A 57,671-nucleotide genomic window follows, 5' to 3' on the forward strand; every position below is an offset into this window, starting at 1 on the left:
TCGAGGGGTTCGTGGAGCACAGAAACGCTATCAAGATGTGCTCTATAAAAAGCATCAAGTTATTTTTGATTTTATGTTGAATAAAGCCAAAGAGCAGGGAAAATGGCAAAACTTGAATGCTGCCGTAGAGAATGTTTTACCTGAATTAGACCCTGTGCTTAAGCAATTTGATAAGGAATGGATTGCAACACAATTAGCAGAAAAAACTAAAAAGCTAGGGAAACTCCAGCAAGAGTTTGATAATTATAAACAGAATCTTCCACGTTATAAACTTGGCTCAGCCAAAATAATGACATCCACTAGGGCGCAAACATATACCAATAAAATTAGAGAAATTCGTGTTGAATGTAGTGAACTAAACAAAGCCTTAAACATGCCAGATCCATCAATATTGCTAAAAAAGCAGCTTCCGTTCAATACAGCTTATCAGCCAGAAGTCATCAAAAATTTATTGCGTAAGCAAGAGAATCTGCTCGCACAAATTATCGAACCTTGTGCAATAGACTGAATAAATCTTAATTTTAAAATCGCTAAATTGAGGGTTTTTATAGAACCAAGGTTGCACTTTGATGTGCAATTTTTTTGTGTTTTTTAAAATTAATAAGAGTGATAAACTAAATTTAAATTGATGATTTATGAATTTAAGATAAGCTATTTTATATAAATTAAATGTGATTAATATAAAATTATAAAATTTATAAATCCAAATTTATGCATTGGTATCTATAGCGATTAGTCGAGTTTAGCATGGTTTTACCTCCAAATATTTCAAATGAAAATTTTTTTAAATTACTAAAACATAAAATTCCAACCTTATATTCAACTCGCTATACAGATGTGTTGAGCGAGAAAATAATTTTTAAAGAAACAATTGAAGCTTTGAAGCGGATATATGATTTTGCTCAAGAAGTCAGTGATGATATCTGGGATGTTGAAGTGTTCATTTCAAAATTCAGACATAAAAATGATCACCAACAGCTTGCGGAATTTTGTCAGTTGTTTAATGCAATTCGTTTGCAAAAAGAATTATTTCCACACCCTGAAATTTTTAATCATCTATTTTTTAAAAGTGTTTATGAGGTATATGTACAGCTTGATAAAGGCGCTGATCATGATATAAGGAAGAAATATGGCATTTTAGGCTATCGACCATTATCTAAAGAAAAACAGGAGGAATTTGCTGAAGTCGCATTTATTTATGATACTCATCATCAAATAACCCCTTGGATGACCAGAAATATCCCGTATGAACGTATAGCTCAACTGATAACCCACGTTGGATATCAAATTGAGCATGGAATGAATGATCATCGTAAGCAGGAAAAAAACGTATTCGATAAGCTAATTCAACAAGCTCAAAGTTTTGATCATTTATTAGGAACGCATTCATCACTCAATGTATTTACAATAGATATTAGGATTCAAGACTTTTTAAAACCTAGGTCAGATCTATTGGATCAAGTAGGACGTGTACAAAATAGCCCCATTCAAGATATTAAGCATATCTTGGCTAGGTTTCCTGATTTGCTCAGTGGATTAACCAAAGTTGAAACACATGGCGCTAAAGAGGATCTAAACTTACATTGTATTTTGATATTAAAACCCTCTAAAAAATTCTCTGAAAAAAAATCAATAGAAGTTTTACAACAACAAATCCAGAATTTTTTGGGGATTTCCTATTACGTTTCGATTCGTAATTGGAATGAGGTCATTAGGAAAAATTATTCTAAGAATGCTGTAGGTTTGATCAAAAACTCACAAATCAAAAATGTTCAAGCATTTAAATATTGGGTACTTAGCTTTTTCTTTAGACTTGATTTGTACATTCAGCCTAAATTACCGAATCACTTAAAAGACCATTTGGCTACGAATGGAACTTTAGATGCTTACCTAAAGACGGTTGCAGCAGACAATCTGAACTCCAAAAATTACATTATTGAAGAAAGCTCCTTAAAAGAGTTAAAAAAAGTGCACAAAGCTTTATCAAAAGGTTATCAACCCTTTTTATCTGAGAGTGAGCGAAAATCTGTTTGGAGTACACGTAGTCTATCTAAAACCAGTCAAGCTTATATTGAAGCGGTGAAGCATTACTATCGTGAGATTGAACCTGATTCTGAAAAACTTCAATCGATGATACATATTGAGATTTTTATTGAGACATTGGTTACAACGGAACTAAAAGCTTTTGAGCTTAGTGTATCTGGTGATCAAAAAATGCTAACACGTCAAATTTTACATGGAGCGATTACGCGTCTAGGTAAACAATTTATATTGTTAGGTGAAAGTAAATTAGAGAATCCTGTTATACGAACAATACAAGATTTTGAATTACATGAGAATGGTCTAATTCAAGAAAGCAAAAATGCACTAAAACAGCTCACCAGTTTACAGGTCTCTAAAGAGTCAATTCAGAGTATTAATTCATCTATTTTTAACTTACGTCGCATATTCACTGAGATGTCTCTTGGCTCTAACGATAAGTCAATTAAAGAGATTAGAATCAATGCTTACAGAAAATATAAAAAACGCCTAGAAGTAGCCACCATTTTATTTCAACATTTGATGAAAAAAGATAGTTTAATATTTAGACTAACTGTTGAATTGATCCTTGAATCTGAATTTATAACTCAGGAAAAATTAGCAATTTTATGGACTGCTTTTTTGCACCATGCACAACGCGCAAAACCTTTATCATGGAGGACTGGTTACTTTGGATTGTGGCGACAGGATGAAATAGGGCATTTTTACGCTGATGTGTTTATTGTATTTGATGATCGGGCATTTGCTGACCCAACCTCAATAATTCAAGGGTTAAATATAAAGTGGATTAAGTTTGTAAAAAACAAAGCACAGTCTATTTTAGAGATGAATGAAAAGCCTCATTTCAAAAGCCATAAAATACAAGGTAAATCAATCATGCAGATTAATGAGGAATATTCACTCAATCGTTTGCTGATTGAATCAACGAATAAGCAAAGGAAATCGGATTTTTTACAAAAAATTATTCCAACTTTCTTAAGCCATAGCATGAGCTCTCCTCAGCTAAGGAAACTGCCTATGGCTTACTCTGTTCCATCACCGAATTTTCAGACCATGAGCGTCGCTCTATGAGTCAAGATCATCGACTGGATTCAGCTTGGTTTGGTGCAGGGGCTGGTTTAAAGCAACGAGGATTAGAACAGGCTTTAAGAATGATTACTTAAGCTTTATATGCAAAGTTTCAAGAGCCTGTAATTTTTTAGCCTAAGCATCAGCAAATAAAATATCTAAATTCAACCCATTTTATCTCAAAAAACCACATCTACGGATGTGGTTTTTTTATGCCCAAAATTTATCAATTAGAGGAAATACCCATGAATAGACCACAACCCAGTCATTACAAAACAACAGTCAATAGACCCACCACACCGCCATTATTCCCACCTCAAACCATACCCTCAAAACCGACAGCAACAGAGCGTCGCAAACTATTTACAGCAAAACGCTTCGTCGAGACCAAAAAACTTAGTCAAGCCGAATGGTTAGAAATACGCAGACAAGGCATCGGCAGTAGCGATTGTGCAGCAGCCTGTGGACTCAATCCCTATATGTCGATGCTAGAACTGTGGATGATCAAAACAGGACGGATTAAACAATCCATCGAAGATGAAAGCGAAGGACATGCACCTTTGTATTGGGGCAAACGTCTCGAACCCTTGGTGGCTGAATACTACAGCATACACACCAACAACAAAGTCCGTCGTGTCAATGCTGTATTGCAACACCCCGAAGCTGACAAATATTTTATGTTGGCGAACTTGGATTACTCAGTGGTGGGAAGTGATGAAGTCCAAGTTTTAGAATGTAAAACCGCAGGGGAATATGGCGCCAAACTGTGGCGAGATGGTGTGCCTTTATACGTGTTGTGCCAAGTACAACATCAATTGGCAGTCACAGGAAAAAAGGCAGCACATATCTGTGTGCTGATCTGTGGACATGAAACCCGCATCTTCAAAGTGACACGGAGTGAGTCGGTGATTCAGCACATCGTCAATGCCGAACGCTACTTCTGGGAATGCGTAGAAAAAGATACACCACCTGATGCGGATGCTTCTGAATCGGCAGCCAAAGCCCTACAATTACTTTATCCCGAACATATACCACTGAGTACCACAGACTTATCTGAAGATGCACAAGCCAATCAACAGTTTAAACAATTGCTTCAAGCACGACATCAAATTGAAATTGGTCAAGAGACATTTGACCTGCTGAAACATCAACTACAAGCCAAGATGCAACAGGCTGAACGAGCGACCTTTAAAACAGGCTCAGTGACGTGGAAAAAGTCTAAAGACTCAATCAGCTTAGACAGTAAGGCATTACTCAAACAGTACCCTGAATATCTCACTCAATTCCCTCAAAATAAACAAGGTTCTAGGCGCTTCAATATCTATACAGATGATGATGAATAAATAAAAATTCATCATAACCCAAACCTAATCCAGCGAATATCTACAAAAAATCGCAAAACAGCCCCCGTTCCCTGTAAGCACCGAAGTACTTACAGAGAACAAAATGGACTGAATTGCAAAGTTTGATATGCATTTAAAAATGATTGATTTCTACATATCAACCGAACATCGGTAAAAAATTACGGAAGAGGACAACAGCATGATCAAAGGCTTAGCCATTACACCGCCGATACTCGGACGTATTAGTATTGGCAAGATTGTCGAAAAGAAGAGCCTAAAAAAGTTGATATAGAGTTTTTAGAAGCCCAAAATCTTTTTTTTGCACAAAAAAGTTATACAAAAAATTTATATGATGTAATTGGGAAAGAGTTATTGATTGATAATCCTGCTGAAAATGATATTCGTCAGGAAATTCCAGAGCTTCATTCCTTATATGAAATGTATGGGCTAAAAACTAAAGATGAAATTAATTATGCATTAAGTAGTCTTGGACGAAAAATTTCTTTACAAAATTATGAAATAATTAAAAATAATTTTGTCGTTTAAATAAAATTAACAGAATATACCTTATGCGTAATAATTAAAGTTTCCTCTTTAGCATCAATATCTTAAAGTAAGTCGTTCTAGAGCCTAGTACTCTAGAACGGCTTATTCATGATTATTTACGTTCCACGGTTACTCTTTGATCATCATTTAGAACTTTTACTGACTTCAATTAAACGATCTTGATTAATCATCAATTCGTTAAAATCGCAAATTGCTCATGATAAGGACTTTGGTGTTTCTACTCATTAACTCAATTAAAAATGGGGATATTACCCCATTATGAAGTGATAAGCCTTTTTTTCAAATATTGCGACAAAAAGAATAGAAAAAGCCAGCATTGAAATGAAAACTTTGTAAGGCCACGAGGTTTTTAAAGATAAATGTTTTTTTTTGTAATAAATGGATAAAACATGAATCTATTGTATTATATTTGTAATTCAAAAAAATCAATGAAAAATGAAGGAAAAAAATGAATTTAAAATTGAATCGAATCACAATTTCTATGTTATCTACCTCTTTTTTTTTAGGAAATTCATATGCTTTAGCTTATGATGGCGATTCCTTTGGAACAACAGCGCTTGCCTTACAAAATCAGGTTGTATCTACATGTCTACCAGGAATAGATGGTCTCTCAAGACAAATATCAATATCAGAAACTGATATTGATAATAAATCATTACCATTTATTAGAAGTTATCAAACTGCTTTACAGTTTGATGCTGATTTCGTAAATAAAAGTGCAACTGCATTACAAGCAGATCAAGATTTTCCAAATTCATATGTTGATAATAAATCAAAAATGGGAGCAGGTTGGAGTAATAATTATGATTGGCAATTAAAACTTGAAAACAATAATACAATTTATTTGTATACGCCAAATAACAATCTTGCATTAATATTCAAAAAGCAAGCTGATGGTTCATATAAATTATTTAATACCTCTTCGAAAATAGCTGCAAATTCTGAATACGAATTCAGTGATAAAAATACTTATTTTGATTTAAATATAAATGGTATGGCTATAAAATTTAGTTCATTATCAGGTAAAAGAAATTCTACACAAATTTTTAATGCAACAGATGTTACATATCCAGGGGGTAAGAAATTATCATTAGCATATGTAATGACTAATATTAACAACAATCAAATTTATCTTTTATCGACAGTTTCTGATAATTATGGAAATAATTTAAAATTTAATCGTATTAACTTAGATGGTAGTGATAAAACTATTAATGGTTTAGCATTGCAAGGTCAAATTTCAAGTGTTGAACTACTGCCGAATTTAATTAACAAACAAATAGTAAAATATGATTATAATGTACAATCAATTACAAAAAATGGTATAACGACAAATACTCCAATTTTGAAAAATGTAAATTCAACTAATTTAGGGGATTTAACATATAATTATATAAGTTATAATCATAAAGGTATGTTTCAAGATTCTAAGAAGAAAATTGCAGGAGTAAATATTCCGATTTTATCAAATTATAGTTTAAATGGTAGATTAATTTTAAATTGGGAAGTTTCATATAATAAACTAACCTCGTATCGAGATAAAAATATTGATGAAGCATATGTAAATTATGTTAGTAATAGTAATAATGTAGTAAATTTTAAAAAGCCTGATTCTACTATTAGTAACGAAAATGAGCAATGGGTTATTACTAATCTAGAAAATTCAATAGTTTTTTCTTCTTCAACAGGTTCAACTTCAACATGCATTACGCATAATGGTAAGGCATTGAGTAGTTTTGAAGTAGATAAAAAATCAAGAAAACTAAAAAATACTGAAGACACTGATCGATTAGATGTGAACTCAGGAGTTTATGATGAGAAATCAAGAATTACAAAAAACACTCAAAAAACAATTGGATCTACTGGCGACGTAGTGGTTGATACTATTGTTTCATATAATTCTTCATATGGAATTCCTAATAAAACAATCTATGGGCCTATTACACAAGATAATAGCATCAATAATTTAGGACAAGTTACAGCTACAAAGGTATCCTCAACACAGGCTGGTAGTTCACCGAAAACAACCGAATATGAATATTTAAGTAATGGATTATTAAAATCATTAAAAAGACAATCTGCAGATGGGATTTTAAATATTTCGAATTTTCAGTATGATAATTTTGGAAACAAGATAAGTGAAACTTTTTCACTAAATGGAACTAAAACAATTAAATACTTAAATTATGATTCATTTGGGCAACCAACTAAAATTATATATCCAAATGGTTTAGTTCAACAAAATAATTTTAATCCAGATGGTACTGTTGAAAGTACTATAGTTGGAGTCGGTAATGAAAATTCAGTTGTAACTGGGAAAAAATGGAAATATGATTATGATAGTAAAAAAAGGTTAATTTCAGAAATTAATCCAGATGGTGAAAAAAAGAATTACTTCTATGATGATTTTGATAGATTAATAAAAATTGGATTTCCGAATGGAGCATTTCAAGAAGTAGGTTATGGTAATTTTGATGGTGGGAAAAATATCATGACTTTAAAGTTAAAAGATTCGACAGGAATAAGTTATTTGGAGGATTATATAAATTATTCTATGGGTTATGATTATATTAAAAAATTTAGAAAAGGGAATGATACAACAAAAAATACAACTAGTTATGCATATAGTCGTAATGGAAAACTCAAAGCAATTTATGATCCTGAAGATGAAGGGAGGAACGAAAGAAGATATTATTATGGCATGTTTGATAAAATTACAACTTATAGAGATAAGTTAGGAAATATTTTTAATTCTGATTATGATGTTTTGGGTAATATGATCAAATATAATGATCCATTATCTAGTAATTCAGGTAGCACATATGTGTATAAGAATTCTAATACATTAGCATCTGAAAATAATAGTGATTTTGGAAGCAAGGTAAATACTTATGATCAAGCAGGTAATTTAGTTGAATATAAATTTGGTGATAGGAAATGTAATATAACTAATTATGATATTTTAAATAGATTTAATAATGTAGATTGCAATAGTTTGAGTGGAACTTCTCTAAATAACCAAATCGTAAAATATAAATTTAATTATGATCAGAGTAGGTTTGGTCGGTTAGATAGTGTGATTTCACTTGATAATATATATGGCGTAGATACATATTATGCTTATGATGATTTTGATAGAGTGGTTGGAAAACGACAAGTTAATAAATTAATAAGCCAGTGGGCTGGTTTGAAATCAGATTTAAATGTAAGCTACTTATATAGTTTGGCTGATAAGTTAACGAGTTTGACTTTACCTTCTGGTCGAAAAGTGGATTATGTGTATGATGCTCAGTATAAAGGTCAGATTAAAAATGTTAATTTAAATGGTGCTAATATATTAAGAGATATTTCTTATAATAATGCTGGTGTTATGACTGGTTGGAATTGGGGTTCTAGTACATCAAGTTATAAATGGGGCTATGACCCAGCATTAACAGGGTTGATAGTTTCTATCAATAATACTGCTAGTTCAGGTATGTCTAATTTAGGTTTAAACTATGAGTATAATAAACGCTATGAAATTCAGAAAGAAATCTTGAATACGGATAGAGTTTTTAATTATTCATATGATAAAGAAAGTAAAATTTTAAATGAAAATAAAATAGTTAATGGAGCTGAAGAGTACAGTATCTCTTATACCTATGACTCTAATGGAAATCGTAAAACTTTAGCTGCAACAGGAGCCCATATGCAGCCAAATGGAAATGTTGTATATGCTTATTTAGGTAATAGGCTTTCTTCTATTAATGGTCAAGCTTTAAATTATACAAATAATGGAGAATTGATTTATGGTAATTCAAAGCCGTGGTATGATAATGCTGATAATAGACGAGAAAATTTAACTGGTGGTGATTTGGATCCGAAATATAATATGACATATAATTATAAGAATGAACGTACAGTTCGTGGTTATCAACATAATAGTTCTGCTTGGAGAGATAATACTAATCAATATGTTTATGATGAAAATAGTAAACTTTTGGGGGAGTATGATGCGGATGGCAACCCAATAGTAGAATATATCTGGTTATTCGATAAACCTGTTGCAGCAATATATGGGACAACTAGCAATACTAAAATTTATTGGATTGCTACAGATGTACAGAATAAACCAAGAAGATTAATTGATAGTAGTAACGATTCTTCAATAGTATGGGCTTGGGATCCTACTGCATTCGGATTAGGTAAACCTTCTATCGAAACAGTAAAACTAAATTTAAGATATTCAGGACAATTTTATGATGAATTAACAAATGAATTTTATAATGTAAATAGATATTATAATCCCGAACTAGGTAGATATATGGAACCGGACCCATTAGGTTTAGCTGCTGGAGCTAATCCATATATTTATGCAATTCAAAATCCTATTATGTATGCTGATGCTGATGGTCGAAACCCATTTTTAATAGGAGCAGTGTTCGGATTAGGATCTTACTCTGCTGGTTTGATGTATACATCTTATAAGCAACCAGGTGATTTTTGGAAAAATGTTCAAAATAATTTTGATGGAGGAGCTTTAATAACCAGTACAGTTCTTGGTGCTGTAACAGCAGGTGGAGCGTCTGCAGTTTTAAAATCAGGGGGATTAATTGTCGATAGAAGTAAATTTTTATTTCCAGAAGCTTCTAAATTTGCTTACCCAGCTTATACAACTTTAGGTAAAGTTATTAGTAAATTACCTTTGAAAATTGATATGAAAGTGATCACTCTTGCTCCACAAAGAATGGCAGCAGATGCTGCCCGTATATGGACAAATCCAGGTGGAGTAACAGTTAAAGCAGTTGCATCTGGTGCAGGAATGTTAGGAAATGATTTATATAAAAACTTATCTAATAACAATTCGATTATGAAGGATATAAATCAAACAAATATGCAACAAAATCAGCAAATGCTAGATAATTTAAAGAATTCTTATAATAGGCCCATAGATTTAAAATATTTAAATCAAATCTATACCCCCCCGAGAGCTGTTGTCTGTGTAGAGTTCACAACTGGAAGCACAGTTGGGTCTTGTTTTTAATAATTAATTTTAAAATGTTAGAAGGGTAGCAATTTTTTAAATAAACTTGTTACCCTCATGTTAACTAACAAGGAAAAGAGATAATGAAATAAAAAAGGCATACTTAATTTATAATGGAAATAGAGGTAAATTTCTGGTATAAAATGGATAATTGTTTTTATGTTGATGTAATATGGAAAATTTTAATTATGGTCTTTGGGCTTCTTTTTCTGCAATAGTTGGGCTGATATTAGTTTCTTTTTTTAGTAAGTTTAGTTTAGTGAAATTGTTTTTTGGCACTTATTTTTTTATTTTTATTACTATTGTAATGGTTTTATATTTTACCAATCGCTCCATAAATAGAGGAGTAGATGGGGATTGGGGAATACATGGCGTTTTTTACGAATTTTTAAATTTAAAAATGTGGGTAATAGGTAGCATTTCGGCATTATTTTTTACTATTCTTTTTATGTTGTCTATTATAATTGCAAATTGGGGAAAAAAATGATTCTAATGAATTTTAGAGGATAGAAAGTTTTAAGTTTTATAAGAGCATTTTTTCAATGTTGAAACAATTTCATAAGGTTAATATATGGAAATAAAAAGTTATAAGTCTGGTTTTACATTACTTGAATTAATGATTGTTTTAGTCATCATTGGGCTTCTCGCTGGTATCATAGGTCCTAACCTATTCAAAAACCTTGAAAAATCAGAAAAAACTACAGCTAAAGCGCAAGTAGATTCATTTATAAAAGCAATAGATCAATATCGTATTGATACAGGAGGTTACCCATCCAACTCATCAGGACTAAGCTCATTAATAACAGCTCCAAGTGGAGTCCAGCATTGGAATGGACCTTATATAAAGAAAGTTCCTCTTGATCCTTGGGGAATGCCTTATCAATATAATTATCCTGGTGAACACAATACAGGAAGTTATGATATTTATTCATTTTCAAAAGATAAAGTACAAGGTGGAGATAAAGAAGATACTCAAGATATAGGTAATTGGTAATGCCAACTTTTCAAGTAGAGATAATGACTAAAGAAGGGTCAAGAGAAAAAATTAGTATTGAAGGGGAGTCAGCTGGTAAAGTTAAAGAAATAATTGAAAATCAAGGAAATCTTATTGTAAAATTTAAAGGTTATAAAATAAAAAATAAAAAGTCATTAAAAAAATTCAATGTAATAATTTTTGTACATGAAGTGAGAACATTACTATTATCAGGAATGTCTTTACCAGAATCTTTAGATATATTGATTGATCATCATAATAATACTGATCACCAAGAAGAAAACCCAATCTTTAAAATTAGAACAGGATTGAATCAAGGTTTACCACTTTCTGAATCAATGAAAAAAGCATCAGATAAATTTCCAATTATATTAATTGCTACTGTTGCTGCAAGTGAAAGAAACGGAACACTTATAAGGGCTTTGGAAAGTTATATCAAATATGATGAACAAGTGTCTGTTATAAAAAATAAAGTTTACAATGCTTCAATGTATCCTTTAACTTTAGTGGCGGTTGCTTTTTTAGTTATATTTTTTCTTATTATCTATTTAGTTCCTCGTTTTGGTGCAATCTATGAGGGTATTGATATTAAATTACCATTAGCATCTGAAATGATGTTGAAATTTGGTGCATTTGTTGGTCATTATCGATTTTATGTTATTACTTTAATTGCTATCTGCATCTTAGTGATATTTTTAAAAATTAGAAAACATGGATTGGAAAAAACTATGATGTCAATATTATTTGTTTTTACACCTCTGCAATCTAGATTAGAAGTGATGTACTTATCAAGGTTCTATAGAGGTTTAGCGCTTTTATTGTCTAGTGGTGCATCAGTGGTTCAATCATTTAGTTTGATTGAGTCATTATTGCTTCCTGAACAGAAAAAGAAATTAAAAAATGCAAAAGAACTTATTTTGCAAGGTCAAAGTTTAAGTATCTCTTTAGAAATTTCAGGTTTAACTACGAAAGTATCATCTCGCTTACTAAATGCTGGGGACAAAAATGGTGAAATTGTTGCAATGTTTGAAAAGTCTGCTGAATTCCATGATTTGGATTTAACACAATTTGTTGAAAAATTTTCTAAATTATTAGAACCTATATTGATGCTATTTATAGGCGGTTTTATTGGCTTAATAGTTGTTCTACTTTATATGCCAATATTTGGTCTAGCGAGCGGTTTAAAATAATGGATGCTTTAATTTCAGAAATTGTTGAACATCAATTTAGTGACAATGAATTTTCAAAATTACAAGTAAATTTTTCTAAAATCAATCATGAGTTGGTTAAACAAAAAAAATGTATTTGCGCTGAATTTAATCATGAACTATGGGTGATTTTCTTTCGTATACCGGAACTTAGCGATATTACTTGGCTTACCTATGAAATACCAAAAAATAATTTTAAAATTGGAACTTATTTTAATGAAATAAGAGTATCTGAATTACTCAATTTTTCTCAAACGAGTAAGCAAAGTTCTGATGAAAGGTCAAATAATGAAGTAATTGATCTTGTTAGTGAAACTATCCTTTATGCTTATAAAAGTAATGCGAGCGATATACATTTTGAAAATGATACTAATCAGCTTACAATTAAAAATAGAATAGATGGAGTACTAATTCAATATAAAAAAATAAACAATAAGAATATTACTGAGCAAATAATATCTAGATTAAAGGTACTTGCCGATTTAGATATTTCTGAAAGACGTGTACCGCAGGATGGCCGTTTATCTGTTCATATAGATCAGCAAGATATTGATTTACGTATCTCTATTATGCCAGGTCTTCATGGTGAGGATGCAGTATTACGTATTTTAGATAAGAAGTCTCTAACAAAGTCACAAAGTAAATTATCCTTAGAAATATTAGGATTCGATGCCGAGAGTTCAAAAAAAATAAGGAAATTGACGCAGCAACCATATGGAATGGTTCTAGTTACAGGTCCGACGGGTTCAGGTAAAACGACTACACTTTATGCCTTACTTCAGGAACAACATAATGATCAACAAAAACTGATAACCATCGAAGATCCTGTTGAATATCAAATGTCTGGAACGTTGCAAATTCCAGTCAATGAAAGGAAAGGGTTAACATTTGCAAAGGGATTACGTTCCATTTTACGTCATGATCCAGATACAATTTTAATTGGAGAAATACGTGATAAAGAAACTGCTGAAATTGCTGTGCAAGCGGCATTAACAGGACATTTGGTTTATAGTTCAGTGCACGCAAATCATGCTTTAGATGTCATTGGTCGATTTAAGCACATGGAAATAGACCTTTTTGGTTTTTTAAATAGTTTAAATGGGATCATTGCACAGCGTTTGATACGATTAAATTGTGAAAAATGCAGCAAATTAGTAGAAATAAATGATACTATTTTGATGTTATCTGGTTTAAGTTTAGATGAATTAAAAAAATATAATTTATCGGAAGGAATTGGATGTGAACATTGTCAATGGACAGGATATAGGGGGCGTAAAGCTATAGCTGAAATCTTGGTAATGAATGATGATATAAAGGAAGATCTTTTAAAAGGAATATCTTTAAGTCAAATTAAACAAAAGCTTATTAATGAAAAAATGGTCTTTTTAAGAAAACAAGCTTTGGCTGTTGTAGCGAGTGGACTATCAACTTTTCAGGAAATCAATCGTGTTACCTTTGTTGAATAATGAAATTATATATATAACATTGTCCTTAGAAAAATGCCTATGGTTAGTTAAAAAAGGAAAAAAAATAGTATCGGGTGATTTTGAAATTGATTATCAACAATCAAATTGGGTAGATATTTTATCTAATCAAATTAAAGTAATTGCACCTAACCAAAGAAGAATTAATTTTACAATAGAGAGTATTTTTTGTAGATTTATATTACTTCCGCCTCAAAAATATTGGCCAAAAAATCAAGTACTAAAATTCTTAGCTATAAATCAATTTGATACAATATATCCGAATTTCGATAGCGGAAAATATGTATATATTTTTGATAAAATTGAATTTGATGAAAAAATATTTTGTATGGCAATATATAAAAATATTTATGATGGAGTCATTAAATTGAAAGATGAGTTTAATCATGTTTTTTTTAATACTTCTTTGGGAAATTTATTGAGTTTCAATAAAGTAAAAGATGAAAATATTAAATTTACTGAGCATAATTTAATATATTTTATTGAAATGAAAAAAAGTAGAATATGTTCCATTACCACTTTTCCAAAAAATATTATTTCAAATTCTGAAAAATATTTAAGCTTTGAAGATATTATACCTAGTTATAATGTGGATAGATTTTATTTTAATAAGGATTTTGAAAATTGTGACAATAATGTCGTTTATTTAAACAATAGTGCAAAAGAAAAAGTCAAAAAAATTTTATTTATAATTATTATTTTATTATTTATTTTTTTGATAATGATAACTGTTTTTTTGAAGTTTAAGTTACATCAAGAGAAGCAAGAGTATGAAGGAAATTACGTAAATTCTAGTAATGAAAAAGTGGTTTATGATAATATTCAAAACTATAGTGAAGCTAACATCCAAACAATTTTAATTATCGATAAAGTGATGGGTCTAAAAGACAATAAAATTAACTTTAATAAAATTGATTTTGAAAATAATATTTATAATATCAATGGTGAAGTTTCAAATACGATAACTTTTAATAGTATGATAAAAAGAGGCGAGGTTGAAAAAATAAATTTTTTAATTAATGACATATCTAACAATTTTGATGATGATAAAATAGTTTTTGACTTAAAGGTTAAAAATGAATAGAAAATTTATGCTATATATAAAGTGGATACTTGAGAAAAATTGGAATAATTTAACATATTTCCAACTTGTAGTGATAATGGTGTTAATCTGCGGACTATACGTTTTATTTTTTATTATACCTGTTGATTTTAAAAACTATACAAACTTAAAAAAAGGAAATGCTGAATTAGTCGAATTTAAAATAATCGAACCTGAGAATAGACACGAACAGAAAAATGTAAAAATTAATAGTAAGTTTTATAGTGATATTTTACCAATTATTTCAATAAATGATGTTGTTTTGATAAACTATAAAGAAATTAAGAAAGAGAATTTTTTTGAGTATAATTTATCAGTAAATGGGACTTGGTTAAATAGTAGAAAGTTTATTGATCAATTTATTAAAAAATTTCCTGACATCAAAATTGTCACTTTAAAAATTGAAAGAAATATAGATGATAATTCAATTTTGACAACATTAGTTTTACGAGGTGAACATGAATAATTATTTTTCTTTACGTATCCCAGAAGAAAAAAAGAGATTGTATGTGTTACTGGCTACAGTTTTATTAGTTAGTATAATTTGTTCACTTTTACCTCAACCTATCGATAATTTATCTCAGTTAAATCAAGTAGAAAAACCGATTTTGAAGCAAAATGCAGACATAGAAAATTATGTTTTTACAGAGTCTAGTTGGAATTTACCATTGTTTGTCAAAAAAGTGACTCCACCTGTAGTTAAAACTGTTACGCTGAAACCAAAATTAGAACTTAAAATTGCTCCTCAAACAACAGCTATTATTCCTAACACTCAAGCAGAGCCAAGTCTTCCTGAAGTCAAATATTTAGGTCAAATTTTAGATAGTAAAAATAAACTTACTTTTTTCGTAAAAATTGGTGATGAAAATTTCATAGCAGAGCCTCATCAAGTTTTGAATGAAACATGGCAGGTGATGAGTTTTGATCAAAATCAGATTGTTTTAAATTATTTACCTTATAATAAATTGGTAACTATTGTTAAATAAGAATATTATGGAAGTAAAAATTATGGAAATCAAATTTAAAGATAAAAATGTTAAAGTAATGATAGTTTTAATTTCAATTTTAAGTATGGTTGGATGTGCATCGAATAAAGATAAATATCAAAAGGAATTAAAAAGAATTAGTTATCTGGAAGATAAAAGCGAAAAAAAACCTGAAAAATATAAAATGACATATATAAATCAACGGCAAGAACTTGTTGATAATAAACTAAAATTAGCACAAAAAGCACTGCAGAATGGTGATTCTCTAACAGCTATAGAACTAAATCAACAAGTTTTAAATATAGATGTTAATAATCAAAAGGCGATTAATAATATAGGTAAAATAAGTAATTTAAAATTAATTGAAGATAAGTATTTTCTAGCTGTGCAGTTATTTAATGAAAAACATTTAGATAGTGCACTTTTAACACTTAAAGAAATATTAAAGCTTGACCCAGAATATTCTAAAGCTTTACAGTTAAGAAAAGAAATTGAACAATCAATGAGTTCTCGCTTTTTGAACCCAAAAACTCTAAATGAAAAATTAGATCAAAAAATTTCTATAGAGTTTAAGAATGCACCTGTTTTTTCAGTTTTAGATGTTCTTGCTCAACAGTCAGGTCTTAACTTTATACTAGATAAAGATGCTGGTTTAGAACAAACTAATACTACAATATTTGCTAAAAATACATCAGTGCGTGAAGCTCTTGAGACTATTTTATATACTTCATCATTGTCATATAAAGTCTTAAATTCTAATACATATTTAATATATAAGAAAAATGATGAAAGCATTAAAAAATATGATGAGCTTATAACTAAATCTTATTATCTTGGGTATGCAGATGCTCAAAAAGCACAAGATATGATTATTAAATTATATCAACCCAAAGGAATTTTTTTTGATGATCGGTTAAGGATGTTAATTATCCGTGATAATCAAAAAATGATTAATAGTATAGATAAGTTACTTCAAGCATATGATGTACCTGCGCCCGAAGTGCTACTAGATATTGAAGTCCTTGAAGTAAGCCATGATAATTTACTGAATTTGGGTATAGATTTTCCTAATAAAATCGAAGCAAGTGTATTGGGTGCAAGTTCTGCAGGAGCCTATACATTAAATCAATTAAGACATTTAAATAAAGATAGTATCAATTTAGTTGTTACCGACCCAAAAGTAGCTTTAAATTTTCAACAAACTAGTAACGACGCAAATTTGTTGGCTAACCCAAGAATAAGAATTAAAAGTAAAGAAAAAGCTGAATTTTTAATTGGAGATAAAGTACCAGTTATTACCACAACAACTAGTGAATTAGGCGGTTCAATTGCAGAAAATGTGAGTTATCTTGATGTAGGTTTAAAACTAGAAGTTACACCTGAAGTCAAGGTAAATAGGGAAGTGCAGATCGGTATAAAATTAGAAGTTAGTAATATTGTAAAAGAGTTATCTTCTGCACGTGGACTGAAAACTTATCAAATAGGTACTAGAAATGCTTCAACTATATTGCAATTAAAAGATAATGAAACTCAAATGCTTGCAGGCCTAATCAAAAATGATTCAAAGACAAGTGCAAATCATCTACCTGGTTTTGGGAAAATTCCATTGTTAGGACGTTTATTTTCAAGTACTCAAGACACTAAGAATAAGAGTGAAATTGTCTTATTGATTACACCTAAAATTATCCGTCCTTTTGAACTACCTGATCCATATGCACAAGAATATATTTCAGGCACTCTAAGTGAAGTTAATGATAGACCCCTTCGTTTAACAGATGAAAGTACTTATCAAGGTACTTCGGTATTAAATAGTGTTACTAATTTACAAAATTCAACCTCTAATATATCAAGTGCTCCATTAGAAGAGAATAAAGAAAATTTTGATGATAAAAAACCAATATCGCTAAGTTTTAATACTTCTGATTCGGTAAAGTCAGGAGAGGATCTAACAGTGAATATTGAACAAAACACCCCAGATTCAGCAAAAATTTCTTTTGATATTCTTCATCCAAACACTCTAGTATTATCTAATATGACACTTAATATACCTGTTAAATCAGCAGATTATGAGCAAATAAGCAATGGTACACGTTTTAAACTTTATGATGTACCAAAATCAAATGGTAAAAGTGTTATCCTCAATTTTGCTATACCAAAAGAGCATAACGAAAATTTTAAAATTAATTTGGAAAATTATTCGATTGATACTAAATCAGGAGAAGTAATTAAAAAAGATAATCTTAATAATACAAAGGAAATTAAAATTAAATGAAAGCAATTAATGGATTTACTTTTATTGAACTGATTGTAACACTTGTATTAATTGGAATTCTTGCATCAATTGTATTGCCTACAGCAACTATTTTGACAAGACAGTCTCAAGAAAGGGAATTAAAGGAAGCATTACTTGAGATCCGAAGTGCAATTGATCATTATAAAATAGCGAGTGACCATAATGAAATAAATTCTGCTTATAAAACAGGAACAGGCTATCCTCCAAATCTTAAGTCTCTTGAAGGGGTGCCAAGTCAATATGGTAGTAAAACATTACGTTTTATTCGTAAGATTCCAAGAGATCCATTTTCAGATTCTAAAATTGATTCTGAAAAAACTTGGATTTTAAGAAGCTATGAAAGCGAATATTATAACCCTCAAGCCGGAGATAATGTTTATGATATTTATTCTAGTTCAACTGGAAAAGGATCTAATGGAATACCATATAATAACTGGTGATTTATATGCTTTATAGGGTTAAAGGATTCACAATTGTCGAATTGTTAGTAGTGCTTACAATTATTGCATTATTATTGACAATCATTACACCTAATTATATTAATAACGTTGATGATGCTAAAGAAATGGCATTAAAGCAAAACTTAACTACTTTAAGATATAGCATAGATAAATTTTACTCGGATAATGGACATTATCCAGAAAAATTAAATGATTTAGTTGAAAGACGTTACTTAAGACAAATCCCTATTGATCCAACAAATCAAAAACAAGAATGGCGAATAATTAAAGATCAATTTTCAGGTGCCGGAATTTATGATATTAAGTCTATAAATAATAATATGGGTAGTGATGAAAGGCGTTATTCGGAATGGTGATTATGAAATTAAAAAATAATTATGGATTTTCCACAGTTTGGATGCTAGTTGTTATTTTTATTTTAACCTTTGTAATAGGGAGTTGGGCAAATAATTATATAAATATTCTACGATTTAATAAAGAGAAAGAATTAATAAGAATTGGGTTGGATTATAAGAAGGCAATAAGAAGTTATTATAACAACTCTCCTGGTGGGAGTATGAGTTATCCTCATAGTTTGACTGATTTAACAAGAGACTTAAGATATAATGATAAAACTATTCGTTATTTAAGAAAAGTTGAAATTGATCCAATTTCAGGTAAAAAATTCAGATTGGTACTTAATAAAGATAATCAAATTATTGGTGTTTATAGTGAGTCAAAACAGCGACCTCTCAAGCAGGATAACTTCCCAAGAGAATTGTACAATTTATTCCATAAAAATTCTTATGATGAATGGATTTTTTAATCTAATTTCATTTTAAACCTATTGCAATTTTTTGATTTAATTTTTATCTATTATTCTTTTATTGAAGCAAGTACAGAGGCGACATCATCAGTCGTATTCCTATTTTTGCGATTCAAGCCCATTTCCACCCAGCCATGTCTCATTATTGCAGAATCAGGCTTAAGCTGCAGAAAAGGCTTTTTTAAACTTTTATAAACATAGATTTGTATCAATGCTTCAAGTACTGATATAACTGTACATATTTTTATATTTTGAGTTCTGAAAATGCAAAATAACAACCAAGTCTTACTGGATCATATCAATGCAGAAATAAGTAAATTGCCAAGTTATGATCCATTAATCAAGATTGAAGAGATTATAGTAGATAGCGATGGAGTTATCGTTGAGTTTTTTACAAATACAGCTGATATTTTTAAAGGTTTGTTAGCTAAAGAACTAATGGAAGAAGCTGGTTTTCTCTCTAAAAGAAATGCGGAATAATTTTTATATACAAACATGCTAGTTCCACCCTTGATATAAGGGCGGAACTTATTTTGTCAATAATTGGTAATATCAATTCCTATTTTTGCTCCTGACCAGCACCTGAGTGACACACCGTATAACTAATTTTGGTGGTACTAATATTTAAGTCAGTAAAAGCATTTAGATTATCAAGATGATCATTAATTGAAAGCATGATTTTGCTTTTACAGCTTTTCATCAATTCTGCTATTTTTAAATATTGCTCCCATCCAAACTCTAGGCCATAGCCCGTTATTTCCCAATATGGTGGATGGGCATACATAAAACTATGAGGTCCAATGAAAGGGTAGTGTATAATTATTGAAAAGTAATAATTAGAAACATAAGAATTTTTGTGTAGTAAAAATAGTAGTAAAAATATAAATAAATTTTATATACATATTTAAATACAGTAATTTATGTGTTTAATATGACTGTCACCGCTTCCGCCAAATATCTTAAAGGGAATCAAATGAATAGTTTGATTCCCTTTTTCTTTGGCACAATTTTGGCACTATTCGAAATTGTAGCTGATGACCATTCAAGTCCATTGGCGACGCTACGCAACATTTGGCTGCTATTGTATTGATCGCGATCTCAGCGAATAGCGGCATCCGGAGCCGCTCCAAAATGGACAAAATATTTTTCTATAGATTTTAGCTGCAGGCTTATTCACCTAAGAATCATATTGCTGAATAAGCCTTAGAGATAGGTTTGTACTGCAAAACCGTTTCTAAGCAAAATGCTGCTTTAAAAAGGGTATTACGCATTCTGAATATTGTTCAGGGAAATCTCGATAAATATAAGTATGTTCTGCATCCGCGAAGATTTTAATTTCTACTTTTGTTACATGGTCGAGCCCTACTTTAAGCCGGTGGCCAAACTCGGGTGGAGTATAAATATCTTTTTCTCCATACATTAATAAGATGGGTGGTTGATATTTTACTTGTGTAGATTTTGCTAACGGATTGAGTTCCTGATTAAGCTTTGGTAGTAGTGTATTTGATACCTTGAGCATTGCATGAGCGACTGGATAATGTTTCCAGAATTCTGGTAATGTCGGAAATGCGCCTTCAAATACTGCAATTTTATATGGGTGTCCATCTTTTGCTAATGAGCATAGTCCCCAAGCTGCACCAAATGACGCACCTATTAAACCTACATTTAATTCAGGTGTTCGCTTTTGAGCATATATCCCTGCATGATATACATCATTGGGATAGTCAAATGAGAATCCTTCACTTTCTCCAAAACCATTAGCATCATAAATAAGTACGTTATAGCCATTTTTTAAAAATAGATCTGCATGTCCGTAACGGAGCCAAAATGCTTTAGCCGCTTTTCCCATTGGATGAGCAAGTACTAAAGTTGCTTTTGCCGCTGGTGCACTTTTCCAGTAGCCTGCGAGTGTTTGCTGGCCAGTTAAGGGAATAGTGACAGCCTCCCAGTCTTCTTTAGAAATAGCTTGAGGCCAAATCCAAGGTACTTCGAATCTTCCAAAAAATGGCTTTCGTAGAATTTGGTGAGCAATTTTTTTCATTTTGGTTATCCAATATTTTTCAAAGTTTATAATACATATTAAAGTTCCTTTTTGGAACTTGTAATTCAAAATGTATTACTTATTTGATTTCCTTTATGGAAATTGGATATCGCTCATATTTTTAACCATTTTAATGATACATCGGACAAACATGACGAATACGTTGAAATTAAGAAATGGAATAGATCAATTATCATTTTATTTTTTAATTGCATATAGAGCGCAATAGCTATAATTCGAGTTGATAAGCCAAATTACTGAAAATAGATTCTGCAACAAAAAAATTGCTGTGGTTTAAAGTCCAAGTAGTGTTTCTGGCATACGGTTGTTTTGCCTTTATGTAGATTAATAAAGGCAAAATCATCATTTGCGGTATGAACCAGTAAATTATGTTTTTGTTAGTGCTAGTATCCGAGACTACAACCAGAATATACAATACGACAAGGTTGTAAATTTTCACTTAAACAAAACACTAATGCACCTTTTTTAGCCCCATCCTCTGAAAAATCCAGTAAAATTTTTGATTTTTGACCATCATTAATTGGATCAGCTATAGCAACACAGCGATTAGAATAGGTTTTAGATACTTCACATTTTTGTCCACCATCCTGTTGACACGCTTTTAATGCTTTTGCTTGTGCCTCATCTTTAGATTTAAAATTTCTTGTAAAACCAATTGGACGCCCTTTTAAGCCTTTACTTTTATCCTCTGCAATCGCACCCCATAATGTTTCAATCATAGGATACAAAGTTGGATTTTGATTCGTATATCCACCACTTCCTCCACCTGGAATAGGTGCGCAACCTTGAACACCTTGTCCACCTACAGGATAATAGCCTGAAGGACAATTCCCTTCAGCATGTACATTCTCAATAGTTAAATAAATGATAAAAATAAAGAAAATAGATAAATTAAAAATCTGATTATTTGTCAATATCATTCTATAAACTCCTTTAAAATCATTGCTTAATAATAAGGAAAGCTATGAATTATTCTATATAATTCCTATATTTTAAAATGATAATAAGTTCTTTTGTGTTTTTAAATGTCAGTGCATTCTCGGTAGAAAGGATAGCACCTAAATTTTTTAGTTCCGTCTTTTAATGCAATAATTTAGCGAATTGATGTGGCATTAAAATGAACATTGGCTTTCTTTTTATAGAAAAAATCAAACTGTTCGGAAAACCCCCATTTTGAGTTGATTGAATGAGTAGAACACCAAAGTCCTTATACGGTGATCATATGCTGTAGATCGCTTTATAAACGCTCATATAATTTTGGCTGACTAAAATATCATTTTCATGTCACTTTAAAGTTTGGCAAATTATTTTATTGTAAAAGTCAACAAACTTAATCTGAGAGAAACTCATGAAAAATGTACTTAGTCGAAGTGTAACAGCTTTAATCTGTATGGTTGCTTTAATGACCACAGTTCAAACATGGGCACATGAGGATGAAGATAAAGTATTGACTAGAACAGTCGATGAACAGCCAATAGACAAAAAACAAAAGAAATGTGAAAAAAATTGTAAAACAAACATTGATCCTAAAACTCAAACAAATAACACAAAGCAACATCAGCATGGAAACGCTTCAGAAATGTCACAAATGGATCATTCAAAAATGACCAATATGCCTTCTTCGATGAAGGATATGGATCATTCAAATATGGAGATGCCAAACAAAACAAATAAGTAATTCTTTGAGAAAAATGATGAGTCTTTTAGACTCAACACATTTCATTGTGATCTCCAAAAGCTCATCAAAAGATGAGCTTTTTAAAACATAAAATTTGTGTATGAACTATGCTTATTTTAAAAATGTCATCGCTTAGACACGATATTTGAGTATATTAGAAGAAATTTTCACAAAATAAATGTGTATGCCTGTTCAAGAAAAGACTTCTCCACGTATTCCCAAATATATTGCCATTCGAGATGCTATTGCCCATGAGATTGAGTCTGGGCAATGGAGTGCCAATACCAAACTGGCTTCAGAGCGTGTGTTGATGGAACAATTTGCTACCACACGTGTCGCTGTTCGAGAAGCATTATTGGCTTTGGAAATGGATGGTCTTATTTATCGTTTAGATCGCCGTGGTTGGTTTGTTCGTGCGCCACGAATTATTTACCGTCCGCAATCGACCAAAAGTTTTAACCAATATGTGACTGAGCAAGGGGGTGTACCAAGTACGGAATTGATTTCTGCGGAATTGGTGCAAGCGACCTCTTGGGATGCAGCACATTTAAAAATTTCGGTGGGTGATGATATTTATTCGATGTGGCGACGTCGTAGTATCAATGGTCGTCCTGCGGTAGTTGAACATTTACGTATCAATGCAAGTTTATTTCCTCAATTCTTAGAACAACAATTAGAAGGTTCTATTACGACATTGATGGCAGAGCATTATCAACGGCAATTGACCCGAGCACATATTAATCTTTATCCAACGGTATTGTCAGAACAACAAGCCAAAGCTTTGCATGTCAATGTTGGTAGTATGGGGTTATATATTTGCCGTACCAACTGTGATCAAAATGGAGTGATTACCGATGTTGACCAAGAATATTGGTTACATGATGTACTTGATTTACATTTTGAAGCGACATGATAAAGAATTAAAATAATTAATCTGGTTTAAACCAGATTAATTAAATTGTCATAAACTTTTGTTGAAATACAGGCTATCAAGAAGCAGCATTCGTTAGGAATGTCATAATGAGCCCGTATCTGAAACAGCAGCAAAAAAAGCTCCTCGCCATGGGCACAAGTATTCTCTTTGCTTGTGTCAGTACAGCATGCACCACGTCTTCAACCTCGAATGATGTTGAGCAAATCACAGTCTATACCGCGGTTGAAGCGGATCAATTAAAGCGTTATCAATGGGAATTACGCAAAGCACATCCTGAATTAAAAGTAAAATGGGTGCGTGATTCGACAGGTGTGATCACCGCAAAATTATTAGCAGAACAAAAGAATCCACAAGCCGATGTAGTGATGGGACTTGCTTTGACCAGTTTATTGGTCATGGAAAAAAAAGACTTATTGCAACCGTATCGCCCGAAACATGTCGAACAACTTAAAATCGATTTTTATAGCCAAAAAGACATTCCAACATGGACAGGCATGACTGCTTGGGAGTCGGCTGTTTGTGTCAATACTGTTGAATTGGAAAAGAAAAAATTACCGATTCCGCAAACCTGGCAAGACCTGACTAAACCAATTTATAAAGGGTTAATCGTGATGCCAAATCCGGCATCGAGTGGCACAGGCTATTTGGATGTGACTGCATGGATGCAAATTTTTGGTGAAAAGCAAGCTTGGCAATATATGCAGGCACTCGATAAAAACATTTCTCAATATGTACATTCAGGCTCGAAGCCTTGCAAGATGGCGGCTCAAGGTGAAACGGTCATCGGAATTTCGTTTGGTTATCCGGGCTTTAAGCTGAAATCACGTGGTGCACCTTTAGAAATTGTCTATCCGAAAGAGGGGCTAGGTTGGGAAATGGAAGCCTCAGCCATTGTCAAAGGTACGAAAAAACTCAGCAGTGCAGAGAAGTTTATTGATTGGAGTGTTAGCCAAGCTGCCAATGAAGCTTATGCACAAAACTTTTCAATGGTGGCACATCAAAATGTTCATAGCAAAAACCAAGACTTCCCAAAAAATCTTGCGCAGCAATTGGTGAAGAATGATTTTTATTGGGCAGCAGAACAGCGCGAATCAATTCTAAAACAATGGTCAGCAAAATTTGAAAAGTAATTGAATCATGTACACAACAAGCTATTCAGAATCAGTTATTCAAAATTAACGATTAAAAATTAGGTGCAGTATGCAAATTCCATCGCATTTACAAAATAGTAGGACAGGGCAAGCCATGCCAAATTCGGCAGGGCATCTGCTCTCAACTTTAAGAACGTTTAAAATGGCAGAATCAAAAACAGTGCTTGAAGTGATGGATATTCAAAAATCTTTTGGTTCAAGCCGTGTCTTGGAACACATTAACCTTGACCTGAAAGCAGGTGAATTTGTTAGCTTTTTAGGTCCATCAGGTTGTGGTAAAACAACTTTGCTACGCATCATTGCTGGGCTTGAACAGCCTGATTATGGCAAAGTGATTAAACAACAAATTGATATTACCCATTTTAATACTGCAAAACGTAAATGCGGCATTGTTTTCCAAAACTATGCACTCTTTCCAAACTTAACTGTGGCGGAAAATATTGCATTTGGTTTGCATAAAAAACACTGGTCAGCGCAAGAGATTCAATTTCGTATCAATGAATTATTAAACTTAATTGAATTGCCCAATATTGCAGAAAAATATCCCAATCAATTGTCAGGCGGTCAGCAACAGCGTGTGGCTTTAGCCCGTGCGATTGCGCCCAATCCTGATGTTTTGTTGTTGGATGAACCGTTGTCAGCTTTGGATGCGTTGGTACGTTTAAACCTCCGCCAAAAAATTCGTACCATTCAATGCCAATTAAATTTGCCTGCGATCATGGTTACGCATGATCAGGAAGAGGCGTTAAGTATTTCTGACCGTGTGGCAGTGATGAATAAAGGTGTGATTGAACAACTCGATACGCCACATAATATTTATTACAAACCGCAAACTCGTTTTGTAGCACAGTTTATTGGTTCGATGAATTTTATACAGACAGTAGCGGTCGATACGCATCGTTTAAAAATGAATGAGCAATCTTTTATTGAATTTCCACATTTAAACTTTGCCCAAGATGAACACTATGAAATTGCTTTTCGACCTGAAAATGTCAATTTAGTTGCTGGAAATGAACCTTCTACTGAATATTTAAATTTAGCTGTACATATTGTCAACACTGAGTTTTTAGGCGCAAAACGTCGTTTATTCTGCGTGGTGCAAAACCAAAATCATGCCGATGACAATATGTTGCAAGTTGATGTGGATCATCAACATATGGCGGTTGTGCAAGATGGAATGTATCTGCAAGTGCCGATTCGTGACTTACATGTGTTTGATTCACGAGGGCATGCGAGATGTTAAATCAGTCTGCCGCAGATGCTTTATTAAGTAGTCAAACAGCACATCGTTTTCGTTATTCATTGCGTTCAAGTGCAGTGTTGTTTGTCGCAGCAATTCTATTCACCTTGAGTTTGATTGCACCCTTAATCGTATTGATGCAAAGCGCATTTTTAAATGAACAGCATCAATTTGTCGGGTTGGATAACTTTACAGCTTATTTTTCCAATCCGGCCTTAATCTCATCGATTTTTAATTCGATGTGGATCGCCATTACAGCCATGTTGATTACGGTGAGCTTGGCAAGTGTTTATGCTTTTGCATTGATTAACTGCAATATTCGAGGCAAAGCTTTCTTTAAAACCGTGGCATTTTTACCGATTCTTGCACCTTCACTTTTACCTTCATTGGCTTTGGTGTATTTGTTTGGTCAGCAAGGTGTTTTTAAGGGCATGATGGGCGAGGTGGAAATTTATGGTCCACTAGGCATTTTGATCAGTTATTGCTTTTGGCTATTTCCTGCCATGGTCATGTTGATGATGGGGGCATTTCGCCATATTGATCAACATTTGATTGAGGCTTCGCATGCTTTAGGAAAAAATACGCTACAAACTCATTGGGCTGTGACTTTTCCTGCGATTCGCTATGGTTTAGTCAGTGCCTGTCTGGTGGCATTTACTTATGTCATTACCGATTTTGGGATTCCCAAAGTGATTGGCGGGTCATTCAATATGATGGCGTTGGATGTGTATAAGCAGATCATTGGTCAACAAAATATGAACATGGGTGCCGTCATTTCGATTTTGTTGCTCTGTCCTGCGGTGTTGGCATTCATTTTTGATCGATACCAAAGTCGTCATCAGGAACGCTATCAAAATTTCCAAATTCAGCCTTATCGTTTGCGTGCCAATCCTCGAATTGAAAAAGCATTAACTGTATTTTGTGGGGTGATTTCAGGCGGTATTTTACTGATTATTGTGACTGCGATTCTCGCATCATTCATTCGCTATTGGCCCTATGATTTGTCAATGACCTTAAATCATTATCGTTTTGAATATGTTGATGGTGGTGGTTGGGCAAGTTATTTTAACTCAATCAAATTGGCATTGTTCAGTACCGTTTTCGGTACGATGATAATTTTCATCATTGCCTTATTTAGTACCCGTTTTAAAGCATATCCTTTGCTAAAAAACTATGTAAAAGTCTTGGTGTTATTGCCTTTGGCTGTGCCGGGCTTGGTGTTGGGTATTGCTTATATCTTGTTCTTTAACGCACCGCAAAATCCTGTGTCTTTCGTTTACGGTACGATGACGCTGTTGGTGATTTCAACCATTATTCATTATTACACTGTGCCACATTTGACCTTAACGCATGCGATTCAACAGATCCCAAATCAACTTGATCATGCTGCACAAAGTTTAGGATCTTCACATTGGACAATGTTCCGCAAAGTATATTTGCCTTTAACCTTTCCTGCGCTGTGTGATGTGTTGGTGTATTTATTTGTCAATGCCATGACTACTGTTTCAGCTGCGATTTTCCTTTATTCACCTGATACCAATTTGGCATCGGTGGCGGTGCTGAATATGGATGATGCAGGTGATACCGTGGCAGCTGTGGCGATGAGTATTTTGATTTTACTCACCTCATGTGCAGTCAAGTTGCTGCATTGGTTATTCACTCGGAAAATGATGACGTCAACACAACGTTGGCGTGAGCAAACACATTCATAACAAATTGATCTTTCAGTCAATCTTTTTAATTAACTAAACCATTTGAATTGAACGCTTTCTTTTAGGCGCTGGGGATTTTGCGTGCTAAAAAAAGTAGATAAGGTGGAAAAGACAATGAATACAGCACAATTTGACTTAATTATTGTCGGTGCAGGCATTTTAGGAATATCGGCTGCGATCCAAGCGGCAGAGCAAGGTTTAAAGGTACAAGTCTTTGAAAAATATGCACAACCTATAGGTGCGACTCGCCGTAACTTTGGCATGGTTGGGACTTCGACGCTAAGTCGTCCTGATGCGAAATGGCGTGAATATGCTTTGGCAACCCGTGAATTTTATCAACGGATTCAGGCACAAACCGATATTTCATTTCAACAGCGGAACGGGTTGTATCTCGCGAATACTGAACTTGAATGGCAAGTATTAAACGAGTTTGCTCAAGCTGCAGCTGATTATCAGATTCCTGTAAGTCTATTGTCTAAGCAGCAACTGTTTGATCAATATACTTATTTAAACCCAGAAACTGCGCTACGTGGCGGTATGGTTTTTCATGAAGATTATTCAGTTGAGCCACATTTGGTGGGACTGCGTTTGTTGCAACATGCCGAAAAACTTGGTGTACAAATTCATTGCAATGCCTCTGTGGTACTGACGCAATTTAACCAAGGCATGGCGCACATTCGCTTGGCATCAGGTCAAACATTTACCGCAAATAAAGTCATGATTTGTCATGGTGAAGAGACACAATTGTTGTATCCCGAGCTCTTACAACAAAAAGGTTTATTGCGTTGTACTTTACAAATGGCATTAACCAAACCGCTAAAAGTCAATCTCAAAGGTTCGATTTATTCAGGATTGTCGATCTCTCGTTATCCCGCTTTTGAGATTTGCCCTAGTCATCAAGATTTACGCAATGAATCACAAATCGATTTAGTTGAAAAGTACGGTATTCATATCCTGATTAAACAAAATGAATTCGGACAAATTATTTTGGGCGATAGCCATGAATATTATCCGATTGAAGACATACCACAATTTAATCAACGTGAAGAAATTAACCAATTCATTTTGCAATATTGCAAAGAAAATATTGGCTTAGAACTACCTGAAATTGAATCTCGTTGGAATGGTTACTATCTGACTCATCCTACGGAATTGGCATGTGTGATGGAAGCTGAAACCAATATTTTCCTTGTCAGTGCGATTGCAGGCAAAGGCATGACCACAGGCGCAGGATTTATGAAAGAAATGTTAGAAAATTATATTTTGTAATCTGGTTTAAACCAGATTTGTTTATGCTGTATGAAATTGATCAAAGGTTAGGCGAAATGAACGCACAAATTGAACTTGCAAACACAATTGAAAACGATGTTGAAAATAAATACTTACTGTTGACACCAGGACCATTGTCTACTTCGAAAAGTGTGCGTCGTGTGATGCAACGTGATTGGTGTACTTGGGACAAAGAATATAACGCATTGGTTCAGGAGATCCGCAGTCGTTTGGTGGCGTTGGCAACTGCAAAACCTGAACAATATAGTGCTGTGTTGATGCAAGGCAGTGGGAGTTTCTCTATAGAAGCAGTGTTAGGTTCGACGATTCCAAAGGATGGTAAAATTTTAATTATCAATAACGGGGCATATGGTGCACGCATGGTGCAAATGGCTCGATGTTTAAAAATTGACGTGGTGGAATTACGCTACCCTGAAATGCAAATCCCTCAACTGGCTGATATCGAAAAAGCACTTGAAGATGACAGCATCACTCATGTGTCATGTGTGCATTGCGAAACCACCACAGGTGTATTAAACCCAATTCAAGCGATTGGGCGTATTGTCAAAGCCAAAAACAAAGTGTGGATTGTCGATGCGATGAGTTCTTTTGGTGGCGTGCCAATGGACATTGCAGAGCTCGAAATTGATTTCTTGATTTCAAGTGCCAATAAATGCATTCAAGGTGTACCTGGCTTTGGTTTTATTTTGGCAAAACGTGAGCAATTACAAGCGTGCAAAGGTTTGGCTTGTTCAGTCAGTTTAGACCTATACGACCAATGGAACACCATGGAACACCATAATGGTAAATGGCGTTTTACTTCACCCACTCATGTGGTGCGGGCTTTTTATCAAGCGCTTTTAGAATTAGAACAAGAAGGCGGAGTAACCGCACGTTATCAGCGTTATTTCAATAATCAACAACGTTTAGCCGCAGGTATGCAAGCGCTTGGTTTTGAAATGGTCTTAGATCAAGACGCACCACAATCTCCAATTATCACTACATTTTTATATCCAAATGAAGCCGATTTTAGCTTTCAAGCCTTATATGAAAATCTGAAACAAGCAGGGTTTGTGATCTATCCCGGCAAAGTCACCGACTTAAATTGCTTCCGTATCGGCAATATTGGAGAGATTTATTTGGATGATATTGAACGACTTTTAACAGCGATTGAGCACTATCGAATTTGATTGGAATCCACAACTCCTTTTCTTGCGCCATTTATGGCTCAGGGCGGAGGTTAGGATGGGGGAGATTATAAATCCTCTCCCTAGCTCTCTCCTTTGAAAGGAGCGGGAACTGCTATTAGAAATTAAATATTACGCAAAACTCAACTTACGCAAGATAGCTATTTTTAACTTTGAGAAATGAATAGGACAAACTTATGAACACTTCAACTTCAGCATTACAAGCCGTGGTTTTTGATTGGGCTGGTACAACAGTAGATTTTGGTTCACGTGCACCAATTTTAGCATTTATGGCCTTATTTTCAGATAATAAAGTTGAAATTTCAATTGAAGAGGCACGTGCGCCAATGGGGTTGGAAAAACGCGATCACATTGCGGCAGTTTTGAAAATGCCACGTGTTGCAGATGCGTGGAAACAGGCACATGGTGCAGAAGTGACTGTGGCGGATATTGACCGTTTATATCAGGACTTTATTCCATACCAATTGAAGAGTATTCCAAACTGCTCAAAATTAATTCCGGGGGCATTAGAGGCATTTGCTGATATTCGTGCCCGCGGTGCAAAAATTGGCAGTAATACTGGTTATGCTTCGATGATGATTGGTCAATTGGTGCAAGATGCAGCTGATCAAGGTTATGTGCCTGACTGTACTATTACAGCCAGTGATGTGAAACATGGTCGTCCATATCCTGAAATGTTGTGGAAAAACTTAATCGAACTTGATGTGTTAGATGTTAAAAATGTGGTGAAAGTGGATGACACAGTGGTCGGCATCGAAGAAGGTTTAAACGCTGGTTGTTGGACTGTGGGTTTGGCCGTCAGTGGGAATGAAGTGGGGCTAAGCTTCGAAGAGTGGTCTGGACTATCAGCGTCTGAACAACTAGGTTTAAAAGAAAAAGCATACGCAAAAATTAATGCTTCAGGTGCACATTATGTAATTGATAGTATTGCTGACTTACCTGCGGTATTGGATGCGATCGAACAGCGTTTAGCAAATGGTGAAAAGCCTTAATAGATGATGAATACCAGTCTTTATGACTGGTATTTTTTTAGAGCTGAAATATAAATTCTTTTTTTAATTTCCTCATGCTGCATGAAAATGATGAATCCATGAGAAATTGTTTAATTAACTTGAGTGTTTGCTTGGTTGTTTGTGGTAGACCAAGCTATGAGTTAAATCGATTTTATAAGGAAGCGAGTACGGTTTTCCAAAATTACTCTTATAAAACTTATGTTGCCTAATAGCATCCATTCAATGTTTTGCAATGTAAGTTGCCCCCCTTTCATGAGGGACGAAGGGAGGTTTTATACAGTTACATCAATCAACTTCGCATCCAGTTATCGACTGCAATTCGTCAAAGCTTAAACCGTCTACATTTTCAATGACTTTCACACCTTTCTCAGCCACATCAATCACACAAAGATCAGTATAAATACGCTCAACACATTTCAAACCTGCTACAGGATAAGATAATTTAGTCTTAATGTTATTTATCTAAAATTGATTCAAAAGCTTTTAAACGTTTGTGAATGGAAAGTAACTCTATAATTGTTTTCCAAGAGTTAATCAAATATTGAAAAGATTGACGTACTTGATCAAAAACGTTGGTAATTTGGGTAATGAGTCCTAATGTCATTTTTCCAGCTGCAATGGATGGAAATAAAACGAATAAGCTAAACAAAATATCTAATTGAATATACCAGATGCTTGCTAGGTTAAAATAGGTGTAATGAAAGTACAATCGGAAATAGTTTTGCCGAACACTTCCAAATAGTGCTTTTAATGTTTTAGGTTGTGCCCGTTGCTCATGATCCTCTCCATAAACCAATTCTTTGCGATAAGCCGCTTCAACCTTTTGATTATTAAATTGTAGACCAGGTAATTTAATCCCGACCAGCATAAGTAAAACTGTACCGAATATTGCCCATACGATTGCTGCCCAGACTAAAGAATGATCAATATTTCCAACCAGTGGTAATTCTGTTACTTGTTTAGAAAGTTCAAATAAAATCGGCAGGAAAGCAATTAATACCATGATCGCCTTAATAAAATTTACACCAAGGTCTTCTAAAATTGTTGCAAAACGCATGGTATCTTCTTGAACACGTTGGGAAGCACCTTCTACATGACGTAGTTCTTGCCAGTGCTTGGTATAATATTCATTCATAGCTGTGCGCCAACGAAATACATAATGGCTGGTAAAAAAAGAATTGATTACAGCTAAAGTAACTGCAACTAGAGCAATCAATAAGAAAGTAATTGTTCCCATATAGAGTTCTTTAATATCACCTCCACCATTTTCTAACATGTTTTGAATAAGGTTATAGAATGGTTGATACCAAGCATTGATTACGACGCTTACTTGAACGCCAAACCAGATATTAAATAGAATAAATGATGACCCCCATACGGACCATCTTTGCCAACGGTTATCTGATTTTAAATGCCAAAAACCTGCAAAAATAGACGTTGAGATGAAGAACCATAAATAAAACCATATAAAAGAGAGTGACCAGAAGCGACTAACGCCTATGGGAAGTTCTATATTTGCATAACCTTTGGGTAAACCTAAAAACTCACCCCAATGGCTTCCACCAGAATTCCACAAAAATAAATTAATGATGAACCAAGCAATTAAGGATAAAAAAAACCACTTTGGATTGGGAAAAAACGACCTAAACATGTAAAAAATGCCCTGTGACTTAAAGGAACGCAGTTAATAAGACTATTTAAGTGTTATGTTATAATATAACAATAAAGGGCATTCAAGTGCATTTCTAATGTTGAGTTTTCATTTCATCTGAAATTTAAAAAATAAAAGCTTACGGTGAACTTATCGTTCTGTACCAAATGACTTTTTGGGATAGTTACAATCGAAATTGGCCAAAAAAATAAGCAGTTATCATTTAACTAATGTGCTTTAGACCATAAGAAAAATCTGAGTTTTGCCTAGTATCGTTTGAGGTGTATTTGCAGTAAAATTTTGATTTTATGGAAAAATTTATATAAATAATGAATTTGAAAACGGACAAGTTAAATCAAAATTTAAGTAATGGGATTCATTTTTTGTAAAAGTATTTCAGTGGGTTGCATGGAAGTGCTGCGGTAACTTTTGAAAAAAGGAAGGTTTTTCATAGTTAAGTTATTCAAAGCCACACCAATAAATAATGATGACTATTCGCATGTATCTGTTTAGGTGGTATTTAGCCAGCGGGACGATTTTCTTGGCTTCACACAGCATCTCTAAAGTCGTATCTCAGCTTTTTTCAGCAAAATGAACTGATGAGTTACTTTTCGTTCTTTTCATATCCAAAACAACAAAGTCATCAACGCCCCGTAATATGATTCAGAAATATTTTAAATATTATCAATGGGCTTCTTTAAATTTAAAACAACTACAAAACCTCTTTCTTTTGGGTGAAGAGGCTAGCGATCTAATTAGACAAGTAAGCGACTTACAATACTTACACAGTCAAGCGAATAAACGTGATAGATCATGAAAATCTTTCAACTACTGAGCAAGCTCAAAACTGGAAAAATAATTCAATACACTTTTAGAAAGACCGAAAAGAAGAAATTCAGCAACAGTCAAAACTAAAAGATATTCCGACACTGCGTGATTTAGTCAAACAAATGCAGTCACTTCATTTATGCAATCAACCAGAATAAATGTGCCTGTAGAACTTTGTATATGTCTATGACTAAGGAGGATAAATAGGATTGAGTAAATAAGGCTTTTAGATGACAGCTTTATTTATGAGGAGTACTATGCAAAAAAACAAAAAATGCATGGTTATAGAGGATTTATAACGTGAATGATGCTGATTTCTAAAGAAAAGAAATCAAGATAGCAGGGAAATATATGAAACAGACTTTACTCACTGCTAGTATTGTGGCTTTGGCCACATTGGCTATGCCAGTTTTTGCTTCTGGTTTACAGAGCGTTAGCAGCAACTATGTGGCTTCTGATTATGCAAAAACCAAATATCCAGTTGTATTTAACCATGGGATGTTTGGTTTTACTCGACTCGGTCCGACAGCTTTTGGGATGGACTATTTTTATCAGGTTCTTCCTGATTTGGCACGGAATGGTGCGACGGTTTATGCGACACAGGTTTCTCCACTAGAATCCACCGAAGTTCGTGGCGAGCAGTTGCTACAACAAGTAGATGAAGTTTTGGCACTCTCAGGAAAGTCAAAAGTTAATCTAATTGGTCATAGTCATGGTGGACCGACCATTCGTTATATTGAAGCAATTGCACCTGAGAAAGTCGCTTCACTCACTGCTGTTGCTGGAACGTTTAAAGGGTCCAAAGTGGGAGATGATATGTTGGATAATCCTGCTGAGAAATTTTTATTTACCGTCTTAGGACAATATATCGTTGCTCCAGTGGAGTTACTTCTACAAGGTAATCCTGATTTGCCGATTAGTCTGGATCGCTCATTGAAATCATTAAGTGAAAAGGGTTCTGCAGAATTCAATGCAAGGTTCCCAACTGCAGCAATCCCATCTGATTGTGGCAATGGTCAGAAGATTACCAGTAATGGGGTTTATCATTACTCGTGGACAGGTAAAGCTCAAGCAACCAATCTACTTGATGTCATTGACGTTGCCATTTCCACCATGGCACCAAGATCTTATAAAAATAATGACAATGATGGTTTGGTTAACCGTTGCAATGCACATTTCGGACAGGTGATTCGAGACGACTATAATCAAACTCACCTAGATGAAATTAATCAGATTTTGGGCTTGAAAGCATGGTTTGGACCTGATCCTGTGTCACTTTATCGTCAACAGGTTAATCGCCTAAAACTTGAAGGCTTATAAGGGAATATTATAAGAAATAGACTCTAAGCGCATCATAAGGGAGTCTGAATATTCAGGCTTCTTTTGTTTTGTTTAGAACACAATGATTGGCTTTAGGTTTAATCTTTACTAAAAATTTAGATTCTTTCATCTATGAATAGAAAGCTGATAGAGATCCATAACAGATCCTTACTAGCGGGGAAGATGACATCCATGTCGATCACTACACTTGTCTTTAAGACCAGCTTTATGCTGATATCCTTATACAGATCATAACGAGATCATACTGGTATCGATTTATAGAAAATCCACCTTTCCTGTTTTTACATCATAAATACCACCTGCAATGCCAATTTCACCTTCTTCGACCATCTTTTTCAGTACTGGGCTATTTCTTAAGATATAGGCAATATTATTTTGTACATTTGCGATGGTCACCGCCTGAATGAAATTACTGGTGAGTTGGTAATCGGTCATTTCTTTATGCACATTTTCTGCCGCCTGCATAATCGGTTTAAGAAAATATTGTACATGTGGGGTTTCGCTGAGTTGAGTAATATCCTTTTTTTGTTCATACATCTGACAAGCTGCTGTCACTGCACCACAATCTGTATGACCCAATACTAAAATTAATTTGGAACCCTTACTCTTACAGGCGAATTCTAGAGAGCCTAATACTTTTTCGCCCGCTATATTTCCAGCGATCCGTAAACTAAATAAGTCACCAATACCGACATCAAAAATCCGTTCTGTTGGTGCACGTGAATCCATACAGCCTAGAACGGCTGCAAATGGATGCTGTCCAGATTGTGCAGTGACTTGAATTTGACGAGCAATATTATGATAAATCCGTTCATGGTTAACGAACCGCTGATTGCCTTCTTTGAGTAGCTGAAACACTTGTGCAGGCGTAAGTTGTCGTTGAATTTCCTGAGTACTGACGTCAATATCCAGTTCTTCTTCTTTAATTTCAGGATAATGTATTTTAAAGCCAATTAGTTTTACATCGATGCCATTTTCTGCAGCTGTTTCATCCCTAAAATCTTTAATCACTTGATATACATCCGGATCAATATAATAGGTATTCGACGCATCGATCACTACAGTATCGCCACTGACTATTTTCTCTAAGGCAGAAACTAATGCGGAACGATTTAAAAAGCTAATATTGGGTGCCAGTTCAATACGGGTAATATTTCCATGCAAATGTGCTTCATGGATGATACGAACACCACGGAATAAATTATTTTTTAATACAATGATAAAACTAATCAACAGCCCTAACAAAATACCGATAAGTAGATCCGTCGCGATAATTGCAACAACCGTTACAATGAAGGGTAGAAATTGCTTCCATCCTTGACCATAGATCCGTTTAAAAAGTGAAGGGCTTGCTAATTTAACACCAGTTAAAATTAAAATGGCGGCAAGAGAAGATAATGGAACAACATTGATTAATGGTGTCAGAAATAAAACCGCAATAATCAATAAAATACCGTGAAAAATTGCAGAGAATTTAGTCTTTGCACCACTTGCTGCATTGACTGAACTTCGAACAATCACTGAGGTAATCGGCATACCTCCAATTAAACCAGACATGGTATTTCCGATACCTTGGGCGACCAACTCTTTGTTTGGCGGAGAGGCACGCTTTTGCGGATCCATTTTGTCCGCAGCTTCTAGATTTAATAGTGTTTCAAGCGAGGCGACGATCGCCAGCGTAATGGCACCTGTATAAATAATAGGATTATTCCATTGGGTGAAGTCAGGGAAACTGATAATTGATTCAACACCTGAAAAGATATTGGGAAGATTGACCAGATGTTCAGTGCTGACTGCGAGGCTGGAATTTGTACTGATAAAAAAATAGTTTAAGAGTCCCGCAAAAATAACCGCAATAAGTGCAGAGGGTACAACCATTTTTTTTAAAGGTGTTTTATCCCACAATAAAATAATGAATACACTTGAGATACCAATGATTGCCGCCCCATAATCAAGATGCTGTAATAGGCCTATCCCTTCGCCCCAACGTTGCTGAAGAGTTTCAGTTTTAATCCCAAAGAGTAGAGGAAGCTGATTGATAATCAAGATTAATCCGATGGCAACAAGAAGCCCCATAATCACATTGGTTGGGATAAAATTTGAATAGGTTCCCAACCGAAATAACCCGAAAAATAATTGGATGAGGCCGGCTAAAACCAAACAAAATAAAAAAGCTTGATAGTTGCCTTCAAGCTTATCTAGCTGTGTTAAAACAATAGCGGTAAGCCCAGCAGCGGGACCTGACACACTGATATGAGAACCACTCAAATAACCGATAACGATTCCACCAATGACACCTGCAATAATACCGGAAATCAAGGGTGCACCTGAGGCACTGGCTATACCTAAACAGAGCGGTAGAGCGACTAAAAAAACAACTAAACCTGAGAGCAAATCATTTGTATAAAACTTTCTTCTGGGAACCAATTCCTGTTGCATAAATATTCTCGGCAAATTTATAAGTTTGATATGCATCTGGATACAGCCTGTTTCATGCTGTACACCAAACTTGCCTAAGTTAGATGAGAATGTGTCCGTAAACTTTAATAAAGACCAAATGACAACAGATTATGAAAGAAACTCTATATCAGCTTTACAAATGATAAATTTTTCTGAATATTAAAGAAATTCTTAAATATTTGTTCGAACAATTTGGTTAAATTATAAGTATTTTAATACGTTAATTTTAATTTGATTTTTAGGTTTTTGGCTAAAAAGTGCTGATTAAGTCTGTATAACTTATGGCTTGAGCAATAAGGAATGTTGATGTATTTGTTTTTTAATAGGTAAGTTTTACTTGCGAGCCGTGAGATCTTTTTCCAAAAAATTATTCAGATGTAAAACTTATATTGTTTTTATATTGGGTTTTGTAGGGTTTATGAAATATTTTAGAAAATATGTTTTTTCACGTGAATTTGGTTGTTTATTTGAGTGGGTAAAAATGAGTATTGCGGTGTTTTAACTACACAATGCTTGCGGAGATATTTACTTTATCTACTCATCTGTTGGTGCTATATCATGTGAAAAAACATGTTATATTTCATTTGTATCTGAACTGAATTTTCAACTAAAACGGTCTGTTGAGTACAACTCGCTTAGTAGGAGGTAGGAGCTGATACGATTTCATTAAAAAATACTTTTTACCTTCACGACTATTTTTAATATTATTCGCAACGTTGATTTTGAAAACTTTTGCGCTATAAATGTCAAAAAATATAAATTGATGGATTACTAGATGGATAATTATTTAAGGGACTAAATTGAAGACGACATTCATTTTTTTAAAGCTAATCAAGCATATTAACAAGTCAGATATTTATAAATTATAAGTATTTTTAATAGCTTAGTGTTTATTGATGTGATTCTGAAATTGTGTATAAAACAATGCGGATACTTGATCAATAAATATTTGTAATGGGGGTATTTATGGTCGTTTTATCCTATTTAAAAAACCAAAACAAACATTTCAACGCCATAAAAAACCAACAAATAACGATTGCAGCTAAAGCAAACATTGTTATCTGTATCGCATTTTGCCTATTTTGGACAATATATTTTAGCTTTGCTGAGATGTGGTTCATTGTTTGTATTGATATTTTTTTTACAGCAATGTCTATCTTCAGTTTATTTTTGATTTATATACATCGAATTTCAGCGGGAATACTGGTCTCGCAAATTGTCCTCTTTGTTTTTCCTGTGGTTTTTTGCTTAATATTTGATGTGGCTACAATAGATCACCCCAGAGTTGCGCATTTATTTCTTCCAGCAGGAGCCATATTGGGATATTTGAATTATCGAAGAGATCCCAATGCGTTACAACTGATTTTAATTATCTTATCCATTGCCGCTTTTATCTTTTTTAGCGGGAGTGCGTTTACTTTAGATGGAGCAATACCTTTAGCTGAAAGCATTCGAGCTTATGGTGGTTGGATTGCAATATCCGTTGCCACTTTAATGATTTGTATCTCAATTTTTGTGATGCAATTGGAGTTGCAAATTGAAAACAAGTTGGTGCAGGATCTCCGCTTGGCACTTTCAAAACAGCAGTTTGAACTTTTTTATCAACCTCAAGTAAATTCTTCTGAAAAAATTATAGGCGCTGAAATTTTGTTACGTTGGTGTCACCCGACACTTGGCTATATCCCTGCGAAAGATTTTATTCCTGTAGCGGAAACTTTGGAGTTAATGCCTAAAATTGGAGATTGGATACTGATTCAGGCAAGTAAAGTATTACAAGACTGGCGTAAAAATGAATCTACAAAAGATCTTACACTTTCAGTCAATATAAGTGCTGATCATTTCATGCAAGAGAATTTTGAGCAAATCGTTACTTCCATGGTGCAGAAAAATGCAGTGTTTCCATCCCAACTTATATTAGAAATAACTGAAAGGGTTGCGTTAAATAATATTGAAAGTGTTATAGAAAAAATGGGTTTTCTACATAAAAATGGCATTCAGCTTTCTTTAGATGATTTTGGTACTGGCTATTCATCATTAAGCTATTTGCAGAAAATGCCCATTAGCCAAATCAAAATTGATCAGAGTTTTGTGCAAGCGGCTTTAGAAGATGAGCGGTGTAATAAATTGGTATATGGGATTGTTAAAATTGGCCTTGATTTAAACCTGCGTGTTTTAGCAGAGGGGATTGAGACCGTTGAGCACTTTAATCGCTTTCAAGAAAATGGTTGTACTGAATTTCAAGGCTACCTATGGGGATGTCCTATGCCTTTAACTGATTTTATGAAAAAAGTAGCTGAGGAAAACCATTAAAGTTTAGATAAAAAATCCACTCAAGATAAACTATAAAAATTATTCAAATCCCTAAAATAACTCAAAAACAGAGCCTTACTAAACTAGCTTACAATTTTAACCACAAGCGTGTCGTAAAATGCTAAGTCAGTGTCGTCTTATGTAAAGTGAGCTGCATCTGCTGTGTTGTAGTTTTAATCATGATTTTTAAATATTGATAAAAATACGGCATGGATAGGGAAATGGCATTGAATAAAGCAATACGGTTTTATGAAACAGGAACACCAGATGTTCTGCAATATGAAGACATCGATGTTGGTGAACCAGCAGCAGGGCAAGTGCGTCTGCGTCATGTGGCAGTTGGATTAAATTATGCTGACACTTATTTTCGTGACGGCACATATAAGATTCCACTGCCAAACGGGATGGGCGTAGAAGCGTCTGGTGTAGTCGAAGCCGTCGGTGAGGGTGTAGCTCACATTCAAGTGGGTGATCGAGTCACTTATACCGGTTTTTTAAATACGTTAGGTGCTTATAGCACTGCACGTCTAATCTCAGCTGATGTATTAATCAAACTACCTGAAGAAATTTCTTGTGAAACAGCCGCAGCAATGACCATGCGGGGATTAACCTCGGCTTATTTAATGCGTCGTATTTATGACTTTAAAAAAGGGGACACCATTTTATTACATGCCGCCGCAGGTGGTGTGGGTTTGATTGTTTCTCAATGGGCAAAGTTACTCGGTTTAACTGTGATTGGTACAACTTCTTCAGAAGAAAAAGCGCAAATTGCCCGTGCACATGGCTGTGACCACGTTATTAATTATAGCTATGAAAATGTTGCAGAACGAGTACGAGAATTAACCGATGGAGTCGGTGTGAATGTGGTCTTTGATAGTGTCGGTAAAGACACGTTTATGGCATCGCTTGATTCATTAAAACGCCGTGGCTTATTGGTTTGTGTGGGGACTGCTTCTGGTGCAATTCCAGAATTTAACCCCGTCTTGTTGGCAATGAAAGGCTCTCTATATATGACTCGTCCAGCACTGGCAGATTTCATTGCTGATCCTATAGAAAAACAAGAACTTGCCAATGAACTATTTGACCACGTCCGACATGGACGCATCAAAATTGAAATCAATCAACGCTATGAACTCAAGGATGCAGTTCAAGCTCACCGTGATCTAGAAGCACGTAAAACCACAGGATCATCAATTTTTGTCATTTGAAGGGATATCTTATGCAAGTTGAACAATTAAGTTGCAATATCGGTGCAGAATTGTTGGGGGTCAATCTGGCAGATGCCATTGACGATGATGGGCTATTTACTGAAATTCGTCAGAATTTGTTAAAGCATCGGGTTTTATTTTTAAGAGATCAAAACCTAAGCCGAGCTGAACATGTAGCATTTGCTGAGCGCTTTGGACAACTAGAAAGCCATCCTGCTGTTGGAAGTCATCCAGAGCATCCTGGGCTGGTACAAATTTATAAAAGCCCAGAGAGCCCAATTGATCGTTATGAAAATGCTTGGCATAGCGATGCAAGCTGGCGCAAAGTTCCGCCAATGGGTTGTGTACTACGTTGTATTGAATGTCCGACAGTGGGTGGAGATACCATGTGGACCAATATGGTGATGGCCTATGAAAATCTACCCGTAGAAATCAAAACAAAAATTGCAAATTTACGCGCCTATCACAGTATTGAAGCCAGTTTTGGCGCAATGATGCCGATTGAAAAACGTTTGGCATTAAAAGAACAGTTCCCCGATGCAGAACATCCTGTGGTACGTACGCATCCTGAAACGGGTGAGAAGATTCTTTATGTCAACGCCTTTACCACTCATTTTAGTAATTACCATACCAAAGAACACGTCCGTTTTGGACAAGATGCCAACCCCGGTGCAACCGATTTACTGCGTTATTTAATTACCCAAGCCTATATTCCTGAGTACCAAGTTCGTTGGAGTTGGAAGCCGAATAGTATCGCAATTTGGGACAACCGTAGTACACAACATTATGCCGTAATGGACTATCCACCATGTCATCGAAAAATGGAACGTGCGGGCATTATTGGCGATGCAACTTACTAAGCTGAGCAGTTAAAGATTTTATTCAAACCCTATTTTAAAAATACATATGGAGATGTTTATGCAATTTTTTGATGACTCATTACACCCTGAAAACATGGACAAAGTGGTGATTACGGTAGCACCTTATGGGCCTGAATGGATGCCTGAGGATTTTCCTGAAGATATCCCGGTGACCATGCAAGAACAAATTCAAAAAGCGGTAGAGTGCTATGAAGCAGGTGCTTCAGTCCTCCATCTGCATGTTCGAGAACTAGATGGGAAAGGTTCGAAACGTCTGTCTAAGTTTAATGAACTCATTGCCGGTGTGCGTGAAGCGGTGCCTGATATGATCATTCAGGTAGGTGGATCAATTTCTTTTGCTCCAGAAAGTGAAGGTGAAGCTGCAATTTGGTTAAGCGATGATACGCGTCATATGCTGGCTGAGTTAATGCCAAAACCAGACCAAGTAACCGTGGCGATCAATACCACTCAAATGAATATTATGGAGTTGCTCTATCCTGAATATTTAGAAGGCACTTCTTTGGCACATCCAGCAATTCAGGCAGCTTATGCAGAAATGACAGTACCTGCAGGTCCAGCTTGGGTTGCAGAGCATTTAAAGCGTTTAACTGAAAATGGCATTCAACCGCATTTCCAATTAACTGGGATGCATGGTTTAGAAACGCTGGAACGTATGGTGCGTAAAGGGCTGTATAAAGGTCCGTTGAATCTAACCTGGATTGGAATTGGTGGTGGTTTTGATGGGCCAAATCCTTTTAACTTCTTTAACTTTATTCATCGCGTACCTGATGGTTGTACTTTAACTTCAGAGTCTTTACTTAAAAATGTTTTGCCGTTTAACACCATGTCAATGGCGATGGGCTTACATGCACGCGTCGGAAATGAAGACACCATTATTGATCATCAAGGTCAGCGTTTTTCTTCAGTACAGCAGATTCAACAGACCGTGCGTATTGCCCATGAATTAGGTCGTGAAGTTGCATCAGGTAAAGAAGCACGTGAAATTTATCGTATTGGCGTGCAATACGACACGATTGAAGAAACTTTGTTGGAAAATGGTATGGCGCCCAATCGTAAAGCAGGTCAAAAGGGTGTTCCACAGCGTAAATAATGATTTGAGCCAAAAGGATTTTTGATTCAAACAGTGAGAAAAAGATGATTACGTTACTGTGAAGTCGCGTAGTCATCAAAAATGAATGAGAAATTATAAAAACACAAGGAGAACGTATGGATGCGCATCAATATTCAAGTCCTGCGGACGGTGTAGATACTTCGGTTGGCATTCCACGTAAATATGCATGGTTGGTTTTTGCACTGACATTTGGTTTGTTGATTTCTGACTATATGTCACGGCAAGTCTTAAATGCAGTATTCCCACTGATCAAAAGTGAATGGGCTTTGACAGACAGCCAACTTGGATTATTAAGTGGAATTGTGGCCTTGATGGTGGGTTTATTAACCTTACCTTTGTCGATCTTGGCAGATCGTTTTGGCAAAGTAAAAAGCTTAACTTTGATGGCCGTGTTATGGAGTATGGCAACCTTAGGCTGTGCAATTGCTGAAAGTTATCAACATATGTTTATTGCCCGATTTATGGTGGGTGTTGGCGAAGCTGCCTATGGCAGTGTCGGGATTGCTGTTGTTGTATCGGTTTTTCCTCGTGATATGCGTGCAACTTTAGCAAGTGCTTTTATGGCAGGTGGTGTGTTTGGCTCATTCTTAGGCATGGCTTTAGGCGGTGTAATGGCTGAACATTTTGGCTGGCGTTGGGCATTTGGTGGAATGGCAGTCTTTGGGCTGATTCTGGCATTTTTATATCCTATTGTGGTTAAAGAAAACAAGATAGGAACCGTTCAAGGCAAAATTAAGACCCAACAGAAACAGGAGAAGTCGAGAAGTCCTTTACGATCAATTTATTCAAGTCGGTCTGTGATCGCCACTTATATTGGCAGTGGCTTGCAATTGTTTGTGGGTGGCACGGTCATCGTTTGGCTTCCCAGTTATCTCAATCGATATTACGGATTGGGGACAGATAAAGCGGGGCTGGTCGCGGCAATGGTTGTACTCAGTAGTGCAGTTGGCACGATTTTATGTGGGATGTTATGTGATCGTTTAGGACGAGATCGACCAGACCGAAAAGTCAGTTTAGCGATTGCATTTTGTTTGATCTGTTGTGTGTTGTTATCCATTGCTTTTGCCATGTCTGTCGGAAATGCTCAATTGATCATGATTTGTATTGGGATGTTTATCGCATTGGGTACCAATGGACCATCCAGCGCAATGGTTGCCAACCTAACACATCATTCTGTACATAGCACAGCATTTGCAACATTAACTTTGGCAAATAATTTTCTCGGCTTGGCTTTAGGACCTTTAGTAATTGGAAAGCTATCTGACGTGATTGGTTTACACCATGCTTTTCAATTGATGCCTCTGATGAGCATTGTGGCTGCTGCCGTATTCTTCTATGCAAAACGCCATTATGCCCATGATATTAAAAAATTTAATGCACAAGCAGCACGACAAGGTCAAACAGTACAAGCACAGTCATGCAATATGGGTAATCAGTAATGACGCGTAAAATGAATATTGAAGTTTTTTTTGATTTTATCTGTCCTTGGTGTTTGATTGGAAAACGTCATTTACAGACTGCGATTCAAAAATTAAAACAAAGTGATCCAGATGTTGAGGTCAATATCCAGTGGCGTGGTGTACAGCTTTTACCCCATATTCCACTGGTGGGTGTTCCTTTTGATGCCTTTTATTTACAACGATTAGGCAGTTCAACAGCCGTTCGAATGCGTCAAACTCAAGTTCGTCAAGCCGCGAAAGCGGTCAATGTCGATATTGATTTTGATCGGATTCGTCGTATGCCAAACACAGCTATGGCACATCATTTTTTTGCAAATATTTCAAAAGTATATCATTCAAATCAAAGTGAGCGATTTTTAGATGCGCTATTCACAGCCTATTTTCATCATTCGGAAAATATAGGCGAGTTAGCAACATTGCAGAAAATAGCCATGTATTGCGGTTTTGCGGATGAGGTGGTTGAAGGTATTTTAGCAAAACCATTCGTTCCTTTTATCTCAGCAGATACAGGGGGTAAAGGGGTACCATATTTTGTTTTTGATGGAAGTTTTGCAATGGCAGGAGCGCAACCTGCAAGTGCACTTTATCAAGCAATGCTGGAAACGCTTCAAACACAAGGACAAATGGTATGAGCTTGCGTTTTCAAGTTCCTCAAGAAAAAATCCCAACTTTAGGCAATCGATCCTTTTTGATGATCGGTGACCGATCTCTAATTTTATTTAATATTGCTGAACAATTTTATGCGATTAATGACAGTTGCCCGCATCAGGGTGCCTCATTACTCAATGGGAAATTAGAAGGCAGGGTAATTCAATGTTGTGCACATGGTTTACGTTTTGACTTGGCAAATGGTTATTTACTCAATTCAACACAGCTACAAGTTCAATCATACCCAGTAGAAGTGATTGGCGAAAATGTTTTTATTGGTTTGGATTGTGGAGTAGCGCTAGATGAGTAAATTAGATTCTATGGCTTGGCAGCCACGGCTAAGTGCGCTTATGCCTGGATTTATTGTCAGTACTGTGGTTGCCGCTGCGGCCTGTTTTTTATCTGAGCATTATGGTGCACCAGTGATGTTATTCGCTTTGTTGCTTGGGATGGGCGTGAACTTTCTTGCAACAGAAGGAAAGTGTAAAGCGGGTATCGAATTTACTGCGCGAGAAGTATTGCGTTTTGGGATCGCCTTACTCGGAATGCGAATTACCCTTGAGCAAATGACTGCGCTAGGTTGGCAGCCCATTGTTTTGGTCATTTCATTGGTCGTCATTACCATTCTTGCTTCAGTCATCGCAGCAAAAGTGCTCGGGTTTAATAAATTTTTCGGTATGCTGACTGGTGGTGCGACAGCGATCTGTGGAGCTTCCGCAGCATTGGCTTTGTCTGCAGCATTACCCAGTCATCCACAAAAAGAAAAAGCAACCTTATTCACCGTCATTGGAGTATCTGCACTTTCAACTTTAGCAATGATTGTTTATCCCATGATTGCGCGATGGTTGGAATTGACACCACAACATGCAGGGATTTTTTTAGGTGCAACCATCCATGATGTCGCCCAAGTGGTGGGGGCAGGTTATAGCATGTCTACAGAAACAGGCGATACGGCAACAGTGGTGAAATTGATGCGAGTTGCCATGCTTCTACCTGTGATCATCTGTGCAGCCATGATTACCCGTATGCAAGGCGTACCCTCTACGGGCAAAAGACCGCCATTATTGCCTTGGTTTGCAGTAGGATTTTTAATTCTTGCCTGTATAAATAGTACTGGATGGGTACCTACAGTTGTTCAAACTGGAATGAATGAATTATCTCGTTGGTGTCTGATTATTTCGATTAGTGCGCTAGGGATGAAAACACAATTAAAAGAGTTAGCAACGGTGGGTATTAAACCGATCCTGCTGATGATTGGAGAAAGCGTTTTTCTGGTATTGTTGGTACTCAGCCTGATGCATTGGTTATTTTAGTCGAGCTTTGATTTAACAAAAGTTTTGCAAGGTACAACGTTAAAGTTGATTTACGCAAAACTTTTGTTTTAAGTGGCTTTTCTTATTATTGTTTTGATGTTAATACCAAGTTAGTCGTACCTTGATTGAATTTATATCGTATTTTCATCAATGATCTCAGCCTTATTGTGGGTACGCCAAGCATTGGGTGTTATACCAAATTGACCGATAAACCATCGTGTAAAAGAGCTTGGCATAGAGTAACCAAGAATATCTGAAACTTGAGCCAGTGAATAATTGATATTTCTTAAATAGCGAAATACCAAATTTCTGCGGACATCATTCATTAATTCACTAAAATTTGTATGTGTAGCTTCTAGACGCCGTTGCAGCGTTCTGACATTGACTTCATGGGTCTGCGCGACTTGATCAATTGTGGCACGTCCCATCGGTAAAAGCAGATAGATACTTTTACGGATATCAAAAATAAGTGATGATTCATTGTCTTTTTGTAAGATGTCGATATCGAGATAGCGCTGTGCATGGTTTGCCATTGCTGTATTTGCTTGAGGATTGATTTTATCAAGCTCTGATGATGAGCAGACAATACCATTAAACTCGCTACCAAATTCAAGTGAACTTCCAAAAACACGTTGATGCACTGTTAAGTCTTTTGGTGAATCGTGGGTAAAATGAATACTTAATGGGTGCCATTTTTGAGCTAATAATGCAGCACAAAAACGATGGGTAATCCCCAAAGCCAATTCAATCGCTTGACGACTATACTTTGCTGAAGCAGAAATCACTTCTACCCGAATAATCACGGTTTTTCCAACTTCTTCTATATATATTTCAAGCGCGTTATTGATGATATTTCGGTATCTTACAATTGTTTTTAAGGCATCACGTAACGTCTGTTGATAGCTTAATAATAGGCTTAGCTCACCAAAATCAGCAATTTGACGTTGTTCGGCCATATGTAGACCAAACACTTCACAACCACTGATTTGAGCAGATTGCTCTAATAGTGTCATGACTTTGTCGACGGAAATACGTTGTTTTGAATCATTTAATTGAGCAGAATAAATTCCAGCATCAGATAATAAATGGTATGGATTAAGGTCTAATTGTCGGCTTACATCCAGATAATTCTTAAGTACCGCTGTATGTGCAAGAGGAACCAATTTACACTCTCCTTGTCTTTTCATTAACAGTCCTGGTCAATACACCACTGTTTGAAGACTGTACAAATACGCATTTATAAAAAGTTTTTGCGTATGTGTAATCTCAATAATTTTATCAAAATTTTTTAAAAAGCATCTCAATTCATTACACATTGAGATGATTGAAATAGAGTATCAAATTTGTTTAACAAAGAGGAGTGTTTTAAAAGGACTGCACTTTATTGAGTAAAGAACAGCCTTTTAAAACGTATTAATGTGCGACACAACTTAGGGATATTGTTTACACATTAATTCTTTTAGATGGGGCATTGCGACTCATATCGGATTGAAGATATTTAGTACACAATATTTTTAAAATTAAATGGTCGGTAGATATAGGGCTACAATCAATCCATTTAATTAAAAACGATAGCCTACCCCAAGATATGTGACCAAAGGATCTAAATCAATTTTTGTCGTGGACTTGATCAATTGGGTACCTGTCGATGTATCTGTGACAGTCACAGTTGCTACATTATTAAAGTTTGGCATATAACTTAAAGATCCAGTGGTAAACCAACGATCGGTTAAATCAAAGGTAAATCCTGCTGTGAGTACTGGTGCAAAGGCATCACTGGTTTTAACTTTAACTTTTGGTGTCGCTGTTGAACTGCCTTGACCACCGTGCAATGCTTCACCCGCTCGATCATTGAGGATATTATCAATCATATAACCTGCTTGAATAAGGTCTTGTTCTACACCGCCATTGAGCTTTAACTTATTAAAATGACCATATACAACACCCGCGCCAACAAAAGGTCGGAACTTATTTTGTCCTGAAGTGCCAAAATGATATTTGACTGTTGCTGCAGGCGTCCATGCAGTTACTTCTGCAACTTTGCCATGTGCATCAAGATCGGTAATTAAGGTATCTTTTAGCAGTTTTAAACCATTTAAATAGGTCGGTGGTGTGCCTTTTCCGGGAGTATTGGCAGTGGAGAGTGCCGAAGCTCTAATTTCTCCAACGCCATCAATATCAATTTTTGGTGGGATACCACCGACTAATTCAAGAGATACATGATCATTTACAAAGTAGCTTAGAGTTAAACCCAATGTATCGGTATCCGCGACTTCCATTCCACCTTGAGCGGTATAATCAGAAATACCTGTGATATCCGATCTGGCTCCGGTGGTTAGACTTGCTGGAACTTTATAATTGGGGTCTGCTTTACCATTTTTGATAAAAGTATTTAATAAAAGCCCACCCATTCCCTTAATTTCAGATGCATTGGTTTCGTAGTTGGCAATATCACTTCCCCATAATGATGATCCAACGCCATAGCTGCCACCTTCTACAACACTGGTTGTTACATGTGTTGAATTGGCTTTGCCTTGAGGCATGACATGCATCCAGCCTGCACTGACAGCCCAGCGTTTAGAGGTTGTAGAATCCGCATAACATAAATGAGTTGTTAATAGACAGGCCAATGGCACAGCTATTCTACAAATTTGATTCATTTTAATTTCCTTGTAGTTCACTTTTTTATGGTTTCAGCGGATCCTTTCTGAAACACGGCCCCATTATTAAAGTTGGCATTGGTTAAAGCAATCTCACTGATTTCATCAATAATATTCAAAACTTTAATGAAAAAATCAGTTAATCTAAAAATAAAACAATTAAATCAATCTCTTATAACTTTATAAGTCCATGCTCGAATGCTTTATTAGAGCTGTCATTTGTCATCAAATGAAAAGCAGTTGTCATCAAATGTACATCACCAAGATCAACTAAACCGTATTGTGAATAAGCAATTTATAGAATTCATCTTCATTCATTCACTCAAAATTAAAGGTAGATCAATGGAAAAAATACAGACAAAGGCAACCGTTTTAATTGTTCCTGGTTTACGTGACCATGTTGCTGAACATTGGCAAACCTTATTGGAGCAAAGGCTGGTCAAGGTACGATCTGTCCCTGCATTAGAAACAGACAAACTCAACTGCATAAAAAGAGTTAAAGCGATTCAAACGCAACTTGAAGAAATTGATGGTGCTGTGATTTTAGTTGCACATAGCGCAGGGGTATTAATGACCGTTCACTGGGCAGCTCTGTATCAACACAATATTCAAGGGGCTTTGTTGGTTACACCACCCGATTTATCAGCCAAATGGCCTGAAAACTATCCAAGTTCGGCAACGCTAAAACGGCAAGGATGGGATCCTTTACCTAACAATATTTTGCCTTTTCCGAGCATTGTTGTTGCAAGTACCAACGATCATTTAGCCAGTTACCAGGCCGTTAGGACTATGGCAAAAATATGGGGCAGCCAATTGGTGAGTTTAGGTGAAGTGGGGCATCTTAATCCTGCCGCTGGATATGGGTATTGGGCACAAGCTGAACAATTTATTCAACAATTAGACCAAGTGGATGATTCGATATGTATCGCTTAGTGCTTAGAACTTTATAGCGGAATTTATTTAGAGGTGACTTGGTTCAATTTACACGCCGTTTTAAGACAGGATTGCTCATTGGTTAGCAGGATTCATAACAGATTAAACAATTAGAAAGTCATGCATATTTCAAAATAGTCAATATGGCTATTTATGGAGTTAAATCGAATTAAATCATATCGATATGGAGATCGAATGATGCAAAATGTGATATGTGGCAATAACGCGAAACGCACGATTATTTTCACTCAAAAGCTGGGTGTCTGTTTAGTGCTGTGCTTAAGTATTTCAAAAGTGTCTGCAAAAAGTGTTGAGATCAATGAGGATTGGAAATTTGAAACCAGTACGATGCTCAGCCTAGGTGCGAATTGGAGTACTCAAGATGCTTCAAATCAGTTGGTGTATAAACCGGATGCAAATCATATCGGAAAGGACGGTTTAAGCGTTGACGTGAATGGTGACGATGGGCATGTGAACTTTAGTCAAAACGATAACATTTCCCAAATTATAAAAGGGTTGACTGAGTTTCGTTTGAAAGGACAACAACAGGGTGCAGTACTCAGCACTAAATATTGGTATGACCATGCTTATGAAACTGGTCGTGGAGATTTAAAAGCCTTTGATGATTCTGCGTGGCCTAGATTAGCCAAATTTAAGGGCATTGATCTTTGGGATGCCTATATCTGGAAAAATTTTGCTTTAGAAAATGGTCAAAATGCCAATCTAAAATTAGGCAAACATACCTTAAATTGGGGGAAATCGCAGTTTTTCCAAAATGGTATAAATTCAGTCAGTGCCTTAGATTATGCTGCAATTAATCGGCCGGGAGGAGAGGCAAAAGAGCGAATAATTCCTGTCGAAATGTTTTCATTTGAGGCTGGAATAACGCCAAATCTTAAACTGGACGGTTTTTATCAGTTTAAGTTTAGACCTTCTGTTGTGGATGGCTGTGGGACGTTTTTTGCAATTTCGGACTTTGTTCCAGAAAATTGTGGACCCATTATTTTGACCGTTACACCAGGGGATAAGTTGTCTGAAAGTGCTTTAGATGCACAGACTTATATTCCACGTGCAGAAAGTCGATATGCCAAGAATAGTGGGCAATATGGTTTTGCTTTAAAGCAAACTTTACCTCGTTGGAATAATGCTGAACTTGGCGCATATTTTGCGAACTATCACAGTCGCAATGCTAATTTTGATGGTACAGCGGTAACTGAACCAGGGTCTGCATATTTTAATACTGCTCGTTTTTTTTCAATTTATCCAGAAAATATTAAAATGTATGGATTAAGTCTAGCAGCAAAAGTGGGGACAACCTCTGTTTTTAGCGAGTTAATGCACAAACCCAATCAACCCTTGCAATTAAATGGAACAGATATTGTCTATGCACAAGTTTTAGATAAGGATACGCCTCTTACACCACCTGGAGTTGCGGCTGAATTTGGGCAATATTTGCAAGGTTATGTAAGAACACCTGTAACCCAATTTTCACTGGGTGCGAGTGATCGTTTAAACAATATATTGGGTGCAAACGTATTGAATTGGGCGGCAGAGTTTGCAGTGAATCATATTGCAGATATTGGTAATCATCGTTTTGGACGGGTCGGTGCATTTGGACGGAGTGAGCTTTCATCTGGTGCTTATAATCCTGAAACAGGTGAATATAAATGTACGCCTTATGGGACCGCACATCTTGCAAATGATGTGATTGATCGTATGAATGAGCGCTTTTGTAATCGGGATGGTTTTTTTACGCAATGGTCATATGGCTATCGTTTACGAGGAGCTTTAAATTATCAAGATATTTTACCTGCGACCGTCATCACACCAAGTGTAATCTTTCGCCATGATATAGCAGGATTTAGCCAAAATTTTCAAGAAGGTCAAATGAGTATTGCAGCCACTATTTCAGTGAGTTATCAGCAAAAGTATACAGCTGAACTTGCGTATACCAATTTTTTTGGTTCGAATGATTTTAGTACCCTCGATGACCGAGATTTTGCTTCGTTGGTATTAAAAGCTAATTTTTAACATTGAGAAATTGGATGCCATGTTTATTGGAAGGTTTGGCATCCAACATAAAGCGCATCTTGTTAATAATAAATATTTAATTCATTTATACAGAAAATGCTTATACAGCTTTGGCAAAAAACTGACTTTTCTGTTGTTTATGACGTTAAATTATTCAATCTTATCGATATGGATGCTGTTAGATCCTCTAGGAATATTGATCGTGACAGGTTTTGTAATCATTATAAGAGTGAGCATATCCCTCTCAATATTTACTCATATTCGCCAAGGGAAGTGATCAGAATAAATGTTCAATTACTTTGTAATTAACAAGCTCATCAGAAATAAAAAATATCGACTTGATAGGGAGCGGTATATAAAGCATTTGCCAAAAAACCAAAAATTGAGCCTATACAGAAGATAGAATAAGGTTAAAACTTAGGATCAATATGGCTTGTTAAATTGATCTAAAAACCAACCTATTGTGTGGTGGTAAATTACATGAAATATGTATTAAATTATAAAAATTAGCACACGATTATGAATTTGTTTTTGAAAAATAATATAAATTTAAATATTTATTTTTTAAAGTTTTTTTATGAAAATTGTGTATTTAATTGCAATAAAAACACGTGCAGAAAATTGCAAAGTGGAATAATTAATGATAAATAGTAGACACAATATTGCAGAACAGAGGTTTTCCACAGGTATATTAAATTATAAAATTTAAATATATCAATGTTGGATATATATTAAGAATGAAAATTTATGAAATGGTGTTTCATAAAGGCATAGAAGAAAGCACACATTTTTTTTATAGTGAAAATAGCTATGCTTCACGCCAGCATTTTATCGAATTAATACGTTTAGATATTGACGCTGAATTGAGTAATTTTAAGATGACATGTCTAAGTGATGATCAATATGATTTAAAAGCATTGTTTGAAGAAGTTCATAAAGAAAGCCATTTGCATGTAGATAAAATGGAAGCTGAATTTATTCGTGATGCAATCGCTACATTTGACCAATGCATTTGTTTAAGAGTTAAAGAGCGAGATGTTCTTAAACCGAGTGGAAACACCTTTCATATTTAGTCGTCATCCAAATTGTATACAGAGATTCACGATTTTCGGTCGGCATGTTAAAGTGTCATAACGTATCCCATTCTTCACCCCAGAACGAATGGGATTTTTTTATTTTTGATGAATGGATAAAATAACCGCTAAGTGTTAACTTTTATTGATTAAATCATATTCTTAATAAAGTCCTCGTCACTAATTTACAGCCTCATCATCGTGATTAATCTACCAATACAAAGCCATTGTGAGCAATGATTGTAAAAGACTAATTTGAGGTGCTTAATCATGGTCATGGTTACTTTGTTATCACTAGTTTATTTAAAATTGGAGTTTTGGAATTAATCATCATATCTTAGATCAATTGAATGAAATGAGATGTAAAAAATTTGAAGGTAATAATTAAATATAAAAGGCGATTCTTAAATTTTTTAGGTAAAATTTAAAATATAGATAAGCCGATAAAGCATTTTTAAAAATAAGTTTATCTTTGTCATATTGAGTTTGGTTTAATATATAAAAATAAAATTTTATCAAGTAAAGTTTTGAAATATAGGGTTTAATTTTGTTTTTATGAGGCTTGATCAAGATAAAATACGATATTGCCTAAGCGAAATTTTAAGTCCTTAGATTGGCATATTTAGCTTGGTGTTATTTAAAAGAAAATTAAGTTAATTTCACTTTTACTTTGTCAAATTATCAAGTGAAATGTATTTTTTGGTGTTTTAAATATAATAATAATTTAATTCCACAATTCCAATAAAATTTTAAATAAATACAAATAGTTGAGCTTGTTTTGTGCTGCTTATTAGTTGATTTATTGAACACTTATTCATCACATGTGATTATGTAAATACTTTCACACTTCTTGTGTAAAAGTTTACGAATAATACAAATCATGGGAATTAATATGAATATTTTTACAAAACTAACACTAACTGCATTGTTGAGCACGGCTTATATCGCGACTGCACAAGCAGCTGTTACTGGTCAAGTTGATGTCAAGCTGAATGTTTCGACAGGTTGTACTGTTGAAGGTTCTACTGTTACTGGAAATATGAACCAATTTGGTACATTAGATTTCGGTAAAACTTCTGGTACTTGGACTAACGTTTTGACTGGTCAAGTTGCTTCTACAGCGACAGGTGGTCATCTCGCTGTAGAATGTGATGGTGCAAACCCTGTTGACTTTACGGTTGCAATTGATGGCGGTCAACGCGCTGATCGTAGTCTTAAACATACAACTGCTGCCGACCTAGTAAACTATAACGTTTACCGTGATGCAGCACGTACCAATCCATATGTGATTAATACAGCTCAGCCTTTCACTGCTGCAGCAGGTGTAGCTCAAGAAGTTCCAATTTTTGGTGCAATTGCTGCGAACACTGGCACTGCAAAAGCACAGGGTGATTATACAGACACTTTATTGGTGACTGTTAATTTCTAATNAGAAGTTCCAATTTTTGGTGCAATTGCTGCGAACACTGGCACTGCAAAAGCACAGGGTGATTATACAGACACTTTATTGGTGACTGTTAATTTCTAATCAGTATACGTAACAGTAAACAGGTTTGTTGTTGAACAAGCCTGTTTTAGGGAGGAACGTATGCACCTGTTACTTAAACAATGCGTCGGATTGCTACTTTGTAGCATTGTTTCATCGCTCACCAGTGCTGGGCAATTGGCCGCTAAGTTAAATGTTCAACTTGAATTAGAGCCATCCTGCAAGATCAACAATGNTACTTTGTAGCATTGTTTCATCGCTCACCAGTGCTGGGCAATTGGCCGCTAAGTTAAATGTTCAACTTGAATTAGAGCCATCCTGCAAGATCAACAATGAGACCGTGAATAACGGAACCAATGGCTTGAATTTCGGGCAGCTAGACTTTGGAGAAACCACAGCTGCATTTAATCAGGTGATAGAGACCAGTTTAAGTCAGGGTTCTACATCAGGTTTGACCATTCAATGCCCTGGCAATGCTCCAATAAAAGTTACCTTTGGTGCGGGGCAACATGACAGTAAGGTACCAGCACCTTTTGGTGCAAATTATTTTCGTGCGATCAGTAATGGCACAGATTTCCTTGCCTACAACATCTTATATGGAACTGCTCGCGAAGCGTTAAGGCCTAATCAAATCATTACTTTGACCAATAATGGTCAGCCGCAAACGCTTAATCTCATGGGGCAAACTGTTAATAATGGTCGGTCAGTCTCACTTGGACAATATACCGACACTATTCCAATTACCATTGAATTTTAAAGAACAAAATCATGAAAAAAATAGGTTTAAGTGTTCTGCTGATNGGTCAGTCTCACTTGGACAATATACCGACACTATTCCAATTACCATTGAATTTTAAAGAACAAAATCATGAAAAAAATAGGTTTAAGTGTTCTGCTGATTTCGATTGTTCAAAGTGGGTTTGCTGTTGATCCTGTAACTTCGGCAAGTTTTAAAGTGCAGGCGACCATTGAAAATGGGTGCAAACTCAGCAATGTCGAACAGTTACTTGATTTTGGTCGTCATCCTGTTGTGGCGCAGGGGCAGTTAAAAGNTTTTAAAGTGCAGGCGACCATTGAAAATGGGTGCAAACTCAGCAATGTCGAACAGTTACTTGATTTTGGTCGTCATCCTGTTGTGGCGCAGGGGCAGTTAAAAGGATCCGTCATCAATACTGCGCAAAGCTGGAATATCCAATGTACTGCACGGCTACCGGTAAAGGTGATGTTGAATGGTGGTGATCACTTTTCAAATAACTTTCGGCGGATGAAACATGCCCAGCAGAATGAGTTTGTACCTTATCAGCTTTATCAGGACAGTAGTTTGCAAGGTGAATATGCCAGTGGGAGTACTTACTCACTGACACCAACCACTACTTTGAACACCGTACTGGGTTTTGCAGTTTATGCTGTTGCAGACTTGAATAATAACAATCAACCACGATCAGCTGGCCTGTATAAAGATACGGTCGCAATTACGATTACATGGTGATTCTATGAGCTTAAATAAAATGAAAATATGGTCGGGCAGGACTTTCTCTGCGGCCGCGATATTGATGGTCACTTCACCGGTATTTGCACAGGCCACATTTTTAATCTGGCCAATTTATCCAAAAATTGAAGAAAAAGAGAAAGCCACTGCGGTCTGGCTACAAAATACCGGTAACTCTGATGCCATGGTACAGATTCGGGTATTTAAATGGGATCAGAATCATCAGCAAGATGCTTATGCGAAAAACCCTTTGGCTAAACCGATATTAAGCTGGTGGGTCAAGAATAATGAACAGGGCAAACCTGAACTTTATATTAAAAATACTGGTTCAAAATTTTCACGACTTTCGGGAATTAAATTAACCCCGACTTCAGAGCAAATGGCTTTTGGCAAAACCGCCTTTGGTTATGTGTTGGCAAACAGCACCATGAAGTTTGATCTAGACAACAAACTACTCAACAGCCTGAGTGGTCAAACCAGTTTGTACGGGGTTGACAGTTCAGGGGTGAAGCAGGAATTGGTTGAGATTAAAAAAGAAGGAGGGGGGTAAATGGGTTATTTATCAGGGTTACACACCCCTTCTTTTTTATGCAAAAGCCTGACATTGATATTGGTTGCGAATATTCCATTGCTGAGCTGTAACGTGTATGCAAATGGTTTACCCCCGCCACCACGAGATGTTTCAGAAGTGAATAGCTTATTTAAGCTCTATCTGGACTTGGTGATCAATCAATATTCGACGCGACAAGTAATCCCCGTCATTGTCAAAGGTGATCATTACTTTATCCAGCAATCGAAACTGGATGAGTTACAGATTAAGCTGCCTGCGGATGCACTTCAGCAACAGTCAGAAAAAAACCTGACTGACCTAGATGTATTTACTTTAGGGTTTTCTGGGAAGGCCTTAGATTGGGTCAGCCTCAATCAGATTCCCGAATTGAAGTATGAATACAATTCAGCGCAACAGTATTTTAGTCTAGATCTTCCTGCCAGCTGGATGCCGGTGCAGATACGCGGCTTGGATTCTTGGTATCAACCTGAAACAGCGCAGTCGGGTATTGGTTTATTAAATAACTATGACTTTTATACCTACCGCCCAGAGAATGGTGGCTATAGCAGTACRCTSTTTACAGAACAACGSTTTTTC

At 35.3% G+C, this 57,671-nt stretch carries 48 protein-coding genes and 3 pseudogenes (2 of these 51 cut by a window edge); 43 read left to right on the forward strand and 8 right to left on the reverse strand.

Annotation, left to right across the window (positions count from 1 at the left end; all coding sequences use genetic code 11):
• The 18 genes and pseudogenes from ASC84_RS08830 to ASC84_RS08905 form a co-directional block, all read left to right on the forward strand.
• Window positions 1-508, forward strand: partial view of a hypothetical protein gene (locus ASC84_RS08830; RefSeq protein ID WP_056513780.1) — the 3' portion only. It extends 398 nt beyond the left edge of the window; only the last 508 of its 906 coding nucleotides appear in the window; its start codon lies beyond the left edge, outside the window; the stop codon is at window positions 506-508.
• Window positions 509-747: 239 nt separating this feature from the next.
• Window positions 748-3,111 (forward strand): hypothetical protein, encoded by a 2,364-nt coding sequence (locus tag ASC84_RS08835; RefSeq protein WP_056513782.1) that lies wholly within the window; start codon window positions 748-750, stop codon window positions 3,109-3,111.
• Window positions 3,030-3,203 (forward strand): annotated as a pseudogene (locus ASC84_RS22290) (DUF932 domain-containing protein); the annotation flags it as partial. The gene ASC84_RS08835 and the pseudogene ASC84_RS22290, both read left to right, overlap by 82 nt.
• A gap of 150 nt (window positions 3,204-3,353) precedes the next feature.
• Window positions 3,354-4,451 (forward strand): YqaJ viral recombinase family protein, encoded by a 1,098-nt coding sequence (locus ASC84_RS08840; protein WP_155860330.1) that lies wholly within the window; start codon window positions 3,354-3,356, stop codon window positions 4,449-4,451.
• 372 nt (window positions 4,452-4,823) lie between these two features.
• Window positions 4,824-4,997, forward strand: coding sequence for a hypothetical protein (locus ASC84_RS22700; protein WP_155860331.1), 174 nt, complete (start codon window positions 4,824-4,826; stop codon window positions 4,995-4,997).
• A gap of 469 nt (window positions 4,998-5,466) precedes the next feature.
• Window positions 5,467-10,041 (forward strand): RHS repeat domain-containing protein, encoded by a 4,575-nt coding sequence (locus tag ASC84_RS08845; RefSeq protein WP_056513786.1) that lies wholly within the window; start codon window positions 5,467-5,469, stop codon window positions 10,039-10,041.
• A gap of 172 nt (window positions 10,042-10,213) precedes the next feature.
• Window positions 10,214-10,528 (forward strand): hypothetical protein, encoded by a 315-nt coding sequence (locus ASC84_RS08850; protein WP_056513788.1) that lies wholly within the window; start codon window positions 10,214-10,216, stop codon window positions 10,526-10,528.
• 84 nt (window positions 10,529-10,612) lie between these two features.
• Complete coding sequence (gene gspG / locus ASC84_RS08855; RefSeq protein ID WP_056513791.1) at window positions 10,613-11,035, forward strand: type II secretion system major pseudopilin GspG; 423 nt, start codon at window positions 10,613-10,615, stop codon at window positions 11,033-11,035.
• Window positions 11,035-12,225, forward strand: a complete 1,191-nt coding sequence (locus tag ASC84_RS08860; protein WP_056513794.1) for a type II secretion system F family protein — start codon at window positions 11,035-11,037, stop codon at window positions 12,223-12,225. The genes gspG and ASC84_RS08860 overlap by 1 nt, the downstream gene beginning before the upstream one ends.
• A complete protein-coding gene (locus tag ASC84_RS08865; RefSeq protein WP_056513798.1) occupies window positions 12,225-13,709 on the forward strand; it encodes a GspE/PulE family protein in 1,485 nt (494 codons plus the stop codon). Before ASC84_RS08860 ends, ASC84_RS08865 begins: the two co-directional genes overlap by 1 nt.
• A complete protein-coding gene (locus ASC84_RS08870; RefSeq protein WP_056513800.1) occupies window positions 13,690-14,811 on the forward strand; it encodes a hypothetical protein in 1,122 nt (373 codons plus the stop codon). Before ASC84_RS08865 ends, ASC84_RS08870 begins: the two co-directional genes overlap by 20 nt.
• Window positions 14,804-15,295 carry a hypothetical protein gene (locus ASC84_RS08875; RefSeq protein WP_056513804.1) on the forward strand — a complete coding sequence of 164 codons (492 nt, stop codon included), beginning with the start codon at window positions 14,804-14,806 and terminating at the stop codon, window positions 15,293-15,295. The genes ASC84_RS08870 and ASC84_RS08875 overlap by 8 nt, the downstream gene beginning before the upstream one ends.
• Window positions 15,288-15,815 (forward strand): hypothetical protein, encoded by a 528-nt coding sequence (locus ASC84_RS08880; RefSeq protein WP_056513805.1) that lies wholly within the window; start codon window positions 15,288-15,290, stop codon window positions 15,813-15,815. Before ASC84_RS08875 ends, ASC84_RS08880 begins: the two co-directional genes overlap by 8 nt.
• Before the next feature lie 7 nt (window positions 15,816-15,822).
• Window positions 15,823-18,087, forward strand: a complete 2,265-nt coding sequence (locus ASC84_RS08885; protein WP_227515119.1) for a hypothetical protein — start codon at window positions 15,823-15,825, stop codon at window positions 18,085-18,087.
• The gene (locus ASC84_RS08890) at window positions 18,084-18,548 is read left to right on the forward strand and encodes a type II secretion system protein (protein WP_056513811.1); all 465 of its coding nucleotides are present in this window, start codon (window positions 18,084-18,086) and stop codon (window positions 18,546-18,548) included. Before ASC84_RS08885 ends, ASC84_RS08890 begins: the two co-directional genes overlap by 4 nt.
• A 5-nt stretch (window positions 18,549-18,553) precedes the next feature.
• Entirely contained in the window at window positions 18,554-18,925 is a 372-nt protein-coding gene (locus ASC84_RS08895) for a type II secretion system protein (protein WP_056513814.1), read from the forward strand.
• Window positions 18,926-18,927: 2 nt separating this feature from the next.
• Window positions 18,928-19,374 carry a type II secretion system protein gene (locus tag ASC84_RS08900; protein ID WP_155860332.1) on the forward strand — a complete coding sequence of 149 codons (447 nt, stop codon included), beginning with the start codon at window positions 18,928-18,930 and terminating at the stop codon, window positions 19,372-19,374.
• 264 nt (window positions 19,375-19,638) lie between these two features.
• Complete coding sequence (locus ASC84_RS08905) at window positions 19,639-19,854, forward strand: hypothetical protein (protein ID WP_056513820.1); 216 nt, start codon at window positions 19,639-19,641, stop codon at window positions 19,852-19,854.
• 79 nt (window positions 19,855-19,933) lie between these two features.
• On the opposite strand, the gene ASC84_RS08910 is transcribed toward ASC84_RS08905, so the two are convergent.
• The 3 genes from ASC84_RS08910 to ASC84_RS08920 all read right to left on the reverse strand — a co-directional run bounded on the left by ASC84_RS08910 (window position 19,934) and on the right by ASC84_RS08920 (window position 22,356).
• On the reverse strand, window positions 19,934-20,158 hold the full coding sequence (locus ASC84_RS08910; protein ID WP_056513822.1) for a hypothetical protein: 225 nt from the start codon (window positions 20,156-20,158) through the stop codon (window positions 19,934-19,936).
• A 450-nt stretch (window positions 20,159-20,608) separates the two neighbouring features.
• Window positions 20,609-21,415, reverse strand: coding sequence for an alpha/beta hydrolase (locus tag ASC84_RS08915; RefSeq protein ID WP_056513826.1), 807 nt, complete (start codon window positions 21,413-21,415; stop codon window positions 20,609-20,611).
• A gap of 404 nt (window positions 21,416-21,819) precedes the next feature.
• Window positions 21,820-22,356 (reverse strand): DUF4189 domain-containing protein, encoded by a 537-nt coding sequence (locus ASC84_RS08920; protein WP_004822976.1) that lies wholly within the window; start codon window positions 22,354-22,356, stop codon window positions 21,820-21,822.
• Window positions 22,357-22,784: 428 nt separating this feature from the next.
• Here ASC84_RS08920 and ASC84_RS08925 point away from each other — a divergent pair, with 428 nt between their 5' ends.
• The 8 genes from ASC84_RS08925 to phnX all read left to right on the forward strand — a co-directional run bounded on the left by ASC84_RS08925 (window position 22,785) and on the right by phnX (window position 31,620).
• The gene (locus tag ASC84_RS08925) at window positions 22,785-23,114 is read left to right on the forward strand and encodes a hypothetical protein (RefSeq protein ID WP_056513829.1); all 330 of its coding nucleotides are present in this window, start codon (window positions 22,785-22,787) and stop codon (window positions 23,112-23,114) included.
• Window positions 23,115-23,298: 184 nt separating this feature from the next.
• Window positions 23,299-24,027: a UTRA domain-containing protein gene (locus ASC84_RS08930; protein ID WP_227515120.1), complete on the forward strand. Its 729-nt coding sequence runs from the start codon at window positions 23,299-23,301 to the stop codon at window positions 24,025-24,027.
• 119 nt (window positions 24,028-24,146) lie between these two features.
• A complete protein-coding gene (locus ASC84_RS08935; RefSeq protein ID WP_155860336.1) occupies window positions 24,147-25,178 on the forward strand; it encodes a putative 2-aminoethylphosphonate ABC transporter substrate-binding protein in 1,032 nt (343 codons plus the stop codon).
• Window positions 25,179-25,248: 70 nt separating this feature from the next.
• On the forward strand, window positions 25,249-26,442 hold the full coding sequence (locus ASC84_RS08940; RefSeq protein ID WP_034611476.1) for an ABC transporter ATP-binding protein: 1,194 nt from the start codon (window positions 25,249-25,251) through the stop codon (window positions 26,440-26,442).
• Complete coding sequence (locus ASC84_RS08945) at window positions 26,436-28,151, forward strand: putative 2-aminoethylphosphonate ABC transporter permease subunit (RefSeq protein WP_056513837.1); 1,716 nt, start codon at window positions 26,436-26,438, stop codon at window positions 28,149-28,151. Before ASC84_RS08940 ends, ASC84_RS08945 begins: the two co-directional genes overlap by 7 nt.
• A 114-nt stretch (window positions 28,152-28,265) precedes the next feature.
• On the forward strand, window positions 28,266-29,420 hold the full coding sequence (locus ASC84_RS08950; protein ID WP_056513840.1) for a TIGR03364 family FAD-dependent oxidoreductase: 1,155 nt from the start codon (window positions 28,266-28,268) through the stop codon (window positions 29,418-29,420).
• A 56-nt stretch (window positions 29,421-29,476) separates the two neighbouring features.
• Complete coding sequence (gene phnW, locus ASC84_RS08955; protein ID WP_056513843.1) at window positions 29,477-30,610, forward strand: 2-aminoethylphosphonate--pyruvate transaminase; 1,134 nt, start codon at window positions 29,477-29,479, stop codon at window positions 30,608-30,610.
• 194 nt (window positions 30,611-30,804) lie between these two features.
• A complete protein-coding gene (gene phnX, locus ASC84_RS08960) occupies window positions 30,805-31,620 on the forward strand; it encodes a phosphonoacetaldehyde hydrolase (RefSeq protein ID WP_056513844.1) in 816 nt (271 codons plus the stop codon).
• Window positions 31,621-31,913: 293 nt separating this feature from the next.
• Here the strand turns inward: phnX and ASC84_RS23255 are convergent.
• Window positions 31,914-32,085, reverse strand: a pseudogene (locus ASC84_RS23255) (3-oxoadipate CoA-transferase); the annotation flags it as partial.
• A 10-nt stretch (window positions 32,086-32,095) separates the two neighbouring features.
• Complete coding sequence (gene sbmA / locus ASC84_RS08965; RefSeq protein WP_056513846.1) at window positions 32,096-33,292, reverse strand: peptide antibiotic transporter SbmA; 1,197 nt, start codon at window positions 33,290-33,292, stop codon at window positions 32,096-32,098.
• Between the two features lie 1,179 nt (window positions 33,293-34,471).
• On the opposite strand from sbmA, the gene ASC84_RS08970 reads away from it, so the two are divergent.
• On the forward strand, window positions 34,472-35,440 hold the full coding sequence (locus ASC84_RS08970; RefSeq protein WP_056513849.1) for a triacylglycerol lipase: 969 nt from the start codon (window positions 34,472-34,474) through the stop codon (window positions 35,438-35,440).
• A gap of 276 nt (window positions 35,441-35,716) precedes the next feature.
• On the opposite strand, the gene ASC84_RS08975 is transcribed toward ASC84_RS08970, so the two are convergent.
• Window positions 35,717-37,900 carry a solute carrier family 23 protein gene (locus ASC84_RS08975; protein WP_056513852.1) on the reverse strand — a complete coding sequence of 728 codons (2,184 nt, stop codon included), beginning with the start codon at window positions 37,898-37,900 and terminating at the stop codon, window positions 35,717-35,719.
• Between the two features lie 987 nt (window positions 37,901-38,887).
• Between ASC84_RS08975 and ASC84_RS08980 the strand changes: the two genes are divergently transcribed.
• From ASC84_RS08980 to ASC84_RS09015, 8 genes are all read left to right on the forward strand, one after another.
• Window positions 38,888-40,231: a bifunctional diguanylate cyclase/phosphodiesterase gene (locus tag ASC84_RS08980; protein ID WP_056513855.1), complete on the forward strand. Its 1,344-nt coding sequence runs from the start codon at window positions 38,888-38,890 to the stop codon at window positions 40,229-40,231.
• 221 nt (window positions 40,232-40,452) lie between these two features.
• A complete protein-coding gene (locus tag ASC84_RS08985) occupies window positions 40,453-41,439 on the forward strand; it encodes a quinone oxidoreductase (RefSeq protein ID WP_056513858.1) in 987 nt (328 codons plus the stop codon).
• 11 nt (window positions 41,440-41,450) lie between these two features.
• Entirely contained in the window at window positions 41,451-42,299 is an 849-nt protein-coding gene (locus tag ASC84_RS08990; protein ID WP_034611521.1) for a TauD/TfdA family dioxygenase, read from the forward strand.
• A 58-nt stretch (window positions 42,300-42,357) separates the two neighbouring features.
• Complete coding sequence (locus ASC84_RS08995) at window positions 42,358-43,410, forward strand: 3-keto-5-aminohexanoate cleavage protein (protein WP_004724790.1); 1,053 nt, start codon at window positions 42,358-42,360, stop codon at window positions 43,408-43,410.
• 116 nt (window positions 43,411-43,526) lie between these two features.
• Window positions 43,527-44,870, forward strand: a complete 1,344-nt coding sequence (locus tag ASC84_RS09000; RefSeq protein WP_056513861.1) for an MFS transporter — start codon at window positions 43,527-43,529, stop codon at window positions 44,868-44,870.
• A complete protein-coding gene (locus ASC84_RS09005; RefSeq protein WP_056513864.1) occupies window positions 44,870-45,523 on the forward strand; it encodes a DsbA family oxidoreductase in 654 nt (217 codons plus the stop codon). Before ASC84_RS09000 ends, ASC84_RS09005 begins: the two co-directional genes overlap by 1 nt.
• Entirely contained in the window at window positions 45,520-45,849 is a 330-nt protein-coding gene (locus tag ASC84_RS09010; RefSeq protein WP_056513865.1) for a Rieske 2Fe-2S domain-containing protein, read from the forward strand. The genes ASC84_RS09005 and ASC84_RS09010 overlap by 4 nt, the downstream gene beginning before the upstream one ends.
• Window positions 45,842-46,852, forward strand: coding sequence for a YeiH family protein (locus ASC84_RS09015; protein ID WP_056513868.1), 1,011 nt, complete (start codon window positions 45,842-45,844; stop codon window positions 46,850-46,852). Before ASC84_RS09010 ends, ASC84_RS09015 begins: the two co-directional genes overlap by 8 nt.
• A gap of 131 nt (window positions 46,853-46,983) precedes the next feature.
• On the opposite strand, the gene ASC84_RS09020 is transcribed toward ASC84_RS09015, so the two are convergent.
• Window positions 46,984-48,015, reverse strand: a complete 1,032-nt coding sequence (locus tag ASC84_RS09020) for an AraC family transcriptional regulator (RefSeq protein WP_056513895.1) — start codon at window positions 48,013-48,015, stop codon at window positions 46,984-46,986.
• Window positions 48,016-48,414: 399 nt separating this feature from the next.
• Window positions 48,415-49,512, reverse strand: a complete 1,098-nt coding sequence (locus tag ASC84_RS09025; RefSeq protein WP_056513871.1) for an OmpW family protein — start codon at window positions 49,510-49,512, stop codon at window positions 48,415-48,417.
• 342 nt (window positions 49,513-49,854) lie between these two features.
• Here ASC84_RS09025 and ASC84_RS09030 point away from each other — a divergent pair, with 342 nt between their 5' ends.
• The 8 genes and pseudogenes from ASC84_RS09030 to ASC84_RS09065 all read left to right on the forward strand — a co-directional run.
• A complete protein-coding gene (locus ASC84_RS09030) occupies window positions 49,855-50,445 on the forward strand; it encodes an alpha/beta hydrolase (RefSeq protein ID WP_056513874.1) in 591 nt (196 codons plus the stop codon).
• Between the two features lie 195 nt (window positions 50,446-50,640).
• A complete protein-coding gene (locus ASC84_RS09035) occupies window positions 50,641-52,476 on the forward strand; it encodes a DUF1302 domain-containing protein (protein ID WP_056513876.1) in 1,836 nt (611 codons plus the stop codon).
• Between the two features lie 737 nt (window positions 52,477-53,213).
• Window positions 53,214-53,549 carry a hypothetical protein gene (locus ASC84_RS09040; RefSeq protein WP_056513879.1) on the forward strand — a complete coding sequence of 112 codons (336 nt, stop codon included), beginning with the start codon at window positions 53,214-53,216 and terminating at the stop codon, window positions 53,547-53,549.
• Between the two features lie 892 nt (window positions 53,550-54,441).
• Complete coding sequence (locus ASC84_RS09045; protein WP_004724771.1) at window positions 54,442-54,978, forward strand: spore coat protein U domain-containing protein; 537 nt, start codon at window positions 54,442-54,444, stop codon at window positions 54,976-54,978.
• Between the two features lie 334 nt (window positions 54,979-55,312).
• The gene (locus tag ASC84_RS09050) at window positions 55,313-55,792 is read left to right on the forward strand and encodes a spore coat protein U domain-containing protein (protein ID WP_227515123.1); all 480 of its coding nucleotides are present in this window, start codon (window positions 55,313-55,315) and stop codon (window positions 55,790-55,792) included.
• A 303-nt stretch (window positions 55,793-56,095) separates the two neighbouring features.
• Window positions 56,096-56,524: a spore coat U domain-containing protein gene (locus ASC84_RS09055; RefSeq protein ID WP_227515124.1), complete on the forward strand. Its 429-nt coding sequence runs from the start codon at window positions 56,096-56,098 to the stop codon at window positions 56,522-56,524.
• Window positions 56,525-56,543: 19 nt separating this feature from the next.
• Entirely contained in the window at window positions 56,544-57,074 is a 531-nt protein-coding gene (locus ASC84_RS09060; protein ID WP_056513898.1) for a molecular chaperone, read from the forward strand.
• Window positions 57,075-57,671: pseudogene (locus tag ASC84_RS09065) on the forward strand (fimbrial biogenesis outer membrane usher protein) (its annotated part continues 364 nt past the right edge of the window); the annotation flags it as partial.

It is taken from the genome of Acinetobacter sp. Root1280 (genome assembly GCF_001425285.1).
In the GTDB taxonomy this organism is placed as follows: domain Bacteria; phylum Pseudomonadota; class Gammaproteobacteria; order Pseudomonadales; family Moraxellaceae; genus Acinetobacter; species Acinetobacter guillouiae.

Coding starts and splice junctions, on each gene's coding strand:
- ASC84_RS08835 (WP_056513782.1), top strand. CDS start 748: ATGGTTTTACCTCCAAATATTTCAAATGAAAATTTTTTTAAATTACTA.
- ASC84_RS08840 (WP_155860330.1), top strand. CDS start 3,354: ATGAATAGACCACAACCCAGTCATTACAAAACAACAGTCAATAGACCC.
- ASC84_RS08845 (WP_056513786.1), top strand. CDS start 5,467: ATGAATTTAAAATTGAATCGAATCACAATTTCTATGTTATCTACCTCT.
- ASC84_RS08850 (WP_056513788.1), top strand. CDS start 10,214: ATGGAAAATTTTAATTATGGTCTTTGGGCTTCTTTTTCTGCAATAGTT.
- gspG (WP_056513791.1), top strand. CDS start 10,613: ATGGAAATAAAAAGTTATAAGTCTGGTTTTACATTACTTGAATTAATG.
- ASC84_RS08860 (WP_056513794.1), top strand. CDS start 11,035: ATGCCAACTTTTCAAGTAGAGATAATGACTAAAGAAGGGTCAAGAGAA.
- ASC84_RS08865 (WP_056513798.1), top strand. CDS start 12,225: ATGGATGCTTTAATTTCAGAAATTGTTGAACATCAATTTAGTGACAAT.
- ASC84_RS08875 (WP_056513804.1), top strand. CDS start 14,804: ATGAATAGAAAATTTATGCTATATATAAAGTGGATACTTGAGAAAAAT.
- ASC84_RS08880 (WP_056513805.1), top strand. CDS start 15,288: ATGAATAATTATTTTTCTTTACGTATCCCAGAAGAAAAAAAGAGATTG.
- ASC84_RS08885 (WP_227515119.1), top strand. CDS start 15,823: ATGGAAGTAAAAATTATGGAAATCAAATTTAAAGATAAAAATGTTAAA.
- ASC84_RS08890 (WP_056513811.1), top strand. CDS start 18,084: ATGAAAGCAATTAATGGATTTACTTTTATTGAACTGATTGTAACACTT.
- ASC84_RS08895 (WP_056513814.1), top strand. CDS start 18,554: ATGCTTTATAGGGTTAAAGGATTCACAATTGTCGAATTGTTAGTAGTG.
- ASC84_RS08900 (WP_155860332.1), top strand. CDS start 18,928: ATGAAATTAAAAAATAATTATGGATTTTCCACAGTTTGGATGCTAGTT.
- ASC84_RS08905 (WP_056513820.1), top strand. CDS start 19,639: ATGCAAAATAACAACCAAGTCTTACTGGATCATATCAATGCAGAAATA.
- ASC84_RS08910 (WP_056513822.1), bottom strand. CDS start 20,158: ATGTATGCCCATCCACCATATTGGGAAATAACGGGCTATGGCCTAGAG.
- ASC84_RS08915 (WP_056513826.1), bottom strand. CDS start 21,415: ATGAAAAAAATTGCTCACCAAATTCTACGAAAGCCATTTTTTGGAAGA.
- ASC84_RS08920 (WP_004822976.1), bottom strand. CDS start 22,356: ATGATATTGACAAATAATCAGATTTTTAATTTATCTATTTTCTTTATT.
- ASC84_RS08925 (WP_056513829.1), top strand. CDS start 22,785: ATGAAAAATGTACTTAGTCGAAGTGTAACAGCTTTAATCTGTATGGTT.
- ASC84_RS08930 (WP_227515120.1), top strand. CDS start 23,299: ATGCCTGTTCAAGAAAAGACTTCTCCACGTATTCCCAAATATATTGCC.
- ASC84_RS08940 (WP_034611476.1), top strand. CDS start 25,249: ATGCAAATTCCATCGCATTTACAAAATAGTAGGACAGGGCAAGCCATG.
- ASC84_RS08945 (WP_056513837.1), top strand. CDS start 26,436: ATGTTAAATCAGTCTGCCGCAGATGCTTTATTAAGTAGTCAAACAGCA.
- ASC84_RS08950 (WP_056513840.1), top strand. CDS start 28,266: ATGAATACAGCACAATTTGACTTAATTATTGTCGGTGCAGGCATTTTA.
- phnW (WP_056513843.1), top strand. CDS start 29,477: ATGAACGCACAAATTGAACTTGCAAACACAATTGAAAACGATGTTGAA.
- phnX (WP_056513844.1), top strand. CDS start 30,805: ATGAACACTTCAACTTCAGCATTACAAGCCGTGGTTTTTGATTGGGCT.
- sbmA (WP_056513846.1), bottom strand. CDS start 33,292: ATGTTTAGGTCGTTTTTTCCCAATCCAAAGTGGTTTTTTTTATCCTTA.
- ASC84_RS08970 (WP_056513849.1), top strand. CDS start 34,472: ATGAAACAGACTTTACTCACTGCTAGTATTGTGGCTTTGGCCACATTG.
- ASC84_RS08975 (WP_056513852.1), bottom strand. CDS start 37,900: ATGCAACAGGAATTGGTTCCCAGAAGAAAGTTTTATACAAATGATTTG.
- ASC84_RS08980 (WP_056513855.1), top strand. CDS start 38,888: ATGGTCGTTTTATCCTATTTAAAAAACCAAAACAAACATTTCAACGCC.
- ASC84_RS08985 (WP_056513858.1), top strand. CDS start 40,453: ATGGCATTGAATAAAGCAATACGGTTTTATGAAACAGGAACACCAGAT.
- ASC84_RS08990 (WP_034611521.1), top strand. CDS start 41,451: ATGCAAGTTGAACAATTAAGTTGCAATATCGGTGCAGAATTGTTGGGG.
- ASC84_RS08995 (WP_004724790.1), top strand. CDS start 42,358: ATGCAATTTTTTGATGACTCATTACACCCTGAAAACATGGACAAAGTG.
- ASC84_RS09000 (WP_056513861.1), top strand. CDS start 43,527: ATGGATGCGCATCAATATTCAAGTCCTGCGGACGGTGTAGATACTTCG.
- ASC84_RS09005 (WP_056513864.1), top strand. CDS start 44,870: ATGACGCGTAAAATGAATATTGAAGTTTTTTTTGATTTTATCTGTCCT.
- ASC84_RS09010 (WP_056513865.1), top strand. CDS start 45,520: ATGAGCTTGCGTTTTCAAGTTCCTCAAGAAAAAATCCCAACTTTAGGC.
- ASC84_RS09015 (WP_056513868.1), top strand. CDS start 45,842: ATGAGTAAATTAGATTCTATGGCTTGGCAGCCACGGCTAAGTGCGCTT.
- ASC84_RS09025 (WP_056513871.1), bottom strand. CDS start 49,512: ATGAATCAAATTTGTAGAATAGCTGTGCCATTGGCCTGTCTATTAACA.
- ASC84_RS09030 (WP_056513874.1), top strand. CDS start 49,855: ATGGAAAAAATACAGACAAAGGCAACCGTTTTAATTGTTCCTGGTTTA.
- ASC84_RS09035 (WP_056513876.1), top strand. CDS start 50,641: ATGATGCAAAATGTGATATGTGGCAATAACGCGAAACGCACGATTATT.
- ASC84_RS09040 (WP_056513879.1), top strand. CDS start 53,214: ATGAAAATTTATGAAATGGTGTTTCATAAAGGCATAGAAGAAAGCACA.
- ASC84_RS09045 (WP_004724771.1), top strand. CDS start 54,442: ATGAATATTTTTACAAAACTAACACTAACTGCATTGTTGAGCACGGCT.
- ASC84_RS09060 (WP_056513898.1), top strand. CDS start 56,544: ATGAAAATATGGTCGGGCAGGACTTTCTCTGCGGCCGCGATATTGATG.